The organism is Amycolatopsis sp. NPDC023774 (genome assembly GCF_040639695.1).
Classification (GTDB): Bacteria; Actinomycetota; Actinomycetes; order Mycobacteriales; family Pseudonocardiaceae; genus Amycolatopsis.
In genome coordinates, this window is record NZ_JBFAAJ010000021.1 from 56,622 (window position 1) to 111,758 (window position 55,137).

Annotated in this window: 53 protein-coding genes, 11 tRNA genes and 3 pseudogenes (1 of these 67 cut by a window edge); 17 read left to right on the forward strand and 50 right to left on the reverse strand. The window is 71.7% G+C overall.

Annotated elements, in window-relative coordinates; translation table 11 throughout:
- Window positions 1-11 precede the first annotated feature (11 nt).
- The 6 genes from AB0F91_RS32575 to AB0F91_RS32600 are packed head-to-tail and all read right to left on the reverse strand — an operon-like array spanning window position 12 to window position 10,557.
- Entirely contained in the window at window positions 12-1,919 is a 1,908-nt protein-coding gene (locus AB0F91_RS32575; RefSeq protein ID WP_360603759.1) for a molybdopterin biosynthesis protein, read from the reverse strand.
- On the reverse strand, window positions 1,916-3,136 hold the full coding sequence (locus AB0F91_RS32580; protein ID WP_360603761.1) for a molybdenum cofactor synthesis domain-containing protein: 1,221 nt from the start codon (window positions 3,134-3,136) through the stop codon (window positions 1,916-1,918). Before AB0F91_RS32580 ends, AB0F91_RS32575 begins: the two co-directional genes overlap by 4 nt.
- Window positions 3,133-4,863, reverse strand: coding sequence for an NAD(P)H-dependent oxidoreductase subunit E (locus tag AB0F91_RS32585; RefSeq protein ID WP_360603763.1), 1,731 nt, complete (start codon window positions 4,861-4,863; stop codon window positions 3,133-3,135). The genes AB0F91_RS32580 and AB0F91_RS32585 overlap by 4 nt, the downstream gene beginning before the upstream one ends.
- Window positions 4,860-7,814 (reverse strand): formate dehydrogenase subunit alpha, encoded by a 2,955-nt coding sequence (gene fdhF, locus AB0F91_RS32590; RefSeq protein WP_360603765.1) that lies wholly within the window; start codon window positions 7,812-7,814, stop codon window positions 4,860-4,862. Before fdhF ends, AB0F91_RS32585 begins: the two co-directional genes overlap by 4 nt.
- A gap of 53 nt (window positions 7,815-7,867) precedes the next feature.
- The gene (locus AB0F91_RS32595; protein ID WP_360603767.1) at window positions 7,868-9,670 is read right to left on the reverse strand and encodes an aldehyde ferredoxin oxidoreductase C-terminal domain-containing protein; all 1,803 of its coding nucleotides are present in this window, start codon (window positions 9,668-9,670) and stop codon (window positions 7,868-7,870) included.
- Between the two features lie 38 nt (window positions 9,671-9,708).
- Window positions 9,709-10,557 carry a molybdenum cofactor guanylyltransferase gene (locus tag AB0F91_RS32600; RefSeq protein WP_360603769.1) on the reverse strand — a complete coding sequence of 283 codons (849 nt, stop codon included), beginning with the start codon at window positions 10,555-10,557 and terminating at the stop codon, window positions 9,709-9,711.
- A gap of 496 nt (window positions 10,558-11,053) precedes the next feature.
- Between AB0F91_RS32600 and AB0F91_RS32605 the strand changes: the two are divergent.
- Both AB0F91_RS32605 and AB0F91_RS32610 read left to right on the forward strand, forming a co-directional pair.
- Window positions 11,054-11,931, forward strand: a pseudogene (locus AB0F91_RS32605) (molybdopterin-dependent oxidoreductase); the annotation flags it as partial.
- Between the two features lie 134 nt (window positions 11,932-12,065).
- The gene (locus AB0F91_RS32610; protein WP_360603771.1) at window positions 12,066-12,734 is read left to right on the forward strand and encodes a fasciclin domain-containing protein; all 669 of its coding nucleotides are present in this window, start codon (window positions 12,066-12,068) and stop codon (window positions 12,732-12,734) included.
- A gap of 217 nt (window positions 12,735-12,951) precedes the next feature.
- On the opposite strand, the gene AB0F91_RS32615 is transcribed toward AB0F91_RS32610, so the two are convergent.
- Together AB0F91_RS32615 and AB0F91_RS32620 are read right to left on the reverse strand one after the other, a co-directional pair.
- Window positions 12,952-13,224, reverse strand: coding sequence for a hypothetical protein (locus tag AB0F91_RS32615; RefSeq protein WP_360603773.1), 273 nt, complete (start codon window positions 13,222-13,224; stop codon window positions 12,952-12,954).
- A gap of 229 nt (window positions 13,225-13,453) precedes the next feature.
- The gene (locus tag AB0F91_RS32620; RefSeq protein ID WP_360603775.1) at window positions 13,454-14,503 is read right to left on the reverse strand and encodes an aldo/keto reductase; all 1,050 of its coding nucleotides are present in this window, start codon (window positions 14,501-14,503) and stop codon (window positions 13,454-13,456) included.
- 105 nt (window positions 14,504-14,608) lie between these two features.
- Here AB0F91_RS32620 and AB0F91_RS32625 point away from each other — a divergent pair, with 105 nt between their 5' ends.
- The gene (locus tag AB0F91_RS32625; RefSeq protein ID WP_360603777.1) at window positions 14,609-15,193 is read left to right on the forward strand and encodes a TetR/AcrR family transcriptional regulator; all 585 of its coding nucleotides are present in this window, start codon (window positions 14,609-14,611) and stop codon (window positions 15,191-15,193) included.
- 97 nt (window positions 15,194-15,290) lie between these two features.
- Here the strand turns inward: AB0F91_RS32625 and AB0F91_RS32630 are convergent, their stop codons facing one another.
- The 6 genes and pseudogenes from AB0F91_RS32630 to AB0F91_RS32655 all read right to left on the reverse strand — a co-directional run bounded on the left by AB0F91_RS32630 (window position 15,291) and on the right by AB0F91_RS32655 (window position 19,918).
- Window positions 15,291-15,785 (reverse strand): hypothetical protein, encoded by a 495-nt coding sequence (locus tag AB0F91_RS32630; RefSeq protein ID WP_360603779.1) that lies wholly within the window; start codon window positions 15,783-15,785, stop codon window positions 15,291-15,293.
- Window positions 15,698-16,153, reverse strand: a complete 456-nt coding sequence (locus tag AB0F91_RS32635) for a beta-ketoacyl synthase N-terminal-like domain-containing protein (RefSeq protein ID WP_360603781.1) — start codon at window positions 16,151-16,153, stop codon at window positions 15,698-15,700. The genes AB0F91_RS32630 and AB0F91_RS32635 overlap by 88 nt, the downstream gene beginning before the upstream one ends.
- A 196-nt stretch (window positions 16,154-16,349) precedes the next feature.
- Window positions 16,350-17,258, reverse strand: a complete 909-nt coding sequence (locus tag AB0F91_RS32640) for an LLM class flavin-dependent oxidoreductase (RefSeq protein ID WP_360603783.1) — start codon at window positions 17,256-17,258, stop codon at window positions 16,350-16,352.
- 115 nt (window positions 17,259-17,373) lie between these two features.
- A pseudogene (locus AB0F91_RS32645) lies at window positions 17,374-18,138 on the reverse strand (ABC transporter permease); the annotation flags it as partial.
- Window positions 18,139-18,371: 233 nt separating this feature from the next.
- Window positions 18,372-19,016 carry an NAD(P)H-binding protein gene (locus AB0F91_RS32650; protein WP_360603785.1) on the reverse strand — a complete coding sequence of 215 codons (645 nt, stop codon included), beginning with the start codon at window positions 19,014-19,016 and terminating at the stop codon, window positions 18,372-18,374.
- Window positions 19,013-19,918, reverse strand: coding sequence for an EamA family transporter (locus AB0F91_RS32655; protein WP_360603786.1), 906 nt, complete (start codon window positions 19,916-19,918; stop codon window positions 19,013-19,015). Before AB0F91_RS32655 ends, AB0F91_RS32650 begins: the two co-directional genes overlap by 4 nt.
- Before the next feature lie 39 nt (window positions 19,919-19,957).
- Between AB0F91_RS32655 and AB0F91_RS32660 the strand changes: the two genes are divergently transcribed.
- On the forward strand, window positions 19,958-20,866 hold the full coding sequence (locus tag AB0F91_RS32660) for a LysR family transcriptional regulator (protein ID WP_360603788.1): 909 nt from the start codon (window positions 19,958-19,960) through the stop codon (window positions 20,864-20,866).
- A 160-nt stretch (window positions 20,867-21,026) separates the two neighbouring features.
- Here the strand turns inward: AB0F91_RS32660 and AB0F91_RS32665 are convergent, their stop codons facing one another.
- Both AB0F91_RS32665 and AB0F91_RS32670 read right to left on the reverse strand, forming a co-directional pair.
- Window positions 21,027-22,517, reverse strand: a complete 1,491-nt coding sequence (locus AB0F91_RS32665) for a glycosyltransferase family 39 protein (RefSeq protein WP_360603790.1) — start codon at window positions 22,515-22,517, stop codon at window positions 21,027-21,029.
- A 143-nt stretch (window positions 22,518-22,660) separates the two neighbouring features.
- Window positions 22,661-23,347 carry a helix-turn-helix domain-containing protein gene (locus AB0F91_RS32670; protein ID WP_360603792.1) on the reverse strand — a complete coding sequence of 229 codons (687 nt, stop codon included), beginning with the start codon at window positions 23,345-23,347 and terminating at the stop codon, window positions 22,661-22,663.
- 91 nt (window positions 23,348-23,438) lie between these two features.
- Here AB0F91_RS32670 and AB0F91_RS32675 point away from each other — a divergent pair, with 91 nt between their 5' ends.
- Window positions 23,439-24,167 (forward strand): SDR family oxidoreductase, encoded by a 729-nt coding sequence (locus tag AB0F91_RS32675; protein WP_360603794.1) that lies wholly within the window; start codon window positions 23,439-23,441, stop codon window positions 24,165-24,167.
- 4 nt (window positions 24,168-24,171) lie between these two features.
- Here AB0F91_RS32675 and AB0F91_RS32680 read toward each other — a convergent pair whose 3' ends face one another.
- Window positions 24,172-24,777 (reverse strand): nitroreductase family protein, encoded by a 606-nt coding sequence (locus tag AB0F91_RS32680; protein ID WP_360603796.1) that lies wholly within the window; start codon window positions 24,775-24,777, stop codon window positions 24,172-24,174.
- 516 nt (window positions 24,778-25,293) lie between these two features.
- On the opposite strand from AB0F91_RS32680, the gene AB0F91_RS32685 reads away from it, so the two are divergent.
- Complete coding sequence (locus AB0F91_RS32685; protein WP_360603798.1) at window positions 25,294-25,995, forward strand: transglycosylase family protein; 702 nt, start codon at window positions 25,294-25,296, stop codon at window positions 25,993-25,995.
- Between the two features lie 470 nt (window positions 25,996-26,465).
- Window positions 26,466-26,945: an inositol monophosphatase family protein gene (locus AB0F91_RS32690; protein WP_360603800.1), complete on the forward strand. Its 480-nt coding sequence runs from the start codon at window positions 26,466-26,468 to the stop codon at window positions 26,943-26,945.
- 27 nt (window positions 26,946-26,972) lie between these two features.
- Here the strand turns inward: AB0F91_RS32690 and AB0F91_RS32695 are convergent, their stop codons facing one another.
- Together AB0F91_RS32695 and AB0F91_RS32700 are read right to left on the reverse strand one after the other, a co-directional pair.
- Window positions 26,973-27,707, reverse strand: a complete 735-nt coding sequence (locus AB0F91_RS32695) for a VIT1/CCC1 transporter family protein (RefSeq protein ID WP_360603802.1) — start codon at window positions 27,705-27,707, stop codon at window positions 26,973-26,975.
- A 139-nt stretch (window positions 27,708-27,846) separates the two neighbouring features.
- The gene (locus AB0F91_RS32700) at window positions 27,847-28,278 is read right to left on the reverse strand and encodes an OsmC family peroxiredoxin (RefSeq protein WP_360603804.1); all 432 of its coding nucleotides are present in this window, start codon (window positions 28,276-28,278) and stop codon (window positions 27,847-27,849) included.
- Between the two features lie 156 nt (window positions 28,279-28,434).
- On the opposite strand from AB0F91_RS32700, the gene AB0F91_RS32705 reads away from it, so the two are divergent.
- On the forward strand, window positions 28,435-30,234 hold the full coding sequence (locus AB0F91_RS32705; RefSeq protein WP_360603806.1) for a sulfatase-like hydrolase/transferase: 1,800 nt from the start codon (window positions 28,435-28,437) through the stop codon (window positions 30,232-30,234).
- Window positions 30,235-30,379: 145 nt separating this feature from the next.
- Window positions 30,380-31,291, forward strand: a complete 912-nt coding sequence (locus tag AB0F91_RS32710; protein ID WP_360603808.1) for a glutaminase — start codon at window positions 30,380-30,382, stop codon at window positions 31,289-31,291.
- Window positions 31,292-31,300: 9 nt separating this feature from the next.
- Here AB0F91_RS32710 and AB0F91_RS32715 read toward each other — a convergent pair whose 3' ends face one another.
- Both AB0F91_RS32715 and AB0F91_RS32720 read right to left on the reverse strand, forming a co-directional pair.
- Complete coding sequence (locus tag AB0F91_RS32715; protein WP_360603810.1) at window positions 31,301-31,885, reverse strand: uracil-DNA glycosylase family protein; 585 nt, start codon at window positions 31,883-31,885, stop codon at window positions 31,301-31,303.
- A 25-nt stretch (window positions 31,886-31,910) separates the two neighbouring features.
- A complete protein-coding gene (locus AB0F91_RS32720) occupies window positions 31,911-32,357 on the reverse strand; it encodes a hypothetical protein (protein ID WP_360603812.1) in 447 nt (148 codons plus the stop codon).
- 114 nt (window positions 32,358-32,471) lie between these two features.
- Here AB0F91_RS32720 and AB0F91_RS32725 point away from each other — a divergent pair, with 114 nt between their 5' ends.
- Window positions 32,472-32,837 (forward strand): hypothetical protein, encoded by a 366-nt coding sequence (locus AB0F91_RS32725; RefSeq protein WP_360603814.1) that lies wholly within the window; start codon window positions 32,472-32,474, stop codon window positions 32,835-32,837.
- A gap of 603 nt (window positions 32,838-33,440) precedes the next feature.
- Here the strand turns inward: AB0F91_RS32725 and AB0F91_RS32730 are convergent.
- The 13 genes from AB0F91_RS32730 to AB0F91_RS32790 form a co-directional block, all read right to left on the reverse strand.
- A tRNA-Arg gene (locus AB0F91_RS32730) sits at window positions 33,441-33,512 on the reverse strand.
- 26 nt (window positions 33,513-33,538) lie between these two features.
- A tRNA-Ser gene (locus tag AB0F91_RS32735) sits at window positions 33,539-33,628 on the reverse strand.
- 137 nt (window positions 33,629-33,765) lie between these two features.
- Window positions 33,766-33,837: transfer RNA gene (locus AB0F91_RS32740), tRNA-Gln, on the reverse strand.
- Between the two features lie 10 nt (window positions 33,838-33,847).
- A tRNA-Gln gene (locus AB0F91_RS32745) sits at window positions 33,848-33,919 on the reverse strand.
- A 5-nt stretch (window positions 33,920-33,924) separates the two neighbouring features.
- Window positions 33,925-33,998: transfer RNA gene (locus AB0F91_RS32750), tRNA-Leu, on the reverse strand.
- Between the two features lie 41 nt (window positions 33,999-34,039).
- Window positions 34,040-34,113, reverse strand: a tRNA-Leu gene (locus AB0F91_RS32755).
- Window position 34,114: 1 nt separating this feature from the next.
- Window positions 34,115-34,186 (reverse strand) — tRNA-Glu (locus AB0F91_RS32760).
- Between the two features lie 145 nt (window positions 34,187-34,331).
- Window positions 34,332-34,404: transfer RNA gene (locus AB0F91_RS32765), tRNA-Asp, on the reverse strand.
- 12 nt (window positions 34,405-34,416) lie between these two features.
- Window positions 34,417-34,490: transfer RNA gene (locus AB0F91_RS32770), tRNA-Arg, on the reverse strand.
- Between the two features lies 1 nt (window position 34,491).
- Window positions 34,492-34,566: transfer RNA gene (locus AB0F91_RS32775), tRNA-Glu, on the reverse strand.
- Window positions 34,567-34,571: 5 nt separating this feature from the next.
- Window positions 34,572-34,656, reverse strand: a tRNA-Tyr gene (locus tag AB0F91_RS32780).
- Between the two features lie 201 nt (window positions 34,657-34,857).
- Window positions 34,858-35,028, reverse strand: coding sequence for a hypothetical protein (locus tag AB0F91_RS32785; protein ID WP_360603816.1), 171 nt, complete (start codon window positions 35,026-35,028; stop codon window positions 34,858-34,860).
- 108 nt (window positions 35,029-35,136) lie between these two features.
- Window positions 35,137-35,994: a LysR family transcriptional regulator gene (locus AB0F91_RS32790; protein WP_360603818.1), complete on the reverse strand. Its 858-nt coding sequence runs from the start codon at window positions 35,992-35,994 to the stop codon at window positions 35,137-35,139.
- A gap of 79 nt (window positions 35,995-36,073) precedes the next feature.
- Between AB0F91_RS32790 and AB0F91_RS32795 the strand changes: the two genes are divergently transcribed.
- Complete coding sequence (locus AB0F91_RS32795; RefSeq protein WP_360603820.1) at window positions 36,074-37,126, forward strand: nitronate monooxygenase; 1,053 nt, start codon at window positions 36,074-36,076, stop codon at window positions 37,124-37,126.
- Window positions 37,127-37,225: 99 nt separating this feature from the next.
- Window positions 37,226-37,921: a type 1 glutamine amidotransferase domain-containing protein gene (locus AB0F91_RS32800; protein ID WP_360603822.1), complete on the forward strand. Its 696-nt coding sequence runs from the start codon at window positions 37,226-37,228 to the stop codon at window positions 37,919-37,921.
- Window positions 37,922-37,945: 24 nt separating this feature from the next.
- Here the strand turns inward: AB0F91_RS32800 and AB0F91_RS32805 are convergent, their stop codons facing one another.
- The 8 genes and pseudogenes from AB0F91_RS32805 to AB0F91_RS32840 form a co-directional block, all read right to left on the reverse strand.
- Window positions 37,946-38,272 (reverse strand): VOC family protein, encoded by a 327-nt coding sequence (locus AB0F91_RS32805; RefSeq protein ID WP_360603824.1) that lies wholly within the window; start codon window positions 38,270-38,272, stop codon window positions 37,946-37,948.
- Window positions 38,273-38,351: 79 nt separating this feature from the next.
- A complete protein-coding gene (locus AB0F91_RS32810; protein WP_360603826.1) occupies window positions 38,352-38,969 on the reverse strand; it encodes a TetR/AcrR family transcriptional regulator in 618 nt (205 codons plus the stop codon).
- 57 nt (window positions 38,970-39,026) lie between these two features.
- The gene (locus AB0F91_RS32815) at window positions 39,027-39,908 is read right to left on the reverse strand and encodes a CoA transferase (protein ID WP_360603828.1); all 882 of its coding nucleotides are present in this window, start codon (window positions 39,906-39,908) and stop codon (window positions 39,027-39,029) included.
- Window positions 39,909-39,927: 19 nt separating this feature from the next.
- Window positions 39,928-40,209, reverse strand: a pseudogene (locus AB0F91_RS32820) (CoA transferase); the annotation flags it as partial.
- A gap of 40 nt (window positions 40,210-40,249) precedes the next feature.
- A complete protein-coding gene (locus tag AB0F91_RS32825; RefSeq protein WP_360603830.1) occupies window positions 40,250-40,465 on the reverse strand; it encodes a hypothetical protein in 216 nt (71 codons plus the stop codon).
- Window positions 40,459-40,737 (reverse strand): hypothetical protein, encoded by a 279-nt coding sequence (locus AB0F91_RS32830; protein WP_360603832.1) that lies wholly within the window; start codon window positions 40,735-40,737, stop codon window positions 40,459-40,461. The genes AB0F91_RS32825 and AB0F91_RS32830 overlap by 7 nt, the downstream gene beginning before the upstream one ends.
- A gap of 108 nt (window positions 40,738-40,845) precedes the next feature.
- Entirely contained in the window at window positions 40,846-41,955 is a 1,110-nt protein-coding gene (locus AB0F91_RS32835) for an acetate kinase (RefSeq protein ID WP_360603834.1), read from the reverse strand.
- Window positions 41,952-44,237, reverse strand: a complete 2,286-nt coding sequence (locus AB0F91_RS32840; protein WP_360603836.1) for a phosphoketolase family protein — start codon at window positions 44,235-44,237, stop codon at window positions 41,952-41,954. The genes AB0F91_RS32835 and AB0F91_RS32840 overlap by 4 nt, the downstream gene beginning before the upstream one ends.
- 148 nt (window positions 44,238-44,385) lie before the next feature.
- On the opposite strand from AB0F91_RS32840, the gene ligD (AB0F91_RS32845) reads away from it, so the two are divergent.
- The 3 genes from ligD (AB0F91_RS32845) to AB0F91_RS32855 are packed head-to-tail and all read left to right on the forward strand — an operon-like array spanning window position 44,386 to window position 46,600.
- Window positions 44,386-45,330 (forward strand): non-homologous end-joining DNA ligase, encoded by a 945-nt coding sequence (ligD, locus tag AB0F91_RS32845; protein WP_360603838.1) that lies wholly within the window; start codon window positions 44,386-44,388, stop codon window positions 45,328-45,330.
- On the forward strand, window positions 45,330-46,193 hold the full coding sequence (gene ligD / locus AB0F91_RS32850; protein WP_360603937.1) for a non-homologous end-joining DNA ligase: 864 nt from the start codon (window positions 45,330-45,332) through the stop codon (window positions 46,191-46,193). Before ligD (AB0F91_RS32845) ends, ligD (AB0F91_RS32850) begins: the two co-directional genes overlap by 1 nt.
- A gap of 38 nt (window positions 46,194-46,231) precedes the next feature.
- Entirely contained in the window at window positions 46,232-46,600 is a 369-nt protein-coding gene (locus AB0F91_RS32855) for a DUF5313 family protein (protein ID WP_360603840.1), read from the forward strand.
- Window positions 46,601-46,666: 66 nt separating this feature from the next.
- Here the strand turns inward: AB0F91_RS32855 and AB0F91_RS32860 are convergent, their stop codons facing one another.
- The 7 genes from AB0F91_RS32860 to AB0F91_RS32890 all read right to left on the reverse strand — a co-directional run bounded on the left by AB0F91_RS32860 (window position 46,667) and on the right by AB0F91_RS32890 (window position 51,455).
- On the reverse strand, window positions 46,667-46,894 hold the full coding sequence (locus tag AB0F91_RS32860; RefSeq protein ID WP_360603842.1) for a hypothetical protein: 228 nt from the start codon (window positions 46,892-46,894) through the stop codon (window positions 46,667-46,669).
- Window positions 46,895-46,914: 20 nt separating this feature from the next.
- Window positions 46,915-47,280, reverse strand: coding sequence for a hypothetical protein (locus AB0F91_RS32865; RefSeq protein WP_360603844.1), 366 nt, complete (start codon window positions 47,278-47,280; stop codon window positions 46,915-46,917).
- Window positions 47,281-47,353: 73 nt separating this feature from the next.
- A complete protein-coding gene (locus tag AB0F91_RS32870; RefSeq protein WP_360603846.1) occupies window positions 47,354-48,139 on the reverse strand; it encodes a nucleotidyltransferase domain-containing protein in 786 nt (261 codons plus the stop codon).
- Window positions 48,140-48,207: 68 nt separating this feature from the next.
- On the reverse strand, window positions 48,208-49,593 hold the full coding sequence (murC, locus tag AB0F91_RS32875) for a UDP-N-acetylmuramate--L-alanine ligase (protein ID WP_360603848.1): 1,386 nt from the start codon (window positions 49,591-49,593) through the stop codon (window positions 48,208-48,210).
- A gap of 117 nt (window positions 49,594-49,710) precedes the next feature.
- Window positions 49,711-50,412 (reverse strand): phosphatase PAP2 family protein, encoded by a 702-nt coding sequence (locus AB0F91_RS32880; protein ID WP_360603850.1) that lies wholly within the window; start codon window positions 50,410-50,412, stop codon window positions 49,711-49,713.
- Between the two features lie 114 nt (window positions 50,413-50,526).
- The gene (locus AB0F91_RS32885) at window positions 50,527-51,180 is read right to left on the reverse strand and encodes a substrate-binding domain-containing protein (protein ID WP_360603852.1); all 654 of its coding nucleotides are present in this window, start codon (window positions 51,178-51,180) and stop codon (window positions 50,527-50,529) included.
- Complete coding sequence (locus AB0F91_RS32890; protein WP_360603854.1) at window positions 51,150-51,455, reverse strand: 5'/3'-nucleotidase SurE; 306 nt, start codon at window positions 51,453-51,455, stop codon at window positions 51,150-51,152. The genes AB0F91_RS32885 and AB0F91_RS32890 overlap by 31 nt, the downstream gene beginning before the upstream one ends.
- Before the next feature lie 592 nt (window positions 51,456-52,047).
- On the opposite strand from AB0F91_RS32890, the gene AB0F91_RS32895 reads away from it, so the two are divergent.
- Window positions 52,048-53,841, forward strand: coding sequence for an aromatic acid exporter family protein (locus AB0F91_RS32895; protein ID WP_360603856.1), 1,794 nt, complete (start codon window positions 52,048-52,050; stop codon window positions 53,839-53,841).
- Window positions 53,842-53,856: 15 nt separating this feature from the next.
- Here the strand turns inward: AB0F91_RS32895 and AB0F91_RS32900 are convergent, their stop codons facing one another.
- Window positions 53,857-54,075 (reverse strand): hypothetical protein, encoded by a 219-nt coding sequence (locus tag AB0F91_RS32900; RefSeq protein ID WP_360603858.1) that lies wholly within the window; start codon window positions 54,073-54,075, stop codon window positions 53,857-53,859.
- Window positions 54,076-54,203: 128 nt separating this feature from the next.
- Here AB0F91_RS32900 and AB0F91_RS32905 point away from each other — a divergent pair, with 128 nt between their 5' ends.
- Window positions 54,204-55,137 carry the 5' portion of a peptidase dimerization domain-containing protein gene (locus AB0F91_RS32905; RefSeq protein ID WP_360603860.1) on the forward strand. Its footprint extends 260 nt past the window's final position, so the window shows 934 of its 1,194 coding nt (coding positions 1-934); the start codon lies at window positions 54,204-54,206; its stop codon lies beyond the right edge, outside the window.

Here is a 55,137-nt window from a genome sequence, read left to right on the forward strand (position 1 = left end):
AACCGTCTGAGTCAGCGAATGCGTTCGCCGGTCTGGGCGCAGGAGTAGCCGCCGAGCTCCTCGACGCGCGTTCGGAAGCCCGGGTCCGCGAGCAGTGTCCACAGGGGAGCCAGCAGGTCGTGCGACACATCGGCGGTGCGCAGCACGAGATCGTAGGGCTCCTGCGCCACAGGCACGAAGTCGAGGCCGAAGGCGCGGGCCGCGGCGAGGATGCCCAGCCCGGTGTCGGCGCGGCCGGCGGAGACCGCGGCGGCGACGGCGAGGTGCGTGTGTTCCTCTCGGGCATAACCGGGAATGGCGGCGGGGTCGATGCCGCGGCGGCCCAGTTCGTGGTCGAGCAGGGCGCGGGTGCCGGCGCCGCGCTGGCGGTTGACGTAGCGCACGCCGGGACGCGTGAGATCGTCGATGTCCTTGAGGCCCAGCGGATTTCCGGGCGCCACGAGAAGGCCTTGGTCGCGGTGGACGAGCCGGATCACCGCGGCGTCGTCGCCGAGCAACCGCTCCACGTAGGGCAGGGTGTACTCGCCGGTGGCCGGGTCGAGCAGGTGCGAGCCGGCCAGGTGGCAGAGCCCGTCGCGCAGGGCGACCAGGCCGCCGAGCGAGCCGACGTTGGAGGACGCGAGTGTCACCAGCGGGTCGGTGGCGCGCAACGCCGAGGCCGCGAGGTCGAGCACGAGGTCGTGCGAGCCGATCGCGACGATGGTCCGGTCGATCTCGGCGAGTCCGCGCAGCAGCTCCACCCGGACCTCGGTGCCGGCGTGGTGCCCTTCGACGCCGGCCGGCACGACGAGCAGCCCGTCCGCACGGACGAGCGAGGTGAGCACACCGGCGCCGCGCGGGAGCGGGGTCGCGACGACGTGCTCCTGCACGCGGCCGAGCCGCACGCGCACCCAGTCGTCCATCCCGACCACCGACGGCAGTTTCCGGGCGAGCCGCGCGGTCGTCGAGGGCCGCTCGCGCGGTGCGGCGCCTTCGAGCTCGGCCAGCAGCGGCGCGGCGAAGATGTCGAAGGTGAGGGCCGCGGAGACGGGATAGCCGGGCACACCGAGAATCGGCGTGCCCTTCTCGCCCGTCACCGTCCCGAGCACCACGGGGTGCCCGGGTCGCACCGCGACTCCGTGCACGGCAACGGTTCCGGCCTCGGCGACCACGCGGGCGGTGTAGTCGTCGCGGCCCGCGCTGGATCCGGCGATGAGCATGACCAGGTCGGCCTCGGCCGCGGCCGTGCGCACGGCCACGGCGATGGCGGCCGGGTCGTCGGCGACGATGGCGGTGACCCGGACGTCGCAACCGACCTCGCGGGCCTGCGCGGCCAGCATGACCGAGTTGGTGTCGGCGATCTCGCCCGGCCGCAGCTCGGTCCCGATCGGCCGGATCTCGTCGCCCGTCGGGATGATCACGACGATCGGCGCCCGCCGCACGGACAGCTCGACGACGCCGGCGGCGGCACTCGCGGCAACGTCGACCGGGCGCAGCCGATGCCCTTCGGGCAGCAGCAGCTCGGCGGCGCTGATGTCTTCGCCGATCGAGCGCACATGCTGGTACGGCGGCACCGCCGTGCGCAGTTCGGCGCCGTCGGGCGTGTGGTGGACGTGTTCGCGCATGACCACCGCGTCGTACCCGGGCGGCAGCGGATCACCGGTGTCGACGACCTCGAAGTCCGTCACCACCACCGGCGTCGTCTCCGACGCCCCGACGGTGTCGGCCGCCCGCACGGCTATACCGTCCATCCCGGACGAGTCGAACGCCGGTGAAGACCGCCGCGCCCACACCGGTTCCGCCGTGACCCGGCCGACCGCGGCACCGGCGGGGACCCGGATCGCCCCGACCCGGGCCGGGCACCCGGCGGCGGCCCGCGCTTCCCGCCAGGCGTCGTGGGCCTGGGCGGCGGGGACATCGGAGATGAACGGGCTGTTCATGCGTACAGCGTGACATCGACGTCCAGGCCGCCGTCCAGCCCGGTCGCCGGCTCCGGGACGACCACGTACCCGTCCGCGCGGGTGAGCACCGACAGCAAGGCCGAAGGCCCGAACAGTGGCTCGGCGACTCCGTCGCGGACACGCACCTGCACGACGTCGAGCCGCCCGGCGGCCGAGGCCAGATCGCGCGACAGCCGCGCCCGCGTCGACGGCCGGGCGGGCGGGATCTCGCAGCCGCCGAGCCGCCACAGCAGGGGAATCCCGATCTGGCCGAACACCACCAGCGCGGAGAGCGGGTTGCCCGGCAGGCCGATCACCGGGACACCGGCGCACTCGGCCAGCAGCGTGGGCTTTCCGGGTTTGATCGCCAGCCCGTGACACCACACCTCGCCGACCGCGGCGACGGCGCCCGCGGTCTCGTCCCGGGCCCCGACCGACGACCCGGCCGACACGACCACGAGATCCGCCCCCGGAAGGACGGAGGTCAGCTTGTCCTTCAACGCCCCGGGCTCGTCCGACACGATACCGGCGACGACCGGCTCACCACCGGCGTCGAGCACCAAGCCGGCCAGCGCGGACGCCGTCGCGTCACGCACCTGGCCCGCGCTCAACGACGAGGTCTCCGGCGGAACCACTTCGTCACCGGTGGAGATGATCACGACCCGCGGCCGCGCGTGCACCGACACGCTCACCACGCCGGCGGCGGCCAGCAGACCCAGGTCCGGCGCCCGCAGCGGCCGGGCGCCGGCGACGAGCGGCGCGCCTGCGGCCACGTCGTCGTCGGCACGCACGAGCCCGCCGCCCGGCGCGACCGGCCGCGTGACCTCGATCGTGCCCGGCATGGTCTCGGCCGTGAACTCGACCATCACCACCGCGTCCGCCCCCTCGGGCAGCACCCCGCCGGTCGGCATCGCCACACAGCCGCCCGGCCGCACGGACACCGTGGGCGCCGCACCCATCCGGACGGCGCCGAGCAGGTCCAGATAGGACGGCAGGCCGTCGGAGGCGCCGTACGTGTCCGCCGCCCGGACCGCGAATCCGTCCACTGTGGACTTGATGAACCCGGGCAGGGCGTGCGGCGACGGGATGTCCCCGGCCGGCACCCGGTGCAGCGCCGCCGACAACGGCACGGTCTCGACCGCGGTGCGGTGCGCCGGGCGGAACCCGGCGAGAGCCTCGGCAACGGTGCGGGTGGTGAAGAACTCGCGTCCGCTCACCGATCCGGCTGGTCCTTCGCGCCCTCGGGCTTCGGGTGCGGACGGGCCGCGGCGGCGCCCTTGGCCAAGCCGAGCACGGACACCACGGGCCCGAGCGCGACCTGCCCGAGCCCGCAGATCGAGGTCTTGCGCATGGCCTCTTCCAGCTGCAGGATCTTCCCCCGCCCGGCATCGTCCAATGCCGACTCCGAGTCGAGCACACCGCGCAGCAGCGTGTGCGCCTTGGTGGAGCCGACCCGGCAGGGCACGCACTTGCCGCACGACTCGTTGCGGAAGAACCGCAGCACATTCGTCGACGCGGCCAGCAGGTCGGTGCCCTCGGCGAGCACGACCAGGGCGCCGGAGCCGAGCATCGTGCCGGCCTCGGCCAGCGAGGCGAAGTCCAGCCGCAGGTCGAGCTGATCGGGGCCGATGAAGTTGGACGACGCCCCACCCGGCTGCACCGCGCCCACGGGCGCACCGTCCAGCACGCCGCCGGCGGTGTCGATCAGCTCCCGCACGGTGGTGCCCATCGGCACGCAATAGACGCCCGGGGCGGTCACGTGCCCGGAGACGGCGAAGAACTTCCAGCCGGTCGAGTCGCCGATGCCCTGCGCATGCCACCAATCCGCGCCCCGTTGGAGGATCACCGGCACGTCGGCGAAGGTCTCCACCGAGTTGATCAGCGTGGGGCGGCCGTGCAGGCCGTAGTTGCCCGGGAACGGCGGTTTGTTGCGCGGTTCGCCGCGGTGGCCCTCCATGCACTCGAGCAGCGCCGTCTCCTCGCCGAGGATGTAGCCGCCCGGGGAGACGAACACGTCGAGGTCCAGCCGGCGCCCGCTGCCGCACGCGTCCGGCCCGATCACCCCGGCCTCGCGCAGCGCGGCGATCTCCTCACGCAGCACGTGTTCCTCGGGGCCGTACTCGTGCCGGATGAACACCCAGCCCTGCTCGGCACCGACGACGGCCATGCCCAGCAGCAGCCCTTCCAGCACCAGGTGCGGCTGCTCGGCGAGGATCTGCCGGTCCTTGAACGTGCCCGGCTCGGACTCGTCGGCGTTGCAGACGGCGTACTTCACCGTGCCCGGCTGCGCGCCCGCGACCAGGCTCCACTTCTGCCCGGTCGGGAACCCGGCGCCGCCCATGCCGCGCAGCCCGGAGTCTTTCAGCGTCGCCACCACGGACTCGGCACTGATCTCGCCGGCCAGCAACGCGCGCAACGAGCGATAGCGGTCCCCGACCCCGGAACCGCGTGGGTACGGGTCGTTCGGCCACGGCTCCTCGCGCCGCACGGCCGGCGCGTCCCCGACTCCCCCGCCACGCGCGGCCGTGACCAAAGAGTCCACTTCGGACACCGGCGCGGGGTGCTCGTTCACCGCGGCCGCGGGCGCGACGTCGCAGCGGCCCAGGCACGAGACCTCGACCAGCTCGACGTCGGTGTCGTCGCCGTACTGCTGCTTGATTTCTTCGATCCGCTCCTCGCCCGAGCGCAGCCAGCACGACAAGTCGTGGCAGACGCTGATCTGCACCTTTTTCGGCGGTGTGGTGCGGAAGTGCGGGTAGAACGAGATCAGACCCTCGATCTCGTACTGCGGCCGGCGCACATCGCGGGCCAGCTGCTCCAGCTCCTCGCGCGGAAGCCAGCCGAGCCGGGCCTGGATCGCGTTGAGCGCCGGGATCAGCGACGGGCCGGGGAACTTGCCCGCCCGCGCCTCGACGCCGGGCACCCGCTCGGGACTCAAGGTCATTCCGCGACTCCTGCCGCCGTGACGGATTCCGTGTGCGCCGCGCCCAGGGCCTCGACCTGGATCGCGCAGAACTTGAACTCGGGGATCTTGCCGTACGGGTCGATCTCGTCGATGGTCAGCAGGTTCGCCGCCGCTTCCCGGAAGTGGAACGGGATGAAGCAGTTCCCGAGCTGTTCGCGGTGCGAGATCCGCACCTGCAGCTCGATCACCCCGCGCCGCGACCGCACGCGCGCGATCTCACCGTGGGCCAGGCCCCGGTCGGCGGCGTCCTTCGGGTGCATGTACACCTCCGCGATCGGGGAGATCGAGTCCAGCGCGAACGAGCGCCGCGTCATCGACCCGGTGTGCCAGTGCTCCAGGAGCCGGCCGGTGTTGAGCACCAGCGGGTACTCCGCGTCGGGGAGTTCCTTGGCGGGCAGCCATTGCGCGGCGACGAGGTGGGCCAGGCCGTCGTCGGTGTTGAACCGCTCGTCGAACAGCACCACGGTGCCGTCCGAGTGCTCCGGGTCGGCGTTGGGGTAGAGCTTGCCGGACAGGCCCAGGTTGTCGTGGCGCAGGTTCTTGTACGAGGGCATCAGCGCGACCATCTCGTCGAAGATCTCACTGGGAGCCGAGTAGTTCCAGTCCAGGCCGATCCGCCGGGCGATGTCCTGCACGATCTCCCAGTCGACCCGCGCCTGCCCGGGCGGGTCCATGACCTTGCGGCCCAGCTGCACCCGCCGGTCGGTGTTGGTGTAGCTGCCGTCCTTTTCCAGGTAGGACGACGCGGGCAGGATCACGTCGGCGAACTCGGCGGTCTCGGTGAGGAAGATGTCCTGCACCACGAGGAAGTCCAGCGCTGCCAAGGCTTTGCGGACCTTGTTGATGTTCGGGTCGGACAGGAACGGGTTCTCCCCGAGCATGTACATCCCGCGCACGCCACCGGGTTTGAGGACCGACCCGATGATCTCGGTGACGGTCAGACCGCGCTTCGGGTCGAGCGTCGTGCCCCATGCCTGCTCGAAGCGCTGCCGGGTGCGGTCGAGGTCGACGCCCTGGTAGTCCGGGTAGAACATCGGGATCAGGCCCGCGTCCGAGGCGCCCTGCACGTTGTTCTGGCCACGCAACGGGTGCAGCCCGGTGCCAGGCCGGCCGACGTTGCCGGTGATCGAGCACAGCGCGATCAGGCAGCGGGCGTTGTCGGTGCCGGTGGTGTGCTGGGAAATGCCCATGCCCCAGTAGATGACGCCCGCGCCCGCCTCGCCCCACTCGCGGGCGACCTCGCGGATCAGGTCCGCGTCCACGCCGGTGATCTGCGCGGCGCGCTCGGGCGGGTACTCGGCGACCGTGCGCGCGAGCTCGTCGTAGCCGGACACGCGCTCGGCGATGAACTCGCGGTCGATCATCCCGAGCCGGATCACCTCGTGCATGATCGAGTTGTAGAACGCCACGTCGGTGCCGGGCTTGACCTGGCAGTAGTAGTCGGCGTGCTCGGCCACCGTGCTGGCGCGCGGGTCCACGTACACGATCTTGGTGCCGCGCCGGCGGGCCTGCTTGAAGAACGAGCTGGCGACCGGGTGGTTCGCCGTCGGGTTGGACCCGGTGATGATCACGATGTCCGCGTTGGCCACGTCGCCGTAGGTCGTGGACACCGCACCCGAGCCGACGCCCTCGAACAGCGCCGCGACCGAGGAGGCGTGACACAGCCGCGTGCAGTGGTCGACGTTGTTCGTGCCGAACCCGGCCCGGATCAGCTTCTGGAAGAGGTAGGCCTCCTCGTTGGAGCACTTCGCCGAGCCGAACCCGGCGATCGCGCCCGGCCCGCCGATCGCGTGGATCTCCTTGAGCCGCCGCGCGACCAGGTCGAGCGCCTCCTCCCAGGTCGCCTCGCGGAAGTGCGGCATGACCTCGTCGTAGTCGACGAGCCCGCCCGGCTTGCGCCGGCCGTCGCGGCCGCGCTTCTGGCTCCGGCCGCCACCACTGCGGTTCCCGCCGCCACCGCCACGCCCGCGGTCGTTCTCGGCGTCGCCCCGCACGTCCGCGGACAGCGGGCCCTTCGGGTACGACGAGTCGATGCGGATGAGCGGTGTGGTGAGCCGCTGGGGAGAGGCGGCGTAGTCCCAGCCGTAGCGGCCCTTCACGCACAGGCGGCTCTTCGACCCCGGCTGATCGCGGCCTTCGGCGAACGAGATCGCGCCGCGGTCGCGGTCGACGTAGTAGGTCAGCGCGCAGCCGACCCCGCAGTAGGGGCAGACGCTGTCGACGGCGTCGAGCTGCTCTCGCGGCTGGATCGGGATGAGGTTGATCGGCTTGTTGGTCAGCGCGCCGGTCGGGCACGCCTGCACGCACTCACCGCACGTGACGCACGAGCTGGAGCCCATGGGGTCGTCGAGGTCGAAGGCGATCTTCGTCGAGTAGCCCTTGCCGGAGCGGCCGATCACGTCGTTGCCCTGGATGTCGTCGCACGCCCGGACACAGCGGTCGCAGAGGATGCAGGCGTCGTGGTTGACGCCGATGACCGGGTTGGACAGGTCCGTGCCGCGCCCGGAGCCACAGGGCAGGTCGGTGGTCTCCTTCGCGACGTCGAAGCGGTCCGCCAGCTCCAGCAGCAGGTTGTCGCCCGTCGTGGTCTGCTTGGGGTCCTCGGCGCGGTCCGGCTGGTCCGACAGCAGCAAATCGGTGAGGGTGGCGCGGTTGCGTTCCAGTTCGGGCGTGCTGGTCTTGACTTCCATGCCGTCCTCGCACGGGCGCACGCACGCGGCGGCGAACACGCGGCCGCCGGTGTCGACCACGCACATGCGGCACACGCCGACGGGGTCGTAGCGCTCGTCGTGGCACAGCACGGGAATGTCGACGCCGGCTTCCTTGGCCGCGTCGTAGATGCTCGTCCCCTCGGGCACCGTCACGGAGTGGCCGTCGATCGTCGTGGTCACCGTGCGCACCGCTGTGACCTGCTCTTCGACTGTCGTCATCACTGACCTCCGTCACAAGCGAGCGTATGTCGTATACAACATACCTCGTACAGTCAGGCGTCAAGGAGGAGTTCCGGGAGATCGCTCGCGCGCACCCGTCCTTCCTCATCGAGCCCACGGGCAACGTAATAACTGTCGACCATGGCCTGCAAGTGCTCTCCGGTCAACGTCGCGGCACGACCGGACGCCAGCTCCAGCGGCGTTTCCAGCATGCGGGGCGGCAGGGTGTCGTCCTTCGCGGTGGCGCCTTCGCGCTGGTTGAACGCCCGCTTCGCGCGCACGATCCGCGCGGCCGTGGCACGCAGCTCGGCCGAGTCCACCGACCACCCGGTGACCAGGGACAACAGCGTGGCCCACTCGGCGAACGGGTCTTCGAACACCCCGCGCAGGAACTTGCACAGGATCATCGAGTCCATTACCGCGGCCCGGTCTTCCGTGCCGATCGCCGCGCCGACGTGGGCCGGGCCGCCGCGGAACCGGTTCAGCTCGCCGGAGAGGTCGGCTTCGTAGGCGCCGGAGCGGTTGTGGTCGGCGCCGCGCGCGTTCACCGCCAGGCCCAGCGCCATCGACTGCAGGCCGCGCGGCTCGTAACCGGGCAGCTCCAGGCCCTTCACCTGCGGGGCGAAGCCGATCGAGCCGTGCCCGACGATCCCGGCCGCGCGCCGGGACCCCTGGGCCAGCAGCTCACCCAGCCCTTCCTCACGCGCGCCGATCGCCTCGAGTGCCCGCAGCAAAGCGGCGCCGTCACCGAATTGCAGCCACGGTTCGTCGATCAGGCCGCGCTCGACGCACTCCATGGCCCACGCGATGGTGCCACCGGCCGAGATCGTGTCCAGGCCCAGCTCGTCGCACTTCGCGCTGGCGGCGAACACGTCGTCGGGATCGGAGACCCCGCACAGCGGGCCGAGGGCGAACACGTTCTCGTACTCCATCCGCTGGCTGCCGCCGCCCTTGCGGGAGTAGATGTGCTCGCACCCGATCGAACAGGACGCGCAGCTGTTGCGGGCCACCCCGCGCAGCTCGTGCAGCTCCTCGGCGGCCAGCCTCGGCGCGCCGTCGAATGTGGCGGCGGTGAAGTTGCGGGTCGGCAGTGTGCTGACCGCGTTGAACGCCAGCAGATTCGCCAGCGTGCCCAGTTCCCGGTACTTCGCCGTCGCCGGGCCGAAACTGCGCCGCCGCAGATCCTTCGCGGCGGCCAGCACCCCGGCCTGGTCCGCGACGGCGACCTTCGTCGCCGACCGCACGAGAACCGCCTTGATGTTCTTGGCTCCCAGCACGGCCCCGAGGCCGCCGCGCCCGGCGTGGCGGCCGTCGTGGCTGATCGTCGCGTAGCGGACCTGACGCTCCCCGGCCGGCCCGATCGCCGCCGTGCGCCAGCCGCGCCCGAACCGCTGCCGGACCCGAGTTTCGGCGTCGGCCGCGGGCAACCCGGCCAGCTCCGGCGCCGGTTCGAGCCGCACGCCGTCGCCGTCGACGAGCAGCACCGACAACCGCGCGGCGCGGCCCCGGATGACGATCGCGTCGTGCCCGGTCAGCTTCCCGGCGATCGCGAACTGGCTCGAAGCCAGCGCGTCGGTGAGCAAACCGGTCAGCGGCGACTTGGCGACCACCGCGAACTTCGCGCTGGTGGTGAGCGGCGTGCCCACGAGAGACGAGAACACGAACGCCAGCGGCGCTTCCGGTGCCAGCGGATCCACCCGCGGCGGCGCGAACCGGTGCAGCAACCACGTACCCAGCCCGACACCGCCGAGGTACGCGCGCAGCACCCGCTCGTCCAGCTCGCACGTCTCACCGGTCGCCGCGTCACCACCGACGTCGACGATCAGTGCCCGTCCGAAAAAGCCTCCCGGCGCCATGCCTTGACTGTAGGCCCGTTCGGGGGGTTGTGGCGCGGTCAACCGCCGGCGTCTGCCGACAGGAACGCCACTGAATCTCCCGTGACGAGCGGCAGCAACGGATCCCGCGTCACCTGCTCACCGTTCACCGCGGCGACCACGTGCCGGTCCAGGGCCAGGCCCGCCAGCTCGGCGGCCGCACCCAACGTGGCCGCTCTTCCGGTCCGCGGCCGGTGCCCGTCCTTGCCCGCCAGCGCACCGAACCGCTCGACCGTCACCTCCGGCGCCGCACGACCCCGCACCTCGGCGTAGTCCTCCGGCGTGTTCACGTTGATCACCGACTCCAGCTGCGGATCGAGCCGGACCAATGCCCGATCGTCGAGCAACCGCGCGTCGTCGAGCTGGACGACGTCGCAGTGCTTGAACAACATCCCCGGCCGCAGGTCGCCCTCGCCGATCAGCTCCGTGATCAGCCCGGCCAGCGACGTCCGGTACCCGGCCGCCAGCGGCTGCCGGAATCCCCGGGCGAACGGCATGAGCATGTCCGCGCCTGTCTCCGCGAGCCCGCGCAGCACCCGCCGTACCCACGCGGGATGCAGCAACGGCATGTCTGTCGAGCACACGAACGCGACCTCGGCCCGCTCCGCCACCGCGGCCAGACCCGCCGCCACACCCTGCATCGGCCCGAGGCCTTCGACCGGATCCTCGACCACCGCAACCCCCGCCGGCAGGCCGGGCAGCTCCTGCCCGGCCGCCGCGACGACCACCACCGGCCCGTCGATCGTCCGGCCCAGCACCGCGCACGTCCGGTACAGCAATGTCGAGCCGTGCCACTCCAGGCCCGCCTTGGGCCGGCCCATCCGGGACGAACGCCCGCCCGCCAGGACCACACCCGCCTCGCTCCGCATCTGACGGAGGATAGCCGCGGGCCACGGACGGTGGCGAGAACCAACGGCCGGCGCACTGCACTCACCACGCATCCGCAGCAGCGGTTCGGGCCCGGTCGTCCCTGCCGCGCCCATTCGCCGTCCCGTGCCCGGGCGATCCGGTTGGTGGCCGGCACAGTCACCGCGATCGTCAGGCCCGGCAACGCGGTGAGCCACCACGCGTTGGCCGGGTAGTTGCGTCCGTGGGGGATCAACGTGCCCCATTCCGACGCCGGCGCTTCGTAGACTCGCGTCGGGCAGCACGTGGCGCAGCGGCACCGCGTACCACCACACACCGCACGAGCGGGCGGCCTGTCGGCCCGGTCGTGGTGCTGGCCACCGCGCACGGCGATCCTGGCCGTGTCTTCGGTGAGTTTCCGGAACCGACGGCGATCGCGACCTTCACCGTGCGGTAGCCCAGCGCGGTGACCAGCGCCGGCGACAGGAACAGGGCCGGGATTCAGAGCAGCACGGGGCCGGCCAGCTGGTCAGCGGCGCCCGGGACGCGACGGCGTCCCGGGCGGCGATGGGTGCCCTCGTGCCCGCGAAATCCGCGCCCGCGACCCCGGCGGACGCCGACTTCGCCAAGCTGGGGACCCCGACGTTCCTGACGCCCAACCCCAAGTTCTACCGGGTGGACACGGCGTTGTCGGTACCGCAGCTGCGCGCGGAGGACTGGAGCCTGCGCGTCCACGGCATGGTGGAGCGCGAACCGCGCTACGGCTACTCCGACATCCGCAACCGCCCGCTGGTCGAACGCACGATCACCCTGACCTGTGTGTCCAACGAGGTTGGTAGCGACTACGTGTCGACGTCCGACTTCATCGGGGTCGACCTGGCCGACCTGCTGGCCGAAGCCGGGGTGCGGCCGGGAGCCGAGCAGCTGTTCTGCACGAGTCTCGACGGCTGGACCTCCGGCACCCCTGCAGCGGCGGCCCTGGATCGCGACCGCGGCGCGATGCTGGCGATCGGGATGAACCGGGAACCGCTTCCGCTGGAACACGGATTTCCCGCGCGGCTGGGCACGCCGGGCCTCTACGGCTGACGTGTCGGCGACCAAGTGGGTCGTGGACATCGAGGTGACCACCTGGAAGGCGCGGCAGGCGTACTGGCTCCACAACGGCATCGCCGACGTCGAGATCAAAGTGGACAACCCGTGGCAACGGACCACCCTCGAGCGAGGTCAACTTGAACACCTGGCGCATGTGGTGGACCCGGATCGCCGTGAAACCCGGTACACACCAGGTGTTCGTCCGCGCGAACGACAAGACCGGCCACACCCAGACCGAGGCCCGCGCCGGCACCGTCCCCGACGGCGCAACCGGCTGGCATTCCACCACGTTCATCGCGACCTGACCGGCTCACTCGAAAGAGTTGCCGTCCGCACCCAACCTTTCGCCGACCGGCACCGAATTCCTTACGAGAAACACCCCGGCGACCCCACCACAGCCGGTCCTGCGCCATCTGTCCACTGTGAACGGAGCTCTACCGTGAAATCCCTTCGAATCGCCGGAATCGGTGTCACCGCTGCCGCCGCCCTCGCGCTCGCTGCCTGCGGCAGCGGTGCCGACAGCGGCTCGTCCGGCGGCAGCACCCCCGCCCCGGCCACCTCGGCTCCGATGTCGAGCGCCGACTCCGACGTCTCCAACGGCATGACCACCAACGCCGACGTGTTCGGCCCGGCGTGTTCCCAGCTGCCGCAAGGAAACGCGCCCGGCTCGCTCGATTCCATGGGCCCGCAGCCGGTCGCGTCGGCCGCGTCGACGAACCCGCTGCTGACCAAGCTGGTCGCTGCGGTCAAGGCGACCAACCTCGTCGACACGCTCAACAGCCAGCAGGCCATCACCGTGTTCGCCCCTGCCGACCCGGCGTTCAACGCCCTCGGCGACGCCAAGTTCCAGGAGCTGGCCGGCAACCCCGACCAGCTCGCGCCGATCCTGCAGTACCACGTCGTCGGCAAGCGCTACGACGCCGAGGGCCTCGCCGCCGCCGGCACCGTCGCCTCGCTCAACACCGCGGGCGGGCCGCTCAAGATCGAAGGCAACGGCGACAGCATGACCGTCAACGGCGCCAAGATCCTCTGCGGAAACATCCCGACCAAGAACGCCACCGTCTTCGTCATCGACCAGGTCCTCATCCCGGGCACCAACGAGAACTGACCCCGAGGTCCCACGCAACCCCTCCGGACAACGAGCCCGGCGTGCTTGCCCCAGGCCACGCCGGGCTCGTTGCCGTCTCCCGACGCCGCCTCAGCGGCCAGCGTCGGCGGCACACCTTGAACCCGAGGTGCAGCACGCCGCCGCCTCTCCCACATCTACCGGACGTAGTCCGCGGAGGCGCTGGAGATCTTGAAGGGCTTCCGGATCCGGAAGGGTCTCAGACCTGCTCGTCTTGCCGGCCACGACGTTCGACGGTCGGGTTGTCCCCGCTGGAGTACCACTCCGGGGGCGGGCCGACGCCGTCTTTGTCGGCGATGAAGCCGTCCACCGACGCCACCGGTGAAGTGCGGATCCGATGCACGGAACGCGGCCGGGCAGCGTCGGCCGGCACGCACCGGTCCCGCAGTTCGGGCGCCGTGTCGACGAACGACGAAATCCCCCACGGCTTGAAGCGCACCCCGACCAGCCGCAGTGCTCGACGACGAACCACCTCGTCCGCGCTCCCGTGACGAACCCACCGGCAACCCGCGCGGGCGGCGTCGAAGGATCCGAGTCGCGCGCTGCGAACGGTGCGCCCCAGCAACCACTCCTCGGCTTCGGTCCACCGGCGCCGGCGTGATGGCCGGCCGCCGTTCGCCGGTGTCCGGCTCGGGACGGCGCGCTCGGCGAGCGCCGGTCGGGGTGTTGCTTGTGGATCTGCCCGGCCGCACACCCGCCTGCTACGCCAGGGCCATCCCCGGCACGCGGGCGCGGATGGCGTCGAGCTCCGCCTCGTCGGAGACGCCCTGCCAGTCGTTGCGCGGGGTGTAGGGGGCGACGAGCGAGCGGACGTCGTCGTCGGAGAGGTCGACGTCCAGGGAGGCCACGGCGTCGTCGATCTGCTGCACGGACCCGGCACCGACGAGCGGGGCGGTCACCACCGGCTGGCGATGCAGCCAGGCCAGGACGATCTGCGCGCGGCTCACGCCGTGAGCGGCAGCCATCTTTCCGACGGCTTCCGTGATCGCTCGGTTCGACGCCTCTTCCGCGGGCGAGTAGAGCAGATCGGCGAAGTCGCCGTCGGTCGCGGACCGGGTGGTCGCCTTCGCGTCGTCCCAAGCGCGGGCGAGGCGGCCCCGTGCCAGCGGGCTCCAGATGATCGTGCCGACACCCTCGTCCAGGCACAGCGGGATCATCTCGCGCTCCTCCTCGCGCTGCAGCAGGTTGTAGTGGTCCTGCATGGACACGAACCGCGCCCACCCGTGCTCGCGCTGCAGATGCAGGGCCTTCGCGAACTCCCAGGCGTGCATGGAGGACGCGCCCAGGTAGCGCACCTTGCCCATCTTCACCAGATCATGGAGTGCTTCGAGGGTCTCCTCCAGCGGCGTCGCGTGGTCGTTGCGGTGCACCTGGTACAGGTCGATGTAGTCGGTGCCGAGCCGCCGCAGCGAGTGGTCGACCTCGGACATGATCGCCTTGCGCGAGAGCCCCCTGCCGTTGGGACCGGGCCGCATCGTGTGGCGCAGCTTGGTGGCGATCACGACGTCGTCGCGATCCGCGAAGTCCTTGAGCGCGCGGCCGAGGATCTCTTCGCTGGACCCGTTCGAGTACATGTTGGCGGTGTCGAAGAAGTTGATGCCGGCCTCGAGAGCGTGCTTGATCAGCGGGCGGGCGTCCTGTTCGCCCAGGGACCAGACGGGGTGGCCGCGGTCCGGCTCGCCGTAGGTCATCGCGCCGATCGCGATGGGCGAGACGTCGAGGCCGGTGGTACCGAGCTTCACATAACGCATGAGTGGGTGTCTCCTGTCGAGGCAACTTGCGGAGGATCCTCCACAAATACTCTCCAAACTAGCGGAGGATTATCCGCGAGTCAAAGGTGAGGCATGATCGGGGGCATGACCGACGGGACGCCGAGCACCTACGGCACACAGCGCAAAGCGGCCGCGCGCAACCGGGTCGCGATCATCGAAGCCGCCCACGAGCTGTTCGCGCAGAACCCCCTCGTGCCACTGAGCGAAGTCGCCAAGCGCGCCGGTGTCGGCGCCGGAACCCTCTACCGCCACTTCCCCACCCGCGAGGACCTGATCCTGGCGGCCTACCAGCACGACATCGAGCGCCTCACCGCCACGGCCGACGAGGTACTGGCCCGTCAGCCGTCGGCGAAGGCCGCCTTCATCGAGTGGTTCGAGACGCTCGCCGCGTACATCCGCATCAAGCACGGCCTCGGCGACGCGTTGCACAGCGCCGCGGCCCAGGACGTGATCAGCGCCTCCTGGGCCCCGACCACCGCGGCGGTGGCGAAACTCGTCGACGCCTGCGTCGCGGAGGGCACCGTCGCGCCCGGACACGATCCGGCGGACATCATCCTGCTGATGAGCTTCCTCTGGCGCGTCCCGAACGACGACGCCGGCGCGGCCCAGGGGCGGCGCCTCGTGGCCGCGGTCTTCTCCGGGTTGCAGGCGCCGCCGCAGGCGATCTGACGCGGAGCGAGGCGATCAAAGCTTCACGCGCGAGCTCGATCGGGTCCTGCTCGCCGACCATCGGATCAGCGTCGGGTGGCACCGGTGCCGGCCGTAGTCAGACGGCAGTGAGCGGGCCACGTCGAGGTCGAGAATGGGTCCTGTGTGGACAGTCCAGGGACCGGGGCACGGTCTCGTGGTCGATGGGGAGCGTCACGGCGACGGCCGCCAGGGCGCCGGCCGCACCGATGGAATGGCCGGCGCCCTGGATGCTGGTCACCAGCGGCCGGGAGGCGCCGAAGACGCGGCGGACGGCGCGGGCCTCGGCGGCGTCGTCGAGGGCCGTCGAGGTGCCGTGGGCGTTGACGTGGGTGATGTCGCACGGTGTGGCGGCCGGGGGCGGGCACGGTCGGTTGGCGGGCGCCGCGAGCCAGCACTTTCTCGACGGGCTCGAGCACGCCGCTCGCCTCCGAGGCGGCGGTTCCGGCTCTGTCCACCTCGAACAGACGCGAGATCTCGTGGAGGTCAGGGGCGCAGGGTGGTGAACCCCGCGGTCAACGTCGGCGTGAGGCTCGCGTCGCTGCCACCGGCGAGGACGACGTCGGCGGCGCACGAGGCGACGAGCCTGGCCCCCACCGCGCCGGCGTCAGTGCCGGCCGCGTAGGCGGTGGTGATGGTGCTCGCTCTGCCGCGCAACCTGTAGCGGACGCTCAACGCCGCGGCGCCCGCGTCGGGGATCGCCACCGGGACGAGGTGGGGCGAAACCTGGCGGTCGCCCGCCCGGGGCAGGACCTCGGCTTGTACCTCCAGCGTCGTCAGGCCGCCGGTGGATGTGCCCGAGACGACGGCCACGGTCGGGAGCGACGCCGGCCCCGCCCGGCCCGGAATCCGCGAGAGCCCCGCGTCCGCCAAGTCCCAGTCGGCGGCCGCGACGGCCATCTGCGTCGGCCGGTCGTGCGCGCCACCCTGTGGGACAGCCACAACCGCGGGTCGAACCCCAGGGAGCCGCCGGACGGCCTGCGCGACGGCGGGGCGCGACAGCCCCTCCCAGAAGTCCTTCACACCGACGCCTGCCGGTGAGACGACCCGGATCCCGGTCACCGCCGCCCGCCTGCCGAGGGCCGGCTTCATCGTTCGCCGGAACCGCCAAAGTCGTTTCAGGGCAAGGGCGTGGCGGTCACCGCACAGACAGCGCCGGGATGATCTCCTTGGCGATCACGTCCGCGTGGCGCGCCTGGTCGTACAGCGGGGTGAACAGAACGAGTTCGGCTCCGGCGTCGATCACTTCGCGGACAGCGCGGACGCAGTCGTCCGGGGTGCCGGCGATCGCGGCCGCCGCGATGGCGGGCGGGAGGCCGCCGTAGAGCGCGGTGAGCTCGGCGTTGACGCGCTCCCGGGCGCGGGCGGCGTCGGCTTCGACGGCGATGTAGACGCGCTTGGCGATCTCGAAGTCCGGGCGATCGCCTTGCGCCCGGACGAACCGCACCTGCTCGGCGAAGTCGGCCGTCGGGACCGACCCCGCGCCGAAGAACCCCGTGCCCAGGTCGAGGGCGCGCCTCAGAGCCTTCGGCCCGCTGCCGCCGAACCATAGCGGCGGATGCGGCTTCTGGAACGGGCGGGGCGTGATCGCCGCGCCGGACAGCTGCCAGAACTCGCCGTCGTGGTCGACACTGTCCTGCGTCCACAGCCGTTTGAGCAGCTCGACGCCTTCGGTGAACCGGGCCAGGTAGCGCTCGGGCCGCATGCCGAACGCCGCGAACGGCCGGTTCTTGCCGCCCGAGCCCACTCCGACTTCGAGCCGGCCCCGCGACAGCTGGTCGAGGCTGCTGGTGCTCTTCGCCAGCTGCGCGGGGACGTGCAGCGTGGACACGAACACCGTGCAGCCCAGCCGCAGGGTGTCGGTGCACGCGGCGGCGAAGGTCATCGCCTCCAGCGGGCTCAGCTGCGGGCGCTTGCCGAACACGGCCTCCTGCGTCCACGCGCTGTGGAAGCCCGCCTCCTGCGCGCGGACCAGGTAGTCCCGGAACGCACCCGGATCGAACGAGCCGTCGGCGTAGTACTGCGGAATCGCGATCGCGTACCTCATGATCACCGATCTTACGGCCACCGGGCGCGTCAGGGCCCGACCGCAACGCCTCCACCGGTTCCATGCGCGCGGCCCGCATCGCCGGGTACAGGCCGGCGAGCAGCCCGACCAGCGCACCCGTCATCGGCGCGCCCGCCGCGAGGGACAGATCCAGCACGGGCGTCCATCCGTTCACCGCCGAGACGACCACCACGGCGATGATCCCCGCGCTGCTGCCGAGCAGACCACCGAAGATCCCCACCGTCACCGATTCCACGAGGAACTGCGCCGCGACGTGCCGGCGGCGCGCGCCGAGCGAGCGGCGGAGGCCGATCTCGCCGACGCGTTCCATCACGGTCACCAGGGTGACGTTGGCGATGCCGATCGCCCCGACCACCAGCGAGACCAGTCCGAGCACCACGAACAACCCGTTGACGTCGTGCTCGACGCCGCCCCGCAGGCTCGCCGGGTCCGGCGGCGCCAGGACCTGTAGCGAATCGTGCCCGTTGGGGCTCAACGCGATCGGGGCCTGGCGGGCGATCAGGCTCGCCGCGCCGAGGTCCGTGCGGATGAGGACCTTCGTCGCCGCGCCGGCCGCCAACCGGTCTGCCGCCAGCCGGTCGGCCGCCGTGGTGTACGGGAGCACGACGGAGGTGTCCAGCGCGCGGTCCAGGTCCAGGTCCAGGCCGGCGTCGCCGAAGATGCCGATCACGGTGAATGCGCGGCCATCGACGAACACCGCGGGCTGGTCGTCCACCCGCGTGATGCCCAGCAGTTTCGCCGCACCGGCACCGAGCACGGCGACGCGTTCGTGGCGGCTGACGTGGCCGTCGTCGAAGAACCGGCCCTGCGCGATCGTCGCGTTCACCACGGCCGGCAGTCCAGCGGTCGCCGCGACCACCGGCAGGGCCCGGTCGGTGCCGGTCGGTGGTCGGGTCGTTCAGCTCATTGGCGCGCACGGACAACGCCCCGGTCCGGCCGGTGTCCAGCTCGGCGATCGACGCCGCGGCGTACACCCCGTTGAGCCGTTGCAGGTCGGCCAATCCCGCCCAGTCGACCAGCGGCGGACGGCAGCGCCTGGACGAACGGCGTCGCGACCGCCTCGTTGCAGGATCGAGCCGCCCGGGGAGCAGGTCAGGCCGAGGGGTCTTGGACGACCGTGAAGTGGTGTTCGCCGCCCGGGCTTTCGAGTTCGTCGAGCACCGCGATCGCGAGGTCGGGTGCGGTGATGCGCGAGTCTCCGTTCCCGTCGGTGAGGAGCGTGGTGCTCCCCCGCCGGTAGCCGCCGGTGCGTGTTCCCGGTTCGAGGATCGCCGGCGGGCTGAGGTACGTCCAGGCGTCGTGGGGATGGTCCAGGCAGACGCGGAACTGGTCGAGGCTGGCCTGGGCGATGGTCCGCCACTCGACGGGGACGTAGGCCGGGTCGTCGACGAGGAGGCGGCCTGCGTCGGCCGGCGAACGCAACGGTGCCGAGCCACCGACCACCAGGACCCGGGTGCCGCATCGCTTCGCGGCGTCGAGGAACCCGCGGGTCAGCCGCGCCAGCAGGTGCTCACTGCCGGGCGCGAGGCGGATGGCCAGCACGGCGGCGTCCGCAGCGGCCAGAACCGGCTCCAGTTCCTCGGTTCGCGCGACGTCCAGGGCGCGCACGCCGAGCCTGCCGGTTTCCGCGGCGGACGGGCGGCGCGACACGGCCGTGACGACGTGCCCACGGGTCAGGGCCTCGGTGACGACGGCGCTGCCGGCCATCCCGGTGCCGCCGAAGACTGCGATTCTCATGACAGGGTGATTTCCTTCTTCTTCGGTGGGTTGAGCTGGCCGGCGACCGTCGCGGTGAGGGCGAACGCGAAACCGGCGAACTGGACGAGCGTGAGTGCTTCTCCGGCGACGGCGGCGCCGAGGACGGCGGCGACGAGCGGTGAGAGCAGCCCGAGCAACGCGGTGGCGGTGACCGGCAGCCGGCGGATGCCGGAGAACCAGAGCGTGTAGGTCAGCAACGCACCGACCAGCCCGAGCCAGGCGAACCCGGCGACGGCCGGTCCGTCGATGTCGCTCGGGACACCGTCGATCACCAGCGCCGGGATCAGGAGGAAGAGGCCTGCCGCGGTGAGCTGCCATCCGGCCAGGCCCAGCGCGCTGACGCCTGGGGGCCTGCCCCACCGTTTCGTCAGCACGACCCCGGTGGCCATGGACACGGCACCGGCCAGGCCGGCGAGGATACCGACGGGATCGAGCGCCGCGTCGGGCCCGAGGACGACGAGGGCGACTCCGGACACCCCGACCACACCCCAGGCGACGCGCCAGGTGGAGAGCCTTTCGCGCAGGATCGCGACAGCGAGGAACGCGACGACGATCGGCTGCGCCGCGCCCAGCGTCGCCGCGACCCCGCCGGGCAGGTGCTGCGCGGCGAGGAACAGCAGCGGGAAGAACGCCCCCATGTTCAGCACGCCCAGCACCGCGCTCTTCCACCACCAGGCCCCGCGCGGGAGGCGGCGGGCAGCCAGCAATGCGATCAGCCCGACCGGCAACGACCGCATCAGCGCCGCGAACAGCGGATGCTCGGGCGGCAGGAGGTGGGTCGTGACGAGGTAAGTGGTGCCCCACACCGCCGGAGCGAGGGCCGTCAGCGCCGTCCACCCGACGCGCGCAGCGGCGGGAGCGGGGGTGGCAGTCGCAGTCACCTGTCCATCGTCTGCCTCGGGAACCGATGAGTCCAACACATGGATGTCATCGCAGCGATGAATGGCAATAATCAATGCATGGAGCTTCAACAGATGCGCTACGTCGTCGCGGTGGCCGAGGAACGCAGCTTCACCCGCGCCGCCGAACGTTGTTTCGTCGTGCAGTCCGCGCTCAGTCACCAGATCAAGGCCCTCGAGTCCGAGCTCGGTCTCACGCTGTTCGCGCGCACGAGCCGCCGCGTCGACCTCACGGTGGCTGGCGAGGCGTTCCTCTCGGCCGCGCGGGCGAGCCTGGAGGCCGCGGACCGCGCCGTCGCGGACGCCGCCGCCGCGACGGGGCAGGTCCGCGGCACCCTCACCATCGGCGTGATCCCCACCGTCACCGCCCTCGACCTGCCCGCCGCGCTCGGCGGTTACCACCGACGCCACCCCGACGTGCGCATCAGGCTCCACAGTGGCGGCAGCGACGAGTTCATCGCGGCCATCGCCGAGGGCAGCGTCGACGTCGCCCTGCTCGGCCTGCCCGAGCCCACGTCCGCGAAGGGAGTGGCCACCCGCGAGCTCGCCCGCGAACGCCTTGTCGCCGTTGTCTCCGCGGCTCACCGCCTCGCGGACCGCCGCCGTTTGAAACTGGCCGACCTAGCCGGCGAAACCTTCGTCGACTTCCCCGCCGGCACCCCCGGCCGCGCGCCCTCCGACCGCGCCTTCCAGGCGTCCGGTGTCCCCCGCGAGGTCGCCTTCGAGGCCATGAGCCCCGCCCTCATCCTCGACCTCGTCCGGCACAACCTCGCCGTCAGCCTCCTCTCGCCCTTCGTCATCGCGGCCGACGAAGCCCTGCGCACGGTTCCGGTGACCGACGGCCCCACCCGCATCGAGTACCTGGCGTGGAGCTCGTTCAACGCTTCCCCTGCGGCGCAAGCTTTTCTGGATCAGGTACTGCCGCGGTGAGCGAGCGCCGGTTCGGCAGGGCGCCACCAACTCCGGCGCCTGCACCTTTCGCCTCGCGCGGCGGAGAGGCACGTGGCGAGCCGGATGACCGAACTCGACCACGCCGGGCGCGCCGATGACGGAGTACGCGTCGGCGCTGCCGGAGCGGTGCGGCGGGGGCTCAGTCGAGGTGGCTGAGTCCCGGCCACAGCTGCGCCCAGGTGCCGTGAGGCCGGCGGCACAGGTAAATCGCCGCGTGGTTCGTGGTTTCCTCGTCCGGGACGCCGCCGGGGGTGGTGACGGGCGCGATTTCGCGGACGTCGGACCAGAAGCGGCGCAGGTAGTCCGGACCCCACTCCCCCACGCACAGCACGGTGTCCGGGGTGCCGGCGGGCGGGCCCCACAGGAGATAACCGTTGTGGGCGCTGGAAACCGGCAGCCGAAGGCCCGCGTCGGGGCCGAGGAGGGTCAGGGCGCCGGCTTCGCCGTAGTTGCTGGTGAAGACGCTGGAGCCGGGCGGCAGGCTGTCGGCGACGGCCGTGACCTGGTCGACGAAGTCGGGCCAGCCGTAGGTCTCCACCAGCTGCGGGTTGACCGAGGCGAACACCCGTTCCGCGCTCACCGGCAGGACGGGCAGGCCGATCAGCACCGCGAACACCCCGGAGAAGCCGATCGCGATCCGCCAGCGCCGTGGGGTGACCGCGTTCCGCGTTTCGGCCCACACGCCGCCGGCGGCGAACAGGCCGATCAAGGCCGGCGCCGCGTAGTAGCTCTTGCCGCCGCCCGCGGTGAAGACGACCACGGCGGTCACCGCGACGACGAGCACCCACCGGTGCTCGCGGTTCCCGGCCAGCCACCGCACCCCGAAGATCCACAGGGCGATCAGCGGCGGGCCGGCGAGCACGAGCAGCAGCAGCGGCACGTTCGGCAGCGCCCCGAGCGGCCCGCCCTGCTCGGCCGAGAGCACGCCGGCCATGCGGAACTGCGCCCAGCTGTGCTGCGCGTTCCACACCACGTTGGGAGCGACCAGCACCGCGGCCAGCGCACCGGCCAGCCACGGCCCGGGGGTCCGCAACACGCCGCGACAGAACAGGGCCAGCCCCACGACGACCCCGAGCAGCAGCACCCCGACCGTGTACTTGTTCTCCAGCCCGGCCCCGGCCACCACGCCGGCCAGGAGCCACGCGCGGACGGTGCCCGACCGCAGCGCCCTCGCCACCGTGACGAACACCGCGGCCCAGGCCAGCTGGTCCGTCACCGTCGTGCCGAACAACATCGAGCCCGCGACGAACACGGGACACGCGGCGACCGCCGCGGCCGTGACGGTCTGGGCCCGAGCGCGACCGCCGAACTCGGCCGCCAGCTTGGCGGCCAGCAGGACACAGCCCAGCTGCGCGGCGATCGCGAGCAGCCGCAGGGGCAGCACGCCGCCGGGCAGGTCGGCGGCCAGCCGAGCCAGGAGCGGCGTCAGCGGCGGCTGGTCGGGATAGCCCCACGCGAGGTGGCGGCCGGAGACCACGTAGTAGAACTCGTCGCGGTGCCAGCCGAAGCGCGCCGCCACCGCCAGGTGCACGGCGCCGACGACGGCGACCACCACCAGGGTCGGGCGCCACGCCAGCCGCTCGGCTCGGGCGGCCGGTCTGTCGGTTTCGAGCTTTCCCGTGTCATGCATGGCTTCACGCCTTCCGGTCAGGACGAGGGGCAGGGCAGGAACGCGGCCAGGGCCAGCGGACGGACCGCGGCGCCGCAGACGTGGACGACCGGTCTGTCTATCGCGACCTTTCCCTTGTGGCGAAGGACATCTCGACCTTCCGGTCAGGACGAGGGACGGGGTACCAACGCGGCCAGCACGAGGTGGCGGACCGTGGCCCGGCAGGCGTCGTCGTCGAGGCGGGCGGAGTCGGGGTCGCCGAGGCGGTGCCAGGCGAACCACGCGACGGTCTCGACGATGAAGCGCGCCGCGGCCGGAACATCGGGGACGGCGTTCAGCGCGCCGGAGCGGATGCGCCGGGTGAGGTAGCCGGCGAGGGTGTCGAGCATGCCGCGGCGCCGCTGCACGAAGTAGTACTGGGCGAGCTCGGGCAGGTCGGCCGCGCATCGTTCGACCAGGGCGAGCAGGTGGCGGTTGCGTTCGATGAAGCCGTAGAGCTCGTCGACGATCGCGCCGAGTTCGTCGGCGACGGGCCGCTGCCTCCGGCGGGCGGACGCGGCCAGCGCGGGGAGGCCGCTGTCGTCGGTGGCCCAGCCGTCGATCAACGCGACGATCTCCTCCGGCGCCGGCGTGGGCACCGGGGTGGCCAGCGAGTCCAGCGCGTCCGGCCGGATCAACCGCAGTAAAGCCAGGTACAGCAACGCTTCCTTGCTCTTGGCGTAGGTGTAGACCGCGCCGTGGCTCAGGCCGAGAGCCGCTGACACGTCGGACACCCCGGCCGCCTGGTAGCCCTTCGCCACGAAAACCCGGGCCGCCGCCTCGGCGATCTCCCCCACCGGTCGCGCCGGCACTCTTCCTCGCACGTGCCCAGTATTGATTGACTGACTGAGTCAGTCAATCTCTGGACGCATTACGATGAGCGAGAACGAAGGAGGCCGTCCCATGACGACGAAGAGCCCGGTCGCGTTGGTGACCGGCGCGGCCGGAGGCATCGGTGCCGCCGTGTGCCGCGCGCTGGCCGGACAGGGACACCGCGTCGTGGTGCACGATTTCGGCAAATCCGAGGCGGGCGAGGATCTCGCCACGCAGCTTCCGGACGCTGTGTACGCCGACGGCGACATCTCCGACCCCGAGGTGGCGCCGAAGCTGGTGGCCGCGGCCGTCGAGCGGTGGGGCCGGCTCGACGTGGTCGTGAACAACGCCGGCATCGCGCGGCAGATCCCACACCGGGACCTCGACGCCGTGCCGGACGAGTGGTGGGATCAGGTCCTCCGCGTCAACCTGCTCGGCCCTTGGCACCTCTCACGCGCTGCCGCGCCCACCCTGCGAGCCACCCGCGGCGCGATCGTCAACGTGGCGTCGGTGGCCGGGCTCACCGTGAGCGGCAGCTCGATCCCTTACGCGGTCAGCAAAGCCGGCCTGATCCACCTGACCAAGCTGCTCGCGGTCGCGCTGGCGCCCGAGATCCGCGTCAACGCGATCGCCCCCGACTACCTCGACACCCCGCTCACCCACGACTGGACGGACCTGCGCGCCGCTGCCGGCGAGCGGGCACCACTGGGCCGCCTGGGCGCGCCCGAAGACGCGGCGGCGGCCGTGCTGAGCCTGCTGAACAGCCCGTACACGACCGGCGCCGTGCTGACCGTCGACGGTGGCCTGAACCTGACCTGACGGCTCAGGTCCGCCAGGTGATCAGCTCGTCCAGGGGCAGCTTCTGGCGCTTTCCCGCGCTGCCGCTCGGCGGCGCGTCCGGGTCTTCGGCGGAGTAGCCGAGCGTCAGGACGCCGGTCAGCAACACGTCGTCAGGGAAACCGGTGAGGGCGTGGACTGCCTCGAACTGAGCCCGCTCGCCCGGGCCGAAGAAGCCCGTGGCGAGGCCCTCGTCGGTGGCCGCGAGCTGCAGCAGCGACAGCAGCGCGCCGCTGTCGAACCACCAGTACGGGACTGTCCATTCGCCTTCCGCACCGTCGTCGTCGGTTTTGTCGGCTTCCTGGTAGCGCTCGTGGTAGGACGACTCCCGGATCCCGACGGCGATGTGCACGGGCGCCTCGGAGATCCACGCCGGAAGGCCGAGATCGAGGTACGGCTGCTCGGTGATCTCGGCGATCCGGGCGCGGACGTCGGGCGCCGTGATCACCGCGAGCCGATGCCCCTGACTGAAACCCGCACTCGGCGCGCGGCGGATCACACGCACCACGCGGCGCAGGACCTCTTCGGGCACGGGGTCGGGGCGGTAGGCCCGGACCATTCGCCGGTGGCGCAGAACCTCGGAGAACTCCATGCGATCAGCATGGCGCAAGATCCACCGCGGCCGTCGGAGTTTCGCGAATCGCCAAACCATGACACCCGAGCGGCCGGTTTCGGTCTCGACCGCCGCAAACTAGTGCCGCTTGGCGAACTGCTCATCAGGTAAGGAAAATTCCACCGCAACCGATTCCGAGCCGAACCATCGCCTCTCAGGGGCGATTTCGTTGTCGTTGAGCCATGATTTACCCACCAATTGACCGGCGCTTGACATGACGCGCTGTTGCCCCACTGCTACGCGCGTTGATGATCTGTGTCGCTTCCCACGGACTCTGTACACATGTCGTTGCTTGTTCTTAACCTGCTCGTGCTTTCGCGGTGACCTGCGATCCACCCCCGAGGATCAGCGGCCGGAAGCCACCGCAATACTCCGGCAGACGCGGCCCCTCCCCGGGCGCGGAGCCTGGCGCGCGGTGTGAAAACGAAGGAGCCCACCCCCGTGGGGCGACACAATAAACCCAGCCACACCAAAACCGTTCTGAAACGCACCGGCGTGACCGCGGCTCTTGCGGGCGCCGCGCTCGGCGGCATCGGCCTCGTCGGCGCCGGCCCGGCCAACGCCTTCCCCGGGCAGGCCGGACTGGTCAAGTGCGAGAGCTCCGGCAACCCGACCGCGGTCAACAACACCGCGGCCGGTCAGCGCGCCGGACGCCCGGCCGGTCTGTTCCAGATCGTGACCAAGACCTGGCTCGCGAACGGCGGCGGCCAGTTCGCCCCGACCGCGGACAAGGCCTCCCCCGCCCAGCAGCAGGTCGTCGCGGACCGGATCTACGCCAAGTCGGGTTCGGCGCCGTGGGAGTGCAGCACGGGCTCCGGCCCGGCCGGCTTCGGCTCGTTCTCGGGCCAGCTGAGCACCGGATCCGCCGACAGCGGCGCCGCCACCGGCCGCAGCAAGGCCAAGGCGGCCAAGCCCCAGGCGAAAACCAAGCTCAAGGCCAAGGCCAAGGCCAAGGCGAAGCCGCAGGTCAAGCAGCAGGTCAAGCCACAGGTCAAGCAGCAGGTAAAGAGCACGCCCGCCAGCGCGACGCGGTCGAACCCCAACGGCGACTACACCGTCGTCGCGGGCGACACCCTGTCGGGCATCGCGGCCCGCACCGGCGTCGCCGGTGGCTGGCAGCACCTGCAGCAGCTGAACTCGGCGTATGTCCCCGATGCCGACCTGATCCTGGTCGGGCAGAAGATCGCCACGAAGTGACCTCCGTCCGCGTCCGCGCCGCTTTCCCCCGGGCGCCGCGGACGCGGACGGCGAGCCACCGCGGATCCCCCGCCGCGGGTGCGCTCGGGCACCTTCGGCGAGTTCGCGGCGGAAGGCGCGCGGGGTAAGCGGGCTCTCGTTGTGGGAACACCGGCCCGCCTACCCCGCTCGTCCTCGCCCGCAGGCACGGCGCAGGACAATCACCCTCATCGACGGCATGATCACCGCGGCCCGGGAAGCCGGCCACCTCCTCGCCGCCCGCCGGCCCCGACCACCTTCGCCGAATTCCGCCAGACCTTCGACGCACTGGAAAACTCGGCCGAGGGCGCACTCCGCGCGAGCCACGCTGCGCCCCGGTGCGGCATGGGCCGACGAGATCGACATCACCGTCCCGCCCGGCGAACAGCGCCGGGGTCGTCGACCTGGCCGACGGCGCCGTCCAGTACCCGCGCGGCTTGCCGTACTGGTGCGTGAGCATCACCTGGGCCGAGGACGCCATACCGGTCGCCGCCGTGGTTCACAGCCACGTCCGCGGTGAGATCTACCGCGCGGTGACCGGCCTTGGCGCGCTCCTCTACGGCGAGTGCCTCATCCCGTCCACCACGGCCGAGCTCCCGGTCACGCTCGTCGGCTCCAGCCAGCCGCCCTTCGTCACCAGCCAGCCGAACGCCGCCGAGCAGACCGGCCATTCACTTCCGGCCGTCGTCCCCACGTCGGCGCGGTCCGCAACCTGGGCCCGACCTCCCTGCAGATCGGCAGACGTCGCTGCCGGACGCATGGACGGCTTCCGGCTCTACGACCGCGACGCCGGCAATCTCCTCGGCGCGAGCCTCATCGCCCGCGAGCCCGGCGGGCTCGTCAGCGATGCCGACGGCAACCCTTGGCACCCGCGGGCCACCTCGTTCCTCGCCGCGCCCGCCCAGCTCCACGCGCCCGCCTGGACAGGCTGAAAAACGCCTGATCACCGTCCGCCGCCCTCAGCCGATGGGCCCACCGATCAACCGGCCGATACCGTAGGTGACGGCGACGGCGAGCCCGCCGAGAACGAACTGTCGCAGTCCGGAGTGGACCCACGGCCGTCCGGTCAGCCTGCCGACCGTCATCCCTCCGGCCAGCAGCGCGACCGCCGTCAGGATCAGCGACACGACCAGCGTGCTCGCCCCGAACAGGTACGGCAGCAACGGAAGCAGCGCACCGATCGAGAACGCGACGAACGACGCGCCACCCGCCAGCAGCGCGGACGGCAGCTCCTGCGGATCGACGCCGAGCTCCTCCCGCGTGTGCAGCCGCAGCGCCTGGTCGGGGTCGCGCGCGACGGCTTCGGCCATGCGGCGGGCGGTGTCGTCGTCGGCACCGTAGGAGACGAAGCGGGTGACCAGCTCCTCATGTTCTTGTTGCGGGAAGCGCGCGTGCATGTCGGCTTCGAGCGCGACCTCGGCGTGCACGAGCTCGTTCTGGTTGGTCACCGACACGTACTCGCCCGCGCCCATCGAGAACGCCCCGGCGACCAGCCCCGCCAGCCCGGTGAGCACGATCGTGTGCGGCGCGACGCCACTGCCGCCGACACCCGCGATGAGGGCCGCGTTGGTGACCAGGCCGTCCACCGCACCGAACACGGTCGGGCGGAGCCAGCCGCCGGAGACGTCGCGGTGGCGGTGGGCCCAGCCGGTGGTCGCGGCCCGGTGACGGTCGGGGTCGGGGTGTTCACTCATGCCCCGATTCTCACCGGGGCGGTCCACGGCCGCCCACCGGAACCCGGCCGGGAACACCGGCCCGGCCACCGCGGCAGCGAGGTCTGGGGCCCGGACTGACCGAGCGCTCACCCCGGGCGGGAGCGAGCGCCCGCGCGGCTCAGCCGGCCAGCGACGCCTGCACGGTGATTTCGGGAACGCCCGCCAGCGCGCGGCTGACCGGGCAACCCGCCTTCGCCTGCGCGGCGTACTCGCGGAACTGCTCCTCGTCGACGCCCGGCACGCGGCCCTGCGTCACGAGCTCGATCTTGATGATCGTCGGCGCGCCGTCGACCGGACGCAGGGTGACCGAGGCGTCCGTTTCGATCGTTTCGGCCGGGAAACCGGCGCCGGCGAGCGTGCTGGCCAGTGCCATCGAGAAGCATGACGCGTGCGCCGCGGCGATGAGCTGCTCCGGGTTGGACCCGGGGCCGTCCTCGAAGCGCGACTTGTACGTCACGCCCCCGCTGATGCTGCCTCCGCCGGCGGTGAACTGCCCGGACCCGGTGGGGATGTCGCCGTTCCAGTTCGCGTGCGCCTTCGAGACGGGCATGCGTCCTCCAGAATCGTCAGGGTGTCTGGTTGCCCGGCCGAGCCGGGCAACCAGAGTCAATCAGGGTCGGACCGCGTTCGCCAAAGTTCCGGCTGCCCCGGCCCGAGGTCCGCCTAGGCTGAGCGAGGTGCAGCCCGCCTGCAGAGGAGACCGGCCATGCGCGCGATCGTCGTGCTGTTCGACACGCTCAACCGCCGGTACCTGCCGCCCTACGGGGCGACCGATGTGCTCGCGCCGCAATTCGAGCGGCTGGCCGAGGCGGCCGTGACGTTCGACAACTGCTACGCGGGCAGCATGCCGTGCATGCCGGCGCGCCGCGAGCTGCACACGGGCCGGTACAACTTCCTGCACCGGTCGTGGGGTCCGCTGGAGCCGTTCGACGACTCGGTGCCCGAACTGCTCTCGCGCACCGGCGTCCACACCCACCTCGTCACGGATCACCAGCACTACTGGGAAGACGGCGGCGCGACCTACCACAACCGCTTCGACACCTACGAGTTCTTCCGCGGTCAGGAAGGCGACCGCTGGAAGGGCCAGGTGGCCGATCCCGAGATGCCGGAACCGGCGGTCGCGGGGCGACGGGCTTCGGCGATGCTGCGCCAGCACTGGGTGAACCGGCGGCATTTCCTCGAACCCGGACAGCACCCGCAGACACTCACCGTCGACGCCGGGCTGGAGTTCCTCGGGACCAACGCGGGCCAGCAGGACTGGTTCCTCCAGGTCGAGTGCTTCGACCCGCACGAACCGTTCGTCGCCACCGAGGACCACCGTGCGCGGTACGCCCTCGACCACGAAGGCCCGAAGTACGACTGGCCCGGTTACCGCCGGGTCACCGAACAACCCGGCGACACGCTGAAGGTCCGCGACGAGTACCGCGCCCTGCTGTCCATGTGCGACAGTTCCCTCGGCCGTGTGCTCGACGCGATGGACGCCCACGCGCTGTGGGACGACACCCTCCTCATCGTCGGCACCGACCACGGCCTGCTGCTCGGCGAGCACGGCTGGTGGGGGAAGAACGTGCAACCCTGGTACGACGAGAACATTCACACCCCGTTGTTCGTCTGGGACCCGCGCACCGGCGCGCGCGGCGAGCGCCGGACCGAGCTCGTGCAGACCGTCGACTTCGGACCGACGCTGCTCGACTTCTTCGGTGTGCCGAGGCCCGACGACATGCAAGGCCTCCCGCTGACGGGCCCGACCACGCGGGAAGCCTGCCTGTTCGGCAGCTTCGGCGCGCACGTCAACGTCACCGACGGCCGATACGTCTACCTGCGCGCGTCCGCCACCCCCGCCAACGAACCGCTGTTCGAGCACACGCTCATGCCCACGCACATGAACAACCGCTTCTCCGCCGCCGAACTGCGCGACGCCGAGCTCGTCCCGCCCCTGCCCTTCACCAAGGGCGCACCGGTGCTGCGCATGCCCGGCTACGTCTGGGGAGACCCGCACGCGTTCGGCACCCTGCTGTTCGACCTCGAAACCGACCCCGGCCAGGCCGACCCCCTCGTCGACGACGACCTCGAGCTCGCGATGGCCACCCACCTCGTCGAGCTCATGCGAGCCGCCGACGCGCCCGCGTCCCAGTTCGAGCGCCTCGGCCTGCCCGCCGACGGCCCCGTGACGCGCGAACACCTGCTCGCCCGCGCCCAACGCGAGAACGCCCTCGCCGTCCTCGAGGACCTCCCACCGGCGACCGAGTTCAGCTCCGCCGTCCTGACCCCGATCGGCGAGCTGGCCCCGGCCGCGCGCGAGATCCTCGTGCGCCACCTGCCCATGCTCGCCAACGCCGACTTCGCCGCCTCGATCGCGACGCTGTCGGTGTGGGAACTGGCCGCCACGACCCCCAGCCTCACCGCCCGAATCCTGCGCTCACTCGACGCCCGGCTGTCGCAGCCCAGGCCAGAACGAAGCCCAGCGTCGCCAGATCCTGCAGCACCGTCCGTGCTGCGGCGCTGACCAGGATCGCCACATCCGTAGCGGGAGCACCGGCGGGGGATGCCCCCAGCGCAACGGCCGGCCGGAGCAGGTGTTCTGCGACAGCGACCCGTGGTGGTCGTGACATCATCAGGGCCGCGATGATCGCAAGCGGGAAGGGCGGCCGGTGGACTACGAGCGCGCTGTCGGTGAGGTCTGGGCGGCCACGCGGCCCCACATCGGGGCCGGGAAGGTGGCGGACTACATCCCCGACCTGATCTGCGTGGACCCCGGCCAGTTCGGGTTCGCGGTGGCGACCGTCGACGGCGAGCTGCATCAGGTGGGCGACGCGGAGGTGCCGTTCTCGATCCAGAGCATCTCGAAGGCTTTCGCACTCGCCCACGTGCTCGGGCGCGACGACGCGTCGATCTGGCGGCGCGTGAACCGCGAGCCGTCCGGTACGCGGTTCAACTCGCTGATCCAGCTGGAGATCGAACGCGGCGTGCCGCGCAACCCGTTCATCAACGCGGGCGCGCTGCTGGTGACCGACCAGCTCCTCGCGGACACCGGCGACGCCTGCGGTGCGCTGTGCGCGTTCCTCGCCGCGGAGACCGGGAACCCCGATCTCACCTACGACCCGGCGATGGCCGAGTCCGAGACGCGCACGGGGAACCGCAACCGTTCGCTGGCCTACCTGATGGCCGATTTCGGCAACGTCCTCAACCCCGTCGACGAGATGCTCGACCACTACTTCCGGCAGTGCTCGATCATGGCCTCGTGCGTCGAGCTCGCCCGCGCGGGGCTGGTCCTGGCGCGCCACGGCGTCCGCCGCGACGGCACGCGCCTGCTGTCCAAGCAGGACGCCCGGCGCATCAACGCGATCATGCTCACCTGCGGCACCTACGACGCCGCCGGCGAGTTCGCGTACCGCGTGGGCCTGCCGTGCAAAAGCGGCGTCGGCGGCGGGATCCTCGCGATCGTGCCGGACCGCTGCGCGGTCGCGGCGTGGGGGCCGGGGCTCGACGAGAAGGGCAACTCCGTGTCCGCGGCAATGGCGCTCGAGACGTTCGGGAACGTCACGGGACTCAGCATCTTCTGATGCGTCCGCTCAGGACTTCAGCGCGGCCGCCACCAGCAACCGCAGCTGCGGCACGACTTCCTGCTCGAACCACGGGTTGCGCAGGTGCCACCCGACGTTCAGCGGCGACGGGTGCACGAGCGGGATCGTCGACGGCAGGTAGTCCCGGAACGAGCGGACGGTCTCCGTGAGGCTCCACCCGCGCCCGGCGTGCAGGTAGTGCTTCTGCGCGTAACTGCCGACGAGCACCGTCAACCGGATCTCGGGCAGCTCGGCGAAAATCCGCGGGTGCCACTTCCGGGCCACCCCGCGGCGCGGCGGCGCGTCACCGGAGGCCGCCTTGCCGGGGTAGAAGAAGTCCATCGGCACGATCGCGAACAGCCCGGGATCGTAGAACTCCTCGTCGGTCACCCCCAGCCAGCTGCGCAGCTTCACCCCGCTGGCGTCGTTCCAGGGGATTCCGCTCTCCTGCGCCTTCCGCCCGGGCGCCTGCCCGATGAGCGCCACCTTCGCCGACGGCTCCGCGGCGTAGACAGGCTCGTAGCCGGCTTCCTTCGCCCACGCGTTGTCCGGGTCGGCGATGAGTTCGGCGCGGATCCGGTCGAGGTTCGTCATGGTCCGACGAGAATATCCGGGCGCCTCACGCGGGCCAGAGCTGGATCAGCCAGCGTTCGACACCCTCGGCGAACGTCCCTTCGCCCAACTCCGCCGTCGCGGCGCGGCCGCCCTCGTGCACCCGCGCGTGGTGCGGACCGGGCCGGCTCAGGGTAAGCACGTCGGGTGACAGGGCGGCGGTGACGGACTGCAGGCGCACCTGATCGGCCAGGTCGCAGGCGACCGTGACCACCTGGTCCCACTCGCCGGGCGCGGCCGGCGGCTCGGTGTCCCACAGCTCCACCCGCACGGCCGGGTCGTGGTCGTTCCCGGCGCTGTGCAGCAGCAGCCCCCCGGCCCCGCCCAGGACGAGCCAGTCGCCGCGCGGCTCCCCCACAGTCAGCGCGGTGCGGCTCATCGGGATTTCCTGCAGCACGAACTGTCCGTACTCGACCGTGATGCTGCTGTCGATCGCGGCCAGCAGTTGCGACATCGGCGGGTCCCCCCGGGTGTGGCGATCCCGGGATCATAGCGAGGCCGACGCGTTGATCGACTCACCCGGCGAAGGAGCGGACACGCCATCGGCCACGGGCTGTTCCTCTCGCTGGTGAAGATGCCACCGGACCACGAGCTCGGCCCCCACGGCCACGAGACCTGGGTCTCGGTGTTCGTGGTCGACGGCGTGCTCAAGTGGGCAGGCGGCGGGGAGCGCGAGCTCGGCGCGGGCGACTTCTCCTTCGTGCAGCTCGGTGAAGAGCACGTCGAGACTTCGCTCGAGACGACGACGGTGCTGATCATCAAGACCGAGCCCGACGTCCAGTGCCCATCGACGGGAACGGCGGCCGCCTGCGACAGTCCTGAGTGGACTGCCCCGGGCCGCCCACCGGGGGTCAGCGTCGGTCGGCCGAGAGGTAGGCGTTGGACGGAGGCAGGAACGCCAGAGCCAGCGCGACCACCGCCGCGGCGGCGCTGAGGTAGCCGAGGACGGTGCCGCCGCGGCCGGCGACAAGGGTGGCGATCTGCAGCAGGACCAGGATCGTCAGCGTGACCCGCGCCCAGTTGCGGCCTGCCTTCAGTTTTGACCGCCAGCCACAGGTAGATCAGCGCGATGACGACGGCGATCGCGACCGCGACCCACAGGCCGACGTTCGCCGCCTGGTTGATCTGTGGCTCGGTGAGCCGGCCGCGGTCGGCGTTTCTGATCGCGTCGACGATCGTCTGCTTGTTCGCGACGAGCACGACCGCGCCGACGACCGCGACGACGGTCGACGCGAGGTAATGCCAGAAGGCTCCGAGGACGGTGGCGGGAGCCCGGTTGTCGTATTCGGTCATGACCCGGACCCTAAAGGCCATTTTCCTTGCCGCACAACGGAAAGATTCCACAGCATGAAGTTCGTACCTGCGAACGAGGGCAACCGCCGCGGCCCTCGTTCGCAGGTACGAGTCCGGCCCTGCGAAGGAGCCGGCAACCACCAGCGGAGCAGAGTTCGGTCGCGCGTCCTGGTGTCGATCCAGGCGATCCGGGGATATGAGCCCCGGCCGGCCACTGGGCCCCGCGCGTCGCGGTGTGCCGCGGCGCCCCCGGCAGGAGTCGAACCTGCGTTCCCGGCTTCGGACGCCGGAGTCGTGTCCGTTGGACCACGAGGGCTTCGCCGGCTTCGCGCCGGCGCGTTGCGGAGGATGCAGGAGTCGAACCCACGCGGGTGCTCAGCACACCCGACCACCGTTTTCGAAACGGCTGCCTTACCACTCGGCCAATCCTCCCTGGCCCGGCGGCACCCGGGTGCCGCCGTTGTGCGCGGAGGGCGCGCGGATCGAACGCGCGCCGCGACAGCACGTCCCGGACTACGGATGAACAATCCTTGCCACTCGGCCGGCCCTCCTTGTCCTGCGGTGCTCCGCCGCCCGTCGAGGATTCGAACCTCGGTTGCCGGCTCCAGAGTCCGGAGTCCTGTCGGTTGGACGAACGGGCATCGCGTGGTGCTCCCGGGCCAGGGCTCGAACCTGGCTCTGCGGAACCAAAGTCCGCCGTGTTGCCGGATACACCACCCGGGAATACGTGCCCTCGCCAGGAGTCGAACCTGGACGGTCCGGATCCTGGGTCCGGTGCCTCTGCCGGTGGGGCCACGAGGGCGCGGGTCCCTCGCGCGGGGACTCGTCCTCGGTGGAGCTGCGTGCGGTTGCGGGGATTCGAACCCCGACCGGCCTGGCGCTGGGCCAGGTGCCCCTGCCGGTGGGGCTACAACCGCGTAGCGCGTGCGGGAGTCGAACCCGCGTCTTCGGCTTGAGGGGCCGGTGTCCGTTCCGCTGGACCAACGCGCCGTGCCGTTACTGTCTTCGACGGTCTTGGGATCGAACTCAGTCGAGTGCCCGCGAGTCGAACGCGGTGTCTTCCGCTCCCGAAGCGGATGGGTTCCCGTCTCCCCCGCACTCGTCGGCCCGGCACCCCCCTCGGGTGCCGGGCGCGCGCTCACGACGGGACTCGAACCCGCGATCGGCTCCTCGACAAGGAGCAGCCCTCGCCACTGGGCCACGTGAGCCTGAAACCTGCGTACCCCGGCCAGGACTCGAACCTGGGACCTCCGGATCCGTAATCCGGCGCTCTGTCCAACTGAGCTACAGGGGTGTGGCAGCCGATCCGGGTATCGATCCCGGTCCCCCGCCTTGAAAGGGCGGTGACCTAGCCAGCAGTCTCATCGGCCTCGCGTGGTGGGGGACGGAGTCGAACCGTCAAAGCCGCCGAAGGGCGTCCGGGTTACAGCCGGGTGGGCTCACCTGTGCCCAGCCCCACCGTGCTCGCCGCGGCCGGCGAGCGCGTTTCTGCTCCGCTGTGCAGTTGACAAAGACCAGGCAGTTTCGAAAGACCAAGTGCCGAAAAATGGGCGCACCACATCAACGAAAAGATGGTGGCACCGTTTTTGGGTGCACGAAATTGAGAAAGCCGCCCGAATCGGTTTCCCGATGGGCGGCTCCCGGTCACGACGTCGACGACGTCACGGTGGGGAGCCCCCGGTGCTCAGCAGCCGCTCTTCAGGCAGCATCGAGCCACTGAGCCGCTCTTGCGGCAGGCGCGGCATCGACGACAGCGCATCCGACGGGCGCAGCGCATCGCGCAGACAGCCGGGATAACGGCGCTGCGACCCTCGCTTCTCCATGCTCGCCACGACGGCTCCCTCTGAGTTTCCGTACTGGTTCTGTGAGTCCTTGCGTTCAGCTCCATTACATAATCGCGAAGCCGCACCCGGGTGTCAATCTTTATTACCGAACCAATTTCATCGTCCGATCGCGGCTTCCACGAACTGCCGCAGCACCGGCCCGTTCGCGCTCGGCAGGAACGCCAACGCGACCGGGATCGCGGGCGCACCGGCGATCGGGAGGAACCGCACCGTGGGGTGGATGTTGCGCCGCACCGCGACCTCCGGCACCACGCCCAGCCCGCGCCCCGTGGCGACGCTCTCGATCCACTCGTCGAAGTTGGCCGTCTCGACGACGGTCGCCGGCCGCTGTCCCTCGGGCCAGGACCACGGGCCGGTGGTGCCGTTGACGACGTTGACCACCAGCGGCCAGTTCGGCACGTCGGCCCACGCCAGCTCCGGCTCAACGGCGAGTGGGAACGTCTCCGCGAACACGGCGACCCGGTCCTCGTCGAACAGGTGCACGACCTGCAGCCGCGACGAACGCACCGGCCCGCGCACGAGCGCGACGTCCACCATCTCCCGCTGCACCGCCGCGAGCGGGTCGTCGATGCGGACGAGGTCGACCGAACTGCCGGTGGCGTGTTCGAACCGAGCCACGGTCTCCTGCGCCCACGGCGTGGGCAGCAGCCAGCTGAACCCCAGTTTGACCGCGCCCCGGCGGCGGGCGGCGCCGACGCCGCGGTCGAGCTCCGCCAGCACGCGCAGGGTGTGCTCCAGGAACGCCCGGCCCGCTTCCGTCAGCTCCACGTGCCGCGACGAGCGGTCCAGCAGGGTCACGCGCAGCAGCTGTTCGAGCTGGCGAACGGTCCGGCTGAGAGCGGGCTGCGTGATGGCGAGCTCCTGGGCCGCGTGCGTGAACGACGCCAGCCGGGCCACCGACGCGAACGCGCGCAGGTGCCGGAATTCGATGCCCGCCGGTGTGCCCTCAACCATGCCCGCAGAGCATAGCCGCGGCCGGACAGGCATTTCCCAACGCGGCCGCGGGTGCCTAGCGTGGTGGCGAAGGGTTCGCGTGGAAAGAGGGAAGGCGTTCGACATGCACAGCTCGCTGTCCGGTCTCGGGGTGACCTCGCCGGTCCTGGCCGCGCCGATGGCGGGCGGAGGCACCACCCCCGCCCTGGTGGCCGCGGCGGCGAGCGCGGGGTGCCTCGGCTTCGTCGCCGGCGGGTACAAGACGGCCGAAACGCTCGCCGAGCAGATCGCGCTGGCCCGCGCGCGAGGCATCCCGTTCGGAGTCAACCTGTTCGCCCCCAACCCGGTGCCCGTCGACCCGGACGCCTACCGCCGCTACGCCGGCGCGCTGCAGGCCGATGCCGACCGCTACGGCGTCGGCCTCCCGCAGGCGATCACCGAGGACGACGACCACTGGGCGGCCAAGCTCGACCTCGTGCTGGCCGACCCCGTTCCGCTGGTCAGCTTCACCTTCGGCCTGCCGGACGCGTCGGTCTTCGGCCAGCTGCGCCGCGCCGGGACGCTGGTCGCGCAGACCGTGACCTCGGCCGCTGAAGCCCGGCTTGCCGCCGAAGCCGGGGCCGATCTCCTGCTCGTGCAGTCCGCGGCCGCGGGCGGCCACTCGGGCACGCTCACACCCGACCACGTCCCGCCGGCGGTCGCGCTGCCGCGGCTCCTCGGGGAGGTCGGGGCCGCCGTGTCGCTGCCCCTGGTCGGCGCCGGCGGGCTCGCCACTCCCGAGGCCGTGGCCGAAGCGCTGAACGCCGGGGCCACCGCCGTGGCGGTCGGCACCGTGCTGTTGCGGTCCGACGAGAGCGGCGCGTCGAAGCCCCACCGCGAGGCGCTGGCCGACCCGGCCCGCCGGGAGACGGTCGTCACGCGCGCGTTCACCGGCCGCCCAGCGCGGGGCCTGCGCAACGCGTTCACCGACGACCACTCGGCCGAAGCTCCCGCCGGGTACCCGGCCCTGCACCACCTGACCAGCGCGCTGCGCAAGGCAGCCGTGGAGGCGGGTGACGCCGAGCGCGTCAACCTGTGGGCCGGCACCGGCTATCGCCACGCCACCGCCGAACCCGCCGCCGACATCCTCACACGGCTTTCCCACCGGCTCTAGCCGCCACCCGGACGGGTGAGCTCGGCAACAGGTCGGGGACCGCCGGAACGGGTACCCCGACCAAGGCAATCCGTGATCGACCGGAGGAGAACGAGAACCATGGCACGAGTCCTGTTCGTCATGACGGGCGCCGACCACTGGACGCTCAGCGACGGAACTCGGCACCCGACCGGGTACTGGGCCGAGGAGTTCGCCGCCCCGTACACCGCGCTCAAGGACGCGGGCCACACGATCGTGGTGGCGACCCCGGGCGGCGTGGTGCCGACCGTGGACCGCAGCAGCCTGAACCCGGACATGGCCGGCGGTGAGGAGGAGGCCGCGAAGCTCGCGCGTGTCCTCGAATCCGCCGCCGAACTGCGCGAGCCGATCGTGCTCACGGACGTGAACCTGCCGGAGTACGACGCCGTCTACTACCCCGGCGGCCACGGTCCGATGCAGGACCTCTCCCACGACGCCGACTCCGGCGCCCTGCTCAACGCCGCGCTCGCGTCGGGCAAGCCGCTTGCCGTGGTGTGCCATGCGCCCGCCGCGCTGCTGGCCACGCGCGACGAGCGGGGCGAGTCCCCGTTCGCCGGCTACCGCGTCACCGGGTTCACCAACGACGAGGAGAACGCGGTCGGCCTCGGCCCGAAGGCGAAGTGGCTGCTGGAGGACGAGCTGGGCAAGCTCGGCGTCGCGTTCGAGCGCGGGCCGGACTGGCAGCCGTACACGGTCGTCGATCGCACCCTCTACACGGGACAGAACCCGGCGTCGGCCGCGCCGCTGGCCCAGGAACTCCTCAAGGCCCTGAAGTAGCTTGATCGCCGGCGGGGTGCGCGGCTACGCGGACTCCGCCGGCGCCTGGGCGAGCGAGAGGCTGTTCCCGTCCGGATCGAGGACCACGACGTGCCGCACGCCGTTGGCGTAGGTCTCGACGGGTTCGTGCGTGAGGCCGTGCGCGGCGAGGCGGGCGAGGTCTCGTCGAGGTCGGTGACGCCGAGAGTGACCATCGCCCGGCCGACGCGCTCGGCGCGCACCTGCCGCGCTGCTGGCCACGCGCCACGCCGCTTCGCCCAGCTGCCACAGGTGCTCCTCGCCGACGACCTCGTCCGCGGGCCGGCCGAGCAACGCGGCGAACCACGCCAAGGCTCGGGGCAAGTCGCTCACGCACATGATCGTGTACAGGTCCACGGAACCACTCTTCTCGACGGCCGACGGACAACCAGACCTCCGCCGCCGCGAAAACTCACCGGTCCCTTGCGTCGCCGCGCGTCATCGCCGCGGCCACCTGGTCGTGCACGGCCAGCACGCGGGCGTCGAACTCCTCGACCGGCACGCCGACGTCGTGCGCCAGAGCCTCACGGAAGATGAGATAACCCTTGTACGCCGCGACCATGAACACGTGCATCGCGATCGCGTCGCCGTCTGCCGGCAGGGCCCCGGTGGCCTGGTCACGTTCGAGAGCGGCTCTCGTCTTCTCGATCTCGGGCAGGGCGTGGTAGTCCGGGTCGCCGTCGATCACGAGCAGGGCCTCGACCAGCGTGGGCGCGGGGTTCGCGAGCGCGCTGCGGAACATCGCCTTGCGCCGGCCGAGGAACGACACCTCCCAGTGCCGTTTCGCGCCGGCCGCCCACTCGCGGGCGCGGTGGGCCACAGCCGCCCTCAGCAGGGATTGGCGGTCGCCGAAGTACTGGTAGATCTGGCCACGGTTCACCCCGGAGCGGTCGGCGACCTCCTGCAGGTTCAGCCCGGCGAAGATCCCGTCGCGCTGGAGCAGGTCGAAAGTCGCCTGGAGGAGGTCGGCCTCGGTGCGGGCCCGGTCGCGCCCGCGCCGGCTCGACGCCTGCCCGGCGGTGTCGTTCACATCATCCCCTTGTGCACTTCTTCTCACCTGCCGCCGACCTCGCAGTCGAGTGATCGCTCACACCACACCCCGGTCCCGCAACGCGTCGAGCTCCGCGGTGGACAGGCCCAGCAGCCCGCCGAGCACCTCGTCGGTGTGCGTGCCCAATGTGGTGCCGGCCCAGCGGACGCTGCCGGGCGTCGCGCTCAGGTGGGGCAGCGGCGCGACCATCGGGACCTCGCCGAACTCGGCGTCGTCGACGGTGATCACAGAGCCGCGGGCCCGGCAGTGCGGATCGTTCATCAGGTCGGCGACGCTCATGATCGGCGACGCCGGGATGTCGGCGTCGCTCAGCAGTTTCACCACCTCGTCGGCGGTCAGGCGCGAGACCCACTCGCTGATGAGCGGGTACAGCTCGTCCTGGTGGCGGATCCGGGCGGGGCGGTCGGCGAAGCGCGGGTCGTCGGCCAGCTCCGGTCGGTTCATCACCGCGGACAGGCGCCGGAACAGCGAGTCGGTGCCCGCGTGCAGCGACACCCGGCGGTCGTCGGACGTCACGAAGTCCGACGCCGGGACAATGGCCGGGTTCTTGTTGCCCAGCCGTTCCCGGACCTGGCGGTCGAGGCCGTAGGCGGTCACCGAGTCCTCGCTGGACCGCAACGCCGCCTCGTACAGCGCCAGGTCGATGACCTGGCCCGAGCCCGAACCGTGGTCGCGGTGGTACAGCGCGGACACGACGGAGAACGCCGCGAGGTAGGCGCTCATGTAGTCGATCACCGAGTACCCGCTGCGCACCGGCGGCCGCTCCGGTTCGCCCGTGGCATACGTCAGTCCACTGTAGGCACTCGCGATCCGGTCGAACGCACCCCGGTCGCGGTACGGCCCGGTGAGGCCGAACCCCGTGAGATACAACAACAGGATCGCCCGCGGGTTGAGGGGCTGCAGGCGCTCGGGCAGCATGCGGTAACGCTCGAGCGTCGGCGGGCGGAAGTTCGAGAGCCACCACGTCGAAGTGCGGCACCAGCCGGTGGAACACGGCCTGCCCTTCGGACGTCCGCAGGTCGAGCGCCACGGACTTCTTGTTGCGCCCCTCCTGGAGCCAGCCCGGCGACCGCCCGCCGCCGCGGGTGAAGTCGCCGACCTTCGGGTCTTCGATCTTGACCACCTCGGCGCCGAAGTCGCCCAGGATCGGCGCCGAAACCGGTCCGGCGAGGACGGTCGCGGCGTCGAGGACCCGGACACCGGCCAGCGCGTCGCTCATCGTGTGGTTGTCCTCCGTGCTCGCGTCGGGATGCGGGGATTCACTTGCCTTGCGCCGCGTCGATCACGAGCGAAAGATCGATCAGCTCTTCGGGCTTCACCGGGGAGTCGATCTGCAGCGTGTTCGGCACGGCCTGATACATCTTCTGCAGGCTCGCCACCGATTCGGCGGGCACGTTGAAGTCGAACGGCACCGACGGCGCGATCCGCAGCGTCTCGACGGTCGTGCCGAGCTGCTGCGCCATCTTGGTCACCACGTCGGTGTCCTGGTGGTAGTCACCGGACAGGTGCGTGTCACGGTCCGCTCCACCGCGCGGAAGAACGCGACCCCCGCGGCGCGGTGTTCGCCGAGCAGGTCGGTGGTCGCGAAGTAGCCGGCGATCTGCATGCTGTCCGGGTACCCCCCTTCGGCGTTGAACGCCGTGCCCGGCTTGATGCTCGCGGTGAACGGCGGGCCGAGGGTGGCGCCGTCGATCGAACCGTTGTGGAGTGCCTGGACCATCGCGGCCATGTCGCTGAACGGCGTCATCCGCACGTCGTCGGGCTTGAGGCCGCCCTTGGTGATCAGGTCGTACAGCCCGTACTCCGACGGAGCCGCCAGGCCGCCGGGGGCGCGGGCACTCTCCGTGGCAGCCGGTCAGCGGGTCGGCGCGGCTTCCCGGACGACAGTCGCCGCGGCCCGGGCGAGCTCGAGTTCTTCGCGCGACTGCACGGTGAGCACCGGGACTACGGCGCCGGGCGGGCTGATCACCGCGTCGTGGTCGCGGTGGCGGTCGAGGCCGCCGCGCAGGCCGAGGACGCCGAGGCCGGTCGCGACTTCTTCGGCGACTTCCGGCTGGTCCCAGCCGATGTCGCCGGTCAGGACGAGCGCGTCGACGTGGTCGAGGCTCGCCGCGACGGCCGCGAGTTCCCGCCGGACGCGGTGCGCGAAGACGGCCATGGCGAACGAGGCCTTGACGTCGCCGTCGCGCGCGGCGTGGACGAGGTCGCGGGTGTCGGACGAGGAGCCGGACAGACCGAGCAGGCCTGAGCGCTCGTACAGACCGGTTTCGAGCTCGGCCACCGTCAGCTTGCCCTCGCGCAGGAGCCACAGCAGCAGGCCAGGGTCGACGGTGCCGGAGCGTTTCGCCATCATCACGCCTTCCAGTGGCGTGAAGCCCATCGAGGTGTCGACGCTTCGCCCCCGCGCGACCGCGCACACCGAGCTGCCGCCGGACAGGTGGGCGACGAGCAGGTTCAGGTCGTCGACCGGACGGCCGAGCAGGTCACCTGCCCGGCGCACGGCCCAGGTGAACGACAGCCCGTGGAAGCCGTACCGCCGCAGGTCCCACCGCGCGCGCCACTGCTCGGGCAGCGGGTAGACACGGGCGATCTCGGGCAGGTGCGCGTGGAAGGCGGTGTCGGGGCAGACCACGTGCGGCACCGCCGGAAGCCTGGCGCTCAGCCGGTCCAGCAAGTCCACAGTGGCCGGTACGTGCTGTGGGGCCAGCGAGGTGGCGGCCGAGATCGCGGCGCGCACGCGTCGGTCGACCACCGTCGGAGTGAGCAAGGTCGCCCCGCCGTGGACGAGGCGGTGCGCCACGGCGTCGAGCGAGTCCGGGAGCCGGTCGAGAAACGCGGCGATCTCGGGGTCGCCCTCGTCGGAACCGGGCGGGTGGCCGATTTCCGCGGAGTCCAGTACCCGTTCGTCCTCGACCAGGTGCAAGCGCAGGCTGCCAGAGCCCGGATTCACGGTCAGGACACTCACGCCGACCACCGCCATCCCGTGATCTCCGCCGGGTCCGCACCGTCGCGGTAGGCCGCGGCCACCAGCTCGTCGCGCTTGCGCAGCAGGTCGCGCACGATGCTGCCCGCCGCCGAGGACCAGCCCCGCGCGCGGCCGAGGGCGTCGGCCGCGAGGTCGTGGCGGGTCATGCGGTTGCTCGCCAGGAGGTCGAACGGGGTAGTCGTCGTGCCTTCCTCCAGGTAGCCGTGGACGTGGAAGCGGCCGGCGCCGGCCCGCCCGTGCAGGACCTCGTGGACGGCCGACGGGTAGCCGTGGAACGCGAAGACCACGGGCACGTCGTCGCCGAAACAGGCCGTGAACTCGTCGTCGCCGAGGCCGTTGGGGTGGCGCTGCCGCGGGGCGAGGGCCAGGAGGTCGACGACGTTGACCACGCGCACCCGCAGCTGCGGCGCGGCCTCGGCGAGCAGCTGAGCGGCGGCGACCGTTTCGACGGTGGGTGTGGTGCCCGCGCAGGCGAGGACGACGTCGGCCGGCACTCCACCGGCGGTGCCCGCCCAGTCCCACACGCCGGCGCCGGCCCGGCAGTGCGCCCGCGCGGCCTCCGGGGAGAGCCACTGGGGCCCGCTCTGCTTGCCGGCGACGACTACGTTGACGAGGTCCGTCGAGGACAGGCACCGGTGCGCCACTTCGAGCAGGGTGTTCGCGTCGGGCGGCAGGTAGATCCGCGCCACGGACGCCTTCTTGGTGAGCATCATGTTGATGAAGCCGGGGCCCTGGTGGCTGTAGCCGTTGTGCTCCTGGCGCCAGCCGTCGCTGGTGAGCAGGCAGTTCAGGCTCGCCACCGGCGCGCGCCAGCCGACCTCGCCCGACATCTTCAGGAACTTGGCGTACTGGTTCACCATGCTATCCACAATGGACACGAACGCCTCGTAGCACGGGAACAGCCCGTGGCGCCCGGTGAGCAGGTAGCCCTGCAGCCAGCCCTGGCAGTTGTGCTCGGACAGCACTTCCAGCACCCGGCCGTCCGCGCCCAGGTGTTCGCTGTACTCGGCCACGTCACGCGCGAAGCCGCGGGAGGTGACGCCGAGGACGACACCGAGCTTGTTCGACTCGAGCTCGTCCGGGCAGAAGACGCGGAAGTCGCGGCGGTCTTCGGTGCGCCGCAGCAACTCCGCGAGCCACTCCCCCACCGTCTCCGTCACGCTCGCGTCCACGGCTCCGGCCCGGCCCACCGCGACGGTGAACTCGCCGACGTCCGGCAGCGGCAGGTCGCGGCGCAGCTGCCCGCCGTTGGCCTGGGGCACCCGGCCGAGCCGCAACGCCGGTTCCGGCGGCACTGCGAGCAGGTCCGGCTGCGGCACACCGGCGTCGAACAGCTCCTCGGGCCGGTACGACCGCAGCCAGCGTTCGAGCTCCGCCAGCTCGGCGTCGTCGTGGCCCGCGCTTTCGAGCGGCACCTGGTGGGCGTGGAACGTGCCTTCGAGCGGCGTACCGTCCGGTGACTGCCGCGGCACCCCGAACCCCTTGGTGCTGCGCAGGACGATCATCGCAAGCTCGTCCGCGTGCGCGCGTTCGAGGGCCTCGCCGAGCTGCGTGTCGGGGTCGGCCGAGCCGCGCACGTCGACGATCTGCGGATGCCAACCGCAGCCGGTGAAGTACGCGGTCAGTTCCTCGTCCGACATCGAGGCGGAGATCGTGGGCGAAGCGATCTTGTACCCGTTGAGGTGCAGGACCGGCAGCACGCGGCCGTCGCGCGGCCCGGTGAACTTCGGGCTGTGCCACGCGGCGGCCGTCGGCCCGGTCTCGGCCTCGCCGACCACGCACGCGACCAGCAGCCCCGGGTCGTCGAACGCGGTGTCCAGCGCGTAGCCGAGCTCGCCGCCCTCGTGGATCACGCCCGGCACCTCCGGCGAAAGGTGGCTCGGGAATCCGCCGGGCCACGAGAAGCGCCGGACCAGCTCGGCGAGCCCGGCGCCGTCGAGGCTCAGCGTGGAGTCGTGCAGCGCGTGCGTGCCTTCCAGCCAGAGGTTGGCGTGGATGGCGGGCGCTCCGTGGCCCGGGCCGGTGACCAGCAGCGTGCGCTGCCCGGTGCGCGCGACGAGCCGGTCGAGTGCGCTGTAGATCAGCGACAGCCCGGGGCAGGTCCCCCAATGCCCGAGCGGCCGCGGCTTCAGGTGCTCACGGCGCAGCGGCTCGTCGAGCAGGACGTTGTCCTTGAGGTGGATCATCGCCGCGGCCAGGTAGTCGCAGGCCCTGCGGTACCGGCGCAGCGTGGCGACGCCGACCTCGGCGGTACGCGTCATCGGCACGCAGCTCCCTTCGCTCTCGGCCACCGGCTACCCGGGTCGTGCCGGGAGTACACCCGTCGGCCTGCGCCGCGCCCCGCTGAGCTGGGGTTTCGAACGACGACGGGCCGGGCATCCCAAGGCGAGGTGTCGAAAGGAACACGCGATGAGCACCCCGGGCTGGCGAGAACCGACCCTCGCGACGTTGACCGACCGCCGGTTCTCCGACGAAGGCTGGCTGTTCGAGCGCAAGCTCGACGGCGTGCGCGCGATCTGCGTGCGCGACGGCGGTACGCCGACGCTGTATTCGCGCAACCACAAGGTCATGGACAACGCGTACCCGGAGCTCGTCGAGGCGCTCGACGGGCAGGGCGGCACGCGGTTCGTGGCGGACGGGGAGATCGTGGCGTTCGACGGGGACAACACCAGCTTCGCCGCGCTGCAGCCGCGCATCCACCTCACGGATCCCGCGCTAGCGCGGGCGACCGGGGTGCGGGTGTACTACTACCTGTTCGACTTGCTGCACTTCGACGGGCACGACGCCACGCCGTTGCCGCTGCGCGAACGCAAGGCCCTCCTCAAGGACGCGTTCGAGTTCACAGACCCGCTGCGGCTGTCGGCGCACCGCGACACCGACGGTGAGAAGTTCTTCGAGGAAGCCTGCCGGCGCGGCTGGGAGGGCGTGATCGCGAAGCGGGCCGACGCGCCGTACCACTCGGGGCGGTCGGCGGACTGGCTGAAGTTCAAGTGCGCGCAGGGCCAGGAGCTCGTGGTCGGCGGGTTCACGGACCCGCAGGGTGCGCGGCACGGCTTCGGTGCGCTGCTGCTGGGCTACCACGAAGGCGACGAGCTGCGTTACGCCGGCAAGGTCGGCACCGGGTTCGACGACAAGCTGCTGGTGTCGTTGCACGATCAGCTGCGCGAGTTCGAGACGGGCCGGTCTCCGTTCGCGGATGCGGTACCCGAGCAGGGCACGCATTGGGTGCGACCGGAGCTGGTGGCGCAGATCGGGTTCTCCGAGTGGACGCGCGACGGGCGGCTGCGGCACCCGCGGTTCCTGGGCCTGCGCGACGACAAGAAACCGGCCGACGTGGTGCGGGAGAAGCCGTGATCGAAGTTTCCCATCCGGACAAGGTCTTCTACCCCGAGGACGGGCTGACCAAGGGCGACGTCGTCGAGCACTACCGGGCGGTGGCCGACGTGATGCTGCCACACCTGCGCGGGCGCCCGCTGACGTTGCGGCGCTTCCCCGACGGCATCGACGGGCAGGGCTGGTTCCAGAAGCACCCCGGCGAGCACTTCCCGGACTGGCTGCGCGTCGCACGCGTGCCGCGGCGAGGCGGGGGCACGGACGAGTACGTGGTCTGCGACGACGCCGACTCCCTCGATTACCTGGCCGGCCAGGGGACGGTGGAGTTCCACGTGTGGCTGTCCACGGTGGACAACCCGGGGCGACCGGACCGGCTCGTGCTCGACCTCGACCCGCCGGACGGCACGCCCGTAACGCGCCTGCGCGAGGTGGCGCGCAAGATCCGCGGCCACTACGAGAATGCCGGCCTCACCGCCTTCGTGCAGGCGACCGGCGGCCGTGGCTTCCACGTGCTCGCCCCGCTCGACGCCCGCTCGGACACCGACGTCGTGCTGGAACTCGCCCGCACGCTCGCCGACCGTGTGGCCGAGGAAGACCCCGACCACCTCACCACGGCGCAGCGCAAGGACAGCCGCGGCGACCGGATCTTCCTCGACGCCAACCGCAACGGCTACGCCCAGACGTTCGTCGCGCCGTACTCCCTGCGCGCCCGCTCCGGCGCGGCGGCCGCGACGCCGCTCGACTGGCGCGAGCTCGGCAAGGCGGACCCGGACGGCTGGCCGCCCGCGAAGCAGAAGCAACGCCTGGCCCGCAAGCCCGACCCCTGGCGGGACCTCGCGAAGCACGCGGGTTCCGCGGAGGCGGCGCTGGCCTCGCTGGCGTGACGCCACACGCACCACGCAGACACCACCCTGGAGGGACGATGGTGACCCCACGACCAGGACCGATCCGGTGGCTGCGCTACGTCTACGGCGCTCGGCTGCCCGATGAGTACCGCCCGTGGGTGCTGCACGACGCGACCGCCCGGACGTGGGTGCTGAGGTTCGCGCTCCGCGTCTTCTTCGAAGCGCTGCCTTGGCTCACCGCCGCGTTCCTCCTGCTGGTGTTCCTCACGCCGCTGCCTGCGGGCCTGGTGCTGCTGGGGCTGCTCACGGCCCTGGTGCTGGGCCTGTTCCTCACCCTCGGCAGCGCCGACGAACTCGCCGAAGTGCGTCTGACCAAGCACGGCTACCCACCGGGCACCGGCAAAGAAGTCCGCAAACGCCGAGGCGGTGCCGCCACCTGGCCCTGACCGTGGCAGGGCCCTGGCACGCCGACCCGCATCGGCCCCTCTCCGGCAAGAGCGACAGCTGAGGCACTACCCGCCGATGGTGACGGTGCGCCGCGCGGGGCCGTTGGCGCTGCGCGGCACGATCGGGACGACGCCGAGGGCGCTTAGCACCGCGACGAAACCGTTTTCGATCTGCGTTTCGGTGCTGGGCCAGTAGCCGACGGTCTCACACAGGACCTCATCGCACTGCTCGGGCGGGGGCCCGGCGCAGCCGGTGGCAAGCAGGACGACGGCGGCCAGATGCAAGCGTGACACGGCGGAACCCCTTTCCGGGCTCAGGCGACGGCGGGCTGCCGGCGGCGGACGATCAGCGTGCTCACGGCGACGGCCAGCACGATCGCCACCACGGCCTGGTAGTGCCCGGTGAGCACGCTGATCAGCGCGCTCACCGCGCCGTTCACCTCCATGGCCACCCCCAGCGCCGCCGCCCACGCGTGCCGCGCCAGGAACGCCGCGGCCACGGCGACGAGCACTGCGAGCACGGGGTTCAGCCCGAGCACGAGCCACCCCGAACCCGGCACGGCCTGCCCGTGGTCGAGCCGTTCGAGCACTGTGAGCCGTTGCACCACCCAGATCCCGATCGACGCCACGGCCTGCACGGCCATTACCCACCGCGCGGTCCTGACCTGCCACCCGCCCACGACGCACCCCTCCTCCGGTCGAATCACCGGGGACGGTAACCGCGGGCGGCGGGAGCCCTCCCGAGCGTGTCCGCTACGTGCCGGCCGACCCCAGCACGTCGGCGAGGTACCGCACCGCCAGCTCCTCGGCCCGGTCGCGCCGCTCGACGTCGCCGCGCCGGCGCCGGTACAGCTCGATGCTCGCCAGCACCGCCGCCCCGGCCTCCTTCGCGTCGTACCCGCAGACCGTGGCCCGCAGTTCGCGCGCCTCTTCCGGGGCGACGGACTCCAGGCGGCGCACGCCTCGAGGAGAAACGCCGGCGCGCGCGGCGATGAGCGGTCCCAGCACGGTTTCCCGCAGGAAAGCCAGGAAACCGAGGACCTCGAACAGCTCGCCGCGGCCGAGTTTCGTGGCCGAGTAGTGGACCCACACCCAAAACCGGTCTTCGAGCCACTGCTCGTCCAGCGGCTCCTTGGCGCAGGGCGCGGCGGCGAGGGCCCGGGTCAGCGCACCCTCGCGTTCCCAGAGGATCTTCGGGTCGCTCGTCCGCTCGCCGAAGTCGGCCACGCGCACGAACTTGAAGTCCACGTGCAGCAGACCCGGCCCGGTCAAGGTGATGACCAGCCGCGGCTCGCCGACGTGCTCGCCGGTGAAGGCCGCGACGAGGTCGGTCCACGAGCCGATCAACGCGAACCGCTCGGCCATCACCGCGTCGACCGCGTCGTCGTCCACGACCACGACAACGTCCACATCGGAGTATTCGTCGGGCTCGCCGTGGGCGATCGAGCCCCCGACGGCCACCCCGGCCACGCGCGGGTCGCGGCGGATCTTCGGGAGCACGTCGTCGAGGAACTCGCGGTGTAGCACCGGAACGGTCATCAGCGTCCTTTCGCGGGGAGCAGGAGAAAGTAGCACGCGAGCGCTCCGGCCGGCACGCGAATAAACGCTCAACCCTCGTGCAGCGCCTCAACGATGCGGCCCGCCAGGGTCGCCATCTCGGGCGAGCCGATGGTCACCACGACGTCGCCCCGCTGCACCCTCCGCACCACCTCCGCCAGCGCGACGGAGCCGGACCCCGCGTACACCTTGTCCTTCTCCGCCAACGGAATCGCGGCCGTGAGTGCCGCACCGTCGTAACCTGCCGCGACGGTCTCACCGGGGCCGAACACCGCCAGCACCACCGCCTGGTCCGCCAGGCTCAGCGACTCGGCCATCTCGCCGAGGAACTGCCGCACACGGTACGCGCGGTTGGGCTGGCACACCACGACCAGCCGGTGCTCCTGCGCGACCGACCGCAACGCCGTCAGCGAAGCGGCCATAGACGTGTGGTGGCACGCGTAGTCGTCGTACACGCGCACGCCGCGCGCGACACCGCGGAGCTCGAACCGCCTGCGCACGCCGGGAAACCGGCGCAAACCGGCGGCCGCACCGGGGATGCCCAGCCGCTGCGCGACGAGCAGCGCGGCCGCGGAATTGAGGCCGAGGTGCTTGCCCACCACCGGCACGTGCACGGCGCCGACGAGGGCGCCGTCGAGCACGGCGTCGTAGCGGATCCCCGTGGTCACCGACGAAAGCCCCACCACGACGAGGTCGGCGTCGTTGGCCTCGCCGTAGGTGTGCACGGTCCGGCCTTCCGCCCGCAGCGCCGAGGCGAGCCGGCGGCACCGCTGGTCGTCGGCGTTGGTCACCACGAAACCGCCGGGGCGCACGCGGCGGCAGAAGTCGAGGAACGCCTGCTGCAATCCTTCGACGTCGCCGTAGGTGTTCAGGTGGTCGGCGTCGACGTTCGTGACCACCGCGACCTCGGGGGTGTAGGCGAAGAACGAGCGGTCGCTCTCGTCGGCCTCCACTACGAAGTACTCCCCCGAGCCGACGCCGCCGGAGCCGAGCGTGCGGACGTCGCCGCCGATCACGTACGACGGGTCGGCCCCGCCGGCGCGCAGCGCGACCGTGAGCATGGCGGTGGTGGTGGTCTTGCCGTGCGTGCCGGCGACCGCGATCGCCCGGCGCCCCGCCAGCACCGCCGCGAGCGCCTCGGACCGGTGCAGCAACGGCAGTCCACGGTCGCGAGCCTCGGCGAGCTCCGCGTGGTCGTCGGGGATCGCGGTGGAGTACACCACGGTGTCGGCGTTCCAGAGGTGCCCGGGCGAGTGCCGGCGGTGCACGGTGGCGCCCAGTTCTTCCAGCAACGCCAGGGCCGGGCGGTCGCCCACCTCGCTGCCGCTCACCGGCACCCCGTGGCGCAGCAGGATCTCCGCGAGACCCGACATCCCCACCCCGCCGATGCCGATCAGGTACACGTGGCCCAGGTCCCGCACGGTCAGCTCGTTCATCACGCACCCTCTTGTGTCCGGTGAGGACTCGCTGTCCCCGGGTCCGAGGGTGCGACCGGCATGTCCCCGGACCGCGCGCTCTCTGTCGCGGCAAGGCAACAGCCGTGTGCCGATCCGTCAGCGCGGTACGGAGAACGGCTGCCGGTCCGGCTGCCCGGGCGCCGGCCGCGGTGCGGCGAGGACGACGGTCGTGGCGTCGGCGGGCAGCCGCGGGCCGGGCCGCGCGACCACGCACGCCGAGGCCAGCGCGTAGCCGGCCGCCGCGAGGAAGAAGCCGCCGAGGCAGTCGCTGGGGCGGTGCCAGCCGACGGTGAGCGTCGAGATGCCGACCGCGACGATCCACGCCAGGCCCAGCGGCGCCGCCACGAACCGCCCCATGCGCGGCAGTACGAGCAGCAGCGCGAACACGCTCATCGCGGCCACCGTCACGTGGCCGCTGGGGAAGCTGTTGCTGGTGGAGTGGATGCGCTCGGCCAGGTTCGGCCGGTCGAGCGCGACCTTGAACAGCTGCGCGAAACCCGCGACCACGACCATCAGCCCGACGGCCGCCGCCGTGCGCCGGTACGCGCGCCGCACCAGGCCGAGCACCACGACCAGCACGAGCGCGAGGGTGAACAGCACCGGCACCGGGACCTCCAGCGGCAGCGGCACCTCCCCCGACGCGCGGGTGAACGACGGGTCGAACGTTTCCAGGAACCGCTGGTCGGCCCCCTGGCCGGACTCGGTGCGGACCAGCAGCAAGTAGGTCGCCCCCGTCGCCGCGACGAAGAGGACCGCGGCCACCAGCCGCCAGGCGATGCTGAGTACTCGGTTGTTCACCCAGTCCAGCCTGCCAACGCTTCGTCCGCGGTGGGGCCGGGAAATGTCATGGGTCTGCAACAACTGCGCACGGGTTCCGCACGGCCTCGTCCCGTGTGGACGGATGGGCGGCGGTCACCCCACCCGCAGTGTGGTCCCCCGCGGGATCAACGTCGGCGCGAACCGGCGCGTGGTGCCCGGCACGCCGGCGCCCGCGTCGATCAGCAGGTCCACGGCCGCGCCGGCGATCTCCGTGAACGGGACCCGAATCGTGGTGAGCGGCACCGGCAGGCGCACGGCGAGCGGAATGTCGTTGTACCCCACCACGGACAGCTCCTCGGGTACGCGCACACCGGCGCGCTGCACGGCCGAGAGCAGCCCGACGGCGGTGTTGTCGTTCACGGCGAAGACTGCCGTGGGGCGCGGGTCGAGGGCGAGCAGGGCGCGCCCGGCGTCCTCTCCGCTCTCCATGCTGAACGTCGAGGGCAAGACGAACGCGGGCAACCCGGCTTCGCGCAACGCGTCTTCGTAACCGGCCCGGCGGCCGAGCGCACTGGACGCGTAAGCCGGGCCCGCGACCAGGGCGATGCGACGGTGCCCGAGGTCCAGGAGGTGCCGCGTGGCGAGGTAGCCGCCGAGGCGGTCGTCGCCCACGGCCGCGGCGCTGTCGCCGAACGTGCGCATCGCCAGCACGTGTGGCACCCCGCGCTCCAGCAGCTCCTGGCAGAAGCCGCCTTCGGTGCGCGCGGTGGTGAGGATCAAGCCGTCGACGCGGCGGCCGAGCAGCATCCGGCCGTTCCCACGGCCGCGGCCGTGGCGAAGCGCGCGCCGGGGCGGTCGCCGCGGCTGACGGCGAGCGCCGAGCGCCCGGCCGTCGAAGCGGTGAGCGCCGCGCCGACGGTGCTGGAGTGCAGCACCGAGCGGCCGGTGTTGTGGCCGTCGTTGATGCCCGCGACCACCACGTCGGGCGGCGGGCCGAGCGCGCCGAAACAGGCCGCGAGCACGGCGAACGCCGGTGGCGCGGACACGCGTTGCGCCGGCACGCCGGCGAGGCCGGGCAGCACGTGCGGCTCGCACGCGACGATCGTGCCGTGGTCGCCACCTCCTGCGCCTGATGCGTGAAGCGGCGGCGAGCGAGAACGAGGGGTTCCTGAAGCTGTGGCTGCAGGTGCGTTCCGGCTTCGTGCACCGCACCGAACGCTGGTTGCGGCGGCTGCCCGAGAGCGGCGTGATCGAGGCTACCCACTACGAGCTCCACGCCGAGGCCCTCGGTTCGCTCATCGAGCAGATGGCCTACGTCCATCGGACTCCTGCCCGTGACGCCCCGGCCCGAGCGCATCCAGGATCTCGGTTCGGTGATCGGCCAGATCTGGTACCGATCTCTGCCTTTTGCGGCATCTTCCGCCCCGGCTCCGCCGAGGCGTGCGAGATCACTTTGAGCCGGCTTCTTCCCTCCCGATTTTCGCGCGGCCCAGGGACCCCGCGAATATCGCTCGGTATGCAAGCCGGCGCGATCTCGCGGAGGGGGTGCGTCGCGAATGGTTGCGCCACTGCACGTAGCTCGCCCATACGGTGCGCGCCACAAACGGCGAAGCTGCGCGCGCCTGTCCGGTCCACCGGCTGGACGGATCCCGCGCCCGGCCCGAGGATGAGGCGATGACCGGAGTCCTCGCCCGTCACGTGGGCCGTGCGGGTGAGCTGTTGCGCACGGACGGTCCGTTCGCGTTGCGGATCGTGGTGACGGCGGCCGTGGCGTGGCAGGTCTGCGTGTGGCTGGGCGCGCGGCAGCCGCCGGTGTACGCGGTGGTCGTACCGCTGGTGTCCATGCGGGACGCCCCGTACTCGACGTTCAACGTGTCGCTGGCGCGCCTGGCCGGCGTGGTGTGCGGGCTGTCGATCGGGATCCTGGTGCTGCGAGTGGTGCACCCGTCCGCCGGGGCCTTCGCGCTCGTGCTGGCCTTGGCGCTCGCCGTGGGCATCGTCCTGCGCATCGGCGGCACGCTCAACATCCAGGTCGCCGTGTCGGCGCTGCTGGTGTTCGCCAGCACCGACCCGGACTCCTACGCGGTGTCGCGCCTGTGGGAGACGGCCGTCGGCGCCGGGGTGACCGTGGTGCTCGCGCCGTTGCTCCTGCCGGCGAACCCGGCCCGCACGTTCATGAAAGAACTCCACGAGACGGCCGCCGAACTGGCGCAGAACATCCGGGCGCCCGCCGGCGAGGAGTCGGTGCGCGCGGTCGAGACCCGCGCCCGCGCGTTGCCCGGAAAGCTCGCCCTGGCGCGGAAATCCGTGCGCTCCCACCCGTGGTGGCGCCGCACCGAGACCGACCGCCTCGCCGCCCTCGTGCCCCTCGCCCGCACCGCGGCCGACATCGGCACCCTCGTGCGCATCCACTTCGAGGACACCACCGAGCTCACCGCCCGCGGCGAACCGACCGACACCTCCGAAGTCGCGGGCCCCCTCTCCGACGCCGTCACCGCCGTCCTCACCGGCACACCCGGCCCGTCCGCCCTGGCCACCGCCGAAGCCGCCCTCCTCCACAACGCCGAAACCGACGGCACCCGGCTCGACGCGATCGCGCGGCGGCCCTTGCGGCGTGTCGCGGCTCTGTTGCGCGAACCACCCGCGGAGGAGGCATTCGCCACCACGAGCCGCGAGCACCCGACGCAGGCCACGCGCGAGATCGCGCCGGCTTCTGGGCTGCGCGAAAATCGGGAGGCAGGAAGCCAGCTCACTGCGATCTCGCCCGTCTCGGCGGAGAGCCGAGGCGGAATGTCACCAGCCCAGGAACTCCTGCTGTTCACGGTCGTAGTGCTGCGTGAGGCCGTTGCCGTAGCGGTCCCACCATCCGGGTGTGCCCGCCCTGCGTGGTGGTCGCGGCACGATCTGGCGGTCGTACTCAATGCGGGCGTCGTGGAAGCCCTGTTGGAACTGCTCGGGTGTGAGACCCCGGATGTGTTGCACCGCGGCCGGGTCGAGGGTGCCGGCGCTGCGGGCGATGTCGGCGCAGCCCATGTGGTTGAGGATGGCGCGCACGCCGCCGGCGCCGCGCGGGTGGGCGCCGGACATGACGGCGGCCTGGGTGCCGGGGTCGGTGAAGTCGAGAGCGCCGGCCGTGCGGGCGTTGTCGGACATGAGGCGCGCGACGACGGCGTGCTCCTCGGGGGTGCCGATGCCGTACTGGTTGCGCGCGGCCATGATCTCGTCGTAGCCGTTGTGCATGTTCTGGCGGAAGCCGTAGACCCCGGGCACGCCGCCCTGCTCGCCGGACGCGCCTTCCGAACGCATGATCGAGTCGACGACGCGGTCGTCCAGCTGCCTCGGAGCGGCGGCCGGTTGCTGCAGCGCCACCACCAGCGGCAGCAGCCTGAGTGCTCCCACCGCGCCCCTGCGCCACCGCCGTGTCCGCGTCGGTGTACCCCTGCACCGCCGACTGGACCTTGCCGCTGACCTCGCCGATGAGGCTCACGAACTTGCCGAGCGAGGAGACCAGCGCGACTGCAGCGCCGAGTTCGCCGCGGCCACCCCACTTACCCCACTGCCGATCCCGGCGAACGAGAGCGCGTCGATCACGAGTGACTCGAGGTCGCGCGTCGAGGACACCGCCGAGGAGCCCAGGCTCTTCACTTTCTTCACGATCGACGACACCTCGGCCGGCAGTACCCGGTCGCTTCCCGCTGTCATGCCTGCTTCGTCCGACTCGGCTGCTTTCCCGTCGAGATTCCCCACCGACCGCACGCGGCACACGGCCGAATTACCCACTCGCGGACCCCGCCCGTATCGAATCGGGGCCAGGTGGGTATGTGTGGCGCATGGAGGCGGACGAAACCCGGCACGATCGGGTCGACGAGGAGATCGAGCGGCTGGACGAGCGGCTGTGGTCGATCGCCCGCGCGCTGCACGCCGGCCCCGAGCCGGCGAACGCCGAGCACGAGGCCGTCCGCGCGCTGACCGGCGAGCTGGCTGGGGCGGGTTTCACCGTCGAGCACGGCGTGGCCGGCCTGCCCACGGCGTTCACCGCGCGCCATGGCGAAGCCCGGCCGTGCGTGGCGCTGCTGCTGGAGTACGACGCCGTGCCCGGCCTCGGCCACGCGAGCGGGCGCAACCTCGTCGCGGCCGCCGGCCTCGGGGCCGCGCTCGCCGCGCGGGCCGTCACCGGCGACGACCGCGGCTCGATCCTGGTCGTCGGCTGCCCCGCCGCCGAACCGGCCACGGGCAAACCGGCCCTCGCCGCCGCGGGGGTGTTCGACGACGTCGACGCGGCACTGGTGTTCCACCCCGGCACGCACTCCTGGACGTGGGCACCGCTGACCGCCCGCACCGACGTGCGCGTGACCGTGCACGGCCGCGCCGCGCACCCGACCGCCGAGCCGCGCCGCGGCGTCGACGCGGTGGCCACGCTCGTGCAGACCTTCACCGCGGTGGCGGCGTTGCAGTCGCGCCTGCCCGCCGGCTTCCACGTGCAGGGCATCGTCACGCGCGGCGGCGAGTCCACCACGGTCGTGCCCGACCTGGCGGAGGCGTGGTTCGGGCTGTCCGCGCCGACCACCGCGGCGCTCGAGAAACTGGTGTCCGACGTGACGGCGTGCGCCGAGGGCTCGGCCCTGGCCACGGGCGCGAAAGCCGAGACCGACCGGCTCGGCCCCGGCTGCGCGCACTTCCGAGACAACCCCGTGCTGTCGGGCCACTTCGCCCGCCACCTCGCCGCGCGCGGCATCCACGCGACACCGCCGGACCCGGGCGTGT

Bases quoted from the DNA above. Each gene is read 5' to 3' on its own strand.
- AB0F91_RS32575 (WP_360603759.1), bottom strand. From the start codon at position 1,919: ATGAACAGCCCGTTCATCTCCGATGTCCCCGCCGCCCAGGCCCACGAC.
- AB0F91_RS32585 (WP_360603763.1), bottom strand. From the start codon at position 4,863: ATGACCTTGAGTCCCGAGCGGGTGCCCGGCGTCGAGGCGCGGGCGGGC.
- fdhF (WP_360603765.1), bottom strand. From the start codon at position 7,814: ATGACGACAGTCGAAGAGCAGGTCACAGCGGTGCGCACGGTGACCACG.
- AB0F91_RS32595 (WP_360603767.1), bottom strand. From the start codon at position 9,670: ATGGCGCCGGGAGGCTTTTTCGGACGGGCACTGATCGTCGACGTCGGT.
- AB0F91_RS32600 (WP_360603769.1), bottom strand. From the start codon at position 10,557: ATGCGGAGCGAGGCGGGTGTGGTCCTGGCGGGCGGGCGTTCGTCCCGG.
- AB0F91_RS32620 (WP_360603775.1), bottom strand. From the start codon at position 14,503: ATGCGTTATGTGAAGCTCGGTACCACCGGCCTCGACGTCTCGCCCATC.
- AB0F91_RS32625 (WP_360603777.1), top strand. From the start codon at position 14,609: ATGACCGACGGGACGCCGAGCACCTACGGCACACAGCGCAAAGCGGCC.
- AB0F91_RS32640 (WP_360603783.1), bottom strand. From the start codon at position 17,258: ATGAGGTACGCGATCGCGATTCCGCAGTACTACGCCGACGGCTCGTTC.
- AB0F91_RS32650 (WP_360603785.1), bottom strand. From the start codon at position 19,016: ATGAGAATCGCAGTCTTCGGCGGCACCGGGATGGCCGGCAGCGCCGTC.
- AB0F91_RS32660 (WP_360603788.1), top strand. From the start codon at position 19,958: ATGGATGTCATCGCAGCGATGAATGGCAATAATCAATGCATGGAGCTT.
- AB0F91_RS32665 (WP_360603790.1), bottom strand. From the start codon at position 22,517: ATGCATGACACGGGAAAGCTCGAAACCGACAGACCGGCCGCCCGAGCC.
- AB0F91_RS32675 (WP_360603794.1), top strand. From the start codon at position 23,439: ATGACGACGAAGAGCCCGGTCGCGTTGGTGACCGGCGCGGCCGGAGGC.
- AB0F91_RS32680 (WP_360603796.1), bottom strand. From the start codon at position 24,777: ATGGAGTTCTCCGAGGTTCTGCGCCACCGGCGAATGGTCCGGGCCTAC.
- AB0F91_RS32695 (WP_360603802.1), bottom strand. From the start codon at position 27,707: ATGAGTGAACACCCCGACCCCGACCGTCACCGGGCCGCGACCACCGGC.
- AB0F91_RS32700 (WP_360603804.1), bottom strand. From the start codon at position 28,278: ATGCCCGTCTCGAAGGCGCACGCGAACTGGAACGGCGACATCCCCACC.
- AB0F91_RS32705 (WP_360603806.1), top strand. From the start codon at position 28,435: ATGCGCGCGATCGTCGTGCTGTTCGACACGCTCAACCGCCGGTACCTG.
- AB0F91_RS32715 (WP_360603810.1), bottom strand. From the start codon at position 31,885: ATGACGAACCTCGACCGGATCCGCGCCGAACTCATCGCCGACCCGGAC.
- AB0F91_RS32720 (WP_360603812.1), bottom strand. From the start codon at position 32,357: ATGTCGCAACTGCTGGCCGCGATCGACAGCAGCATCACGGTCGAGTAC.
- AB0F91_RS32790 (WP_360603818.1), bottom strand. From the start codon at position 35,994: ATGGTTGAGGGCACACCGGCGGGCATCGAATTCCGGCACCTGCGCGCG.
- AB0F91_RS32800 (WP_360603822.1), top strand. From the start codon at position 37,226: ATGGCACGAGTCCTGTTCGTCATGACGGGCGCCGACCACTGGACGCTC.
- AB0F91_RS32815 (WP_360603828.1), bottom strand. From the start codon at position 39,908: ATGCTGCCCGAGCGCCTGCAGCCCCTCAACCCGCGGGCGATCCTGTTG.
- AB0F91_RS32830 (WP_360603832.1), bottom strand. From the start codon at position 40,737: ATGACGCCGTTCAGCGACATGGCCGCGATGGTCCAGGCACTCCACAAC.
- AB0F91_RS32840 (WP_360603836.1), bottom strand. From the start codon at position 44,237: ATGACGCGTACCGCCGAGGTCGGCGTCGCCACGCTGCGCCGGTACCGC.
- ligD (WP_360603838.1), top strand. From the start codon at position 44,386: ATGAGCACCCCGGGCTGGCGAGAACCGACCCTCGCGACGTTGACCGAC.
- AB0F91_RS32855 (WP_360603840.1), top strand. From the start codon at position 46,232: ATGGTGACCCCACGACCAGGACCGATCCGGTGGCTGCGCTACGTCTAC.
- AB0F91_RS32870 (WP_360603846.1), bottom strand. From the start codon at position 48,139: ATGACCGTTCCGGTGCTACACCGCGAGTTCCTCGACGACGTGCTCCCG.
- murC (WP_360603848.1), bottom strand. From the start codon at position 49,593: ATGAACGAGCTGACCGTGCGGGACCTGGGCCACGTGTACCTGATCGGC.
- AB0F91_RS32885 (WP_360603852.1), bottom strand. From the start codon at position 51,180: ATGCTGCTCGGCCGCCGCGTCGACGGCTTGATCCTCACCACCGCGCGC.
- AB0F91_RS32895 (WP_360603856.1), top strand. From the start codon at position 52,048: ATGACCGGAGTCCTCGCCCGTCACGTGGGCCGTGCGGGTGAGCTGTTG.
- AB0F91_RS32900 (WP_360603858.1), bottom strand. From the start codon at position 54,075: ATGACAGCGGGAAGCGACCGGGTACTGCCGGCCGAGGTGTCGTCGATC.